We start from the raw sequence: 57,671 nt of genomic DNA on the forward strand, positions 1-57,671 counted from the left end.
GTTGGCGTCTACTCTCCGCTTGAAGGGCTGGACGTTTCGCATGTGGGTATTGTGGTCCGCCACGACGGGCAGGTGTGGTTCAGGAATGCCTCCTCACTGGCAGCAAACAGAAAAGTGGTGGATTCGCCGTTTCTGGAATACATGCGCGCGAAACCGGGCATCGTCGTGCTGCGGGCTGAGTGACCCGCCCATTACCGGAGTTGTTGTATGAAAAGAATCCAGATACCGGAAGGAATAAAGCCTCTTTGCCTGATGGTTCCCCTGCTGTTATCGGCGGCATGCCACACCGCTCCGCACAGGCCGGGATTAAATGACGTGGCGACTGCCGGCCATGTGACGTCAGACTATATCGACCCGACCAAATCGCTGTTCCCGCTGGGAAACTACCCGCAGTCCGTTGATAAATGGTTCCCTCCCGGCCCGGACAGGCATGTTCCCGTTATGGATACCGCGGCACAGCAGCGCCACTTTTCTGACCTGAAATCCCGTTATTTTGGTATGGGGGCGGGCGAAAAGTCTCCCTGGAACCCTTATTACGTCGCATCAGTCCTGAGTAAAGGGACTGAAGCCGCCCGCGACGCCAGCATCAGGAAGTATCTGGGGGAGCAAAGTGTTTCCTGGGGCGAGAACTTCAGGATCCACCCGGACAGCTGGAAACAGCAGGTAAGGAATAACGCGACGACCAGCGTCGACCATGTTTATCGCCCTTCGGGACGGGGAATTGCCGTCAGGGAAACGCTGGTCAGGGTTCTTCCGACCGCCGATCCGGCTTATGACGATCCCCGTCAGGCCGGGCAGGGCTACCCTTTTGACAATTTACAGATGTCATCTGTCCGTCCCGGCACCCCCGTCTACGTGCTGGCGGCCAGCCGCGACAGGCGCTGGAAATACGCTTTATCCCCCACAGTCACCGGGTGGGTGCGCAGCGAAGATATTGCAGCAGTGGATCAGCAGTTTGTTACCGAATGGCTGACGCTGGCAGATAAAAACCTGGGCGCATTTATTAAAGAACCGGTTTCCGTCCATGAAGGAGGACAGTATTATTTTACTGCACGTCCCGGAACCATTCTGCCATTCAGGAACAGACAGCCCGGCTTTTTTGACGTTACTGTACCCGTGCGTAAAAGCGATGGCCGCGCACAGATTCGCCAGGTCAGACTTCAGAAAGATGAGTTTGTCGCCATGCCATGGGAAATGACACCCGGAAATATAGCTGTACTGATGAAGTCGATGAGCGGCAGGCCCTATGGCTGGGGAAATTATAACTTCTATAATGACTGCTCTGCCGAAATGCGCAGCCTCATGATGCCCTTTGGGATATTTCTTCCCAGAAACTCAGCGGCACAGATACAGTCAGTAGCCAGGATTGTTGATCTCAGCCAGGAGAATACCCGCGCACGGCTTCGTTATCTCACTGAACATGGCAGGCCGTTCTCCACGCTTGTATATATTCCGGGGCATATCATGCTGTATACCGGTAATACGGTAATTAACGGACAGAATGTACCGATGACATACCAGAATATATGGGGACTACGACCGGCAGATTCCGACAGCCGGAGTATTATTGGCGGTGCCGTCTTTTTACCCCTGCTTGCCTCTTATCCGGAGAACCCGGGTCTGGTGTCACTGGCCGGTAAGACGCAGTTTAAGATGGGTTTTATTGAATAGCGGGAACTATTTTCTCTGCTGAGTGAATATTATGGTGACCGCCGTGGCGGTCACTTATTTTAGGAACATGCGCATATCTGACTTTTTATTTCCACAGCCTGTCTTTGATTATTTTATAATGTTCATCTTTTAAATCTTCATATTTCCATATAAATAACCCTCCAAGATTAAAATCCAGCACCTGATCGATGAAATAATTTAAATTCCATTCATTCAGTCCACGTGTTGTGAGGGCCAGGATACATTTCTTGTTGTCAGCTCCATGCTCTAACGTGCGTTTCAGGGCAGGAATAACGTTGCCGGTAATGTCCTCTTTACTCCACATCGCTGAAGCATAGCAGTAATGGATAAAGCGGTCACACTGACCTGACTGGATGATACCTTTAACCTTTTCGTTCAGTTTTTTACCGTTATCTGTAGACGGATGATTGTAAGAATATCCGGCAATAAAACCAAAACTGGTTTCTTTCTGGCATTTTTTTAACTGCTTCATTGCCTCAATGACGAGACCGGTGTTCATATTGCATTCATCATCAAAGTCCACGCCATCCCAGCCCCGGCTTTTTGTGGCTTCAGCAATCCGCAATACTTCATCCTGATTTGAAGGTTTTCCTTCAGGAGAGCACCCACCTCCGCCATAGACCCAGAGCGTCCTCCCTTTAAAATCGGGAGTATTATCGGGTTTATCCTGCTTTTCCGGACTCCAGCCGGGGCTGGCCGGCGTCCCTGTTGTCAGTCCGTCAAGGTTTGTCACCATGCCATACATCATGACGTCGAATTCTTTAAGGGGTCTGCCAGACAGTGACTGGCTCCACCCACCCGTAATAAATTTATTCATAATCTGTATCTCCCTATTTGTATTTTTCCACAAGAGCATAAAGGATCGCGGCAGTTTCAGCATCCAGCTTACCGCTGTAATTACAGGGGCGAAAATGCAGCTGCAGTGCCCGTATTAACTGAGCATAACCGGTGTCACTTCTCGAACCTGAAGTGTCGTAGCCATACCTTTTCAGCATTTCTGTTATGTTATCTTTCGAAGGTAACGAATAGCTAAACTGCTCAGCATATTTATGCTTTGTTTCCTCATCAAACCATGCCCCGATGCCTGCTGCGTAAAGCTCTTTCCACGGGAAAGTAGCACCGGGGTCACTTTTTCTTCCGGGGGCAATATCACTGTGTCCGACAACATTCATGGGCGTAATATCCGGATAGCGCTGAAGGATATTTAATGCCAGTTCTTTGATTGCATCAATCTGGACTGGATTATAGGGCGGAAATGTAAATACTCCGTTATTATCGGTAGCCAAATTAACCGTCTCAATCCCTATTGAGGTATCGTTTAGATTACTGCGACCGACCCACGAACTGACCCCTGCATGCCATGCACGTTCATTCTCATCAACCAGATTAAAAATGCGCATATCTTTAAAACCGGCACCTGCATATGATTTATCTGAAGGGTCCGGGACAAGGTAATGGGCGCTGACCGAAGAACCTGTCAGCGCAATAATCGAGTTTTCAAAATCGAGTGCGGTATAATGCATTATCAGAAAACGGACGCGCCGATTAAAACCTTTAACGGAGCGATAACTATTATAATCAACCTGATACATACAGACTCCTTTCATATGTTGTAATTTATTACTATCCACATTGACAGATGTCGGTTCACCCGGATGAGTTCATAAAAAAATCAGCTATTGTGATTTATATCGCAATTTAAATCCTGACCACCAAAAAATGATGCTGGTCAGAGTCTCTTCTTACTACTTATTATTCCCGTTGTCAGTAAGTCTCTATGGCTTAATCTATTCGACTGCCGATACGCGCAAGCGTTCGGTAAATTGTTGGTCTCGATACTGAAAACAGCTCAGCCAGATCGCTGATTGAATACTCACCGGTTTTATGCATCCGGCATAACTCCTTCTGTTGTTTGTCAGACAGCTTTGGTTGTTTCCCCCGCAATTTCCCTTTTGCGCGCGCAATAGCCATTCCTTCGCGGGTTCGCAGCCGTATCAGGTCACCTTCAAACTCAGCGAACGTAGCCAGCACGTTAAAGAACATTTTCCCCATCGGGTCTGCCGGATCATAGAGGCTGGTTCCCAGAGCAAGCTTCACACCTCTGAGTTGCAGAGCGTCTGCGATCTCCCGGGCGTCAGGAACTGAACGGGCCAGGCGGTCAAGCTTGGGAACAACCAGCGTGTCACCACTACGAACAGCGGCCAGCGCCTGGTCCAGGCCAGGCCTTTGCCGGTTCGAACCGGTTAGGCCTTTATCGATATAAATTCTGTCCGGGGAGACGCCGAGTTTTACCAGCGCTTCCTGTTGTGCGGTTAAATCTTGCTTATCAGTAGAACAACGGGCATAGCCGATCCGTATTTCTGTTATAAATGTGTACGTTTAAGGGGCCATGAAAGAGATTGATACCGTACCAGCTATATGAGACAACGTCAGCAGTGATTTTTTCTAAATAGCTGCGCGGAATAGTAGATCACTTTGAGGGAACTCAGCCCGGATTGTGCGATCTGATCAATCGTCAAACCAACCAAAATCACCAACCGGACTGAGCGATGCCGATCATAGCACCAATTCCCCGTGACGAAAGACGCCTGATGCAGAAAGCTATCCATAAAACTCACGATAAAAATTATGCCCGCAGGCTGACTGCCATGCTGATGCTGCATAGGGGCGATCGCGTCAGCGATGTTGCCAGAACGCTCTGCTGTGCCCGTTCCTCCGTCGGACGCTGGATTAACTGGTTCACGCTGTCGGGTGTTACAGGACTGAAATCATTGCCTGCCGGACGAACCCGTCGCTGGCCGTTTGAGCATATCTGCACGTTATTACGTGAGCTGGTAAAACATGCTCCCGGCGATTTTGGCTACCAGCGCTCACGCTGGAGTACAGAACTTCTGGCAATAAAAATCAATGAGATAACCGGTTGCCAGTTACATGCCGGAACCGTTCGCCGCTGGTTGCCGTCTGCGGGGCTTGTGTGGCGAAGGGCCGCGCCAACTCTGCGTATCCGTGACCCGCATAAGGATGAAAAGATGGCAGCAATCCACAAAGCACTGGACGAATGCAGCGCAGAGCATCCGGTCTTTTATGAAGATGAAGTGGATATCCATCTTAATACCAAAATCGGTGCGGACTGGCAGCTGCGCGGACAACAAAAACGCGTAGTGACGCCAGGGCAGAATGAAAAATATTATCTGGCCGGAGCACTGCACAGCGGAACAGGTAAAGTCAGCTACGTGGGCGGCAACAGCAAAAGTTCGGCGCTGTTCACCAGCCTGCTGAAGCGGCTTAAAGCGACGTACCGTCGGGCGAAAACTATCACGCTGATCGTGGACAACTACATTATCCACAAAAGCCGTGAAACACAGCGCTGGCTGAAGCAAAATCCGAAGTTCAGGGTGATTTATCAGCCGGTGTACTCGCCATGGGTAAATCATGTTGAACGGCTATGGCAGGCGCTTCACGACACGATAACACGCAATCATCAGTGCCGTTCGATGTGGCAACTGTTAAGAAAAGTTCATCATTTTATGGAAACGGCCAGCCCATTCCCCGGAGGTAAGCATGGGCTGGCGAAAGTGTAGCGGTATTCGGCGCAGCTATTTAGGGTACATAAATGTATTTTCACTGTCCGTTGAGCGATCCTCTTACGGACATGATTAATCGGGGTAAGGATGACAACGCGTGACAAAGCGACAGGCAAAAGTTAACGGCTGGCGGTTTTAAATCGTGCCGAGCAGGAAGCGCTGTATGGCCTTCCTGATTTCGATGATGCACAGCGGCTGGAATTCCTGGCTATGGATGAATCTGAACTGGCGCTGGCCTGTAGTCGTCAGGGGCTTCATGCTCAAATTTATTGCATCCTTCAGATCGCTTACTTTAAAGCCAAACACCTGTTTTTCCGCTTCGGATGGAATGATGTTAAGGACGACAGCAACTTTGTCCTGAGCCGTTATTTCCAGGGTGAGTCACTTCAGGATCAGCCTTTCACTAAGCACGAACGCTATGCTCAGCGCGAAAAAATATGCGCACTGTTTGGTTACCGCCCGTGGTCATCTTCGCTGTCTTCACAGCTTGAACAGCAGGCCGCCCACATTGTCCACCGGGATGTAACCCCCGGTTTTGTTGCCACGGAGCTGATTATCTGGCTCAACGAGCATAAAATTATCCGGCCCGGTTATACCACGCTTCAGGAGCTGGTGAGCCGGGTTCTTTCTGATGAAAGGCAGCGGCTGGGGCGTATTCTGACGGAGCGCCTTGATGACGCCACCATTGCCGATCTGGACAAGCTGATTGAGCGCGATGATACGCTTTCCCGGCTCGCGATCCTCAGGCAAGATGCGCGTGACTTTGGCTGGCGACAGATGGTTCATGAAAGGGAAAAACGGGCAATCCTAGAGCCGCTGCATCATAAAGCCTGCGACATCCTGCCTGCACTGAATATTTCCCAACAAAATCTGCTGCACTATGCCAGCCTGGCAAATTTCTACACCGTTTACGATCTCCGCAATCTGAAGCAGGAGCAAACCCACCTTTATCTGCTGTGTTATGCCTGGATCCGCTATCGGCAGTTCAGCGACAACCTGGTGGATGCGATGTTTTTCCATATGAAACAGCTTGAGGATGAGAGCCGCAGCGTGGCTAAACAGCTTATGGCTGACGTACAGGAAAAACACCGGCGAGAAACCTCTAAAATTGGACGTCTGCTGTCGCTTTACGTTGACGACAGCGTTCCGGACCCCACCACCTTTGGCGAAGTCCGCCGTCGCGCCTGGAAAATCATGCCCCGGGAGACGCTGAAAACCACCGCACAACGCATGAGTGTGAAACCCATCAGCAAACTGTCGCTGCAGTGGCAGGCCGTTGACGGTATGACAGCGTTAATCCGGCGTCACCTGCGGCCGTTATATCTGTCACTTGACCTCACCAGTGTGGTCCAGGACAGCCCGTGGGCGGAGGCGCTGAGCTGGCTCAGAACGGTGTTCAGCAAAAAGCAGATGCTTTTGCAGCGGCCACTTGAGGAGTGCCCGCAGGAAACGTTACCAGCGCGGCTGCGCCCGTACCTGCTGGAATTCGGTGAGGATGGTGAGCCCACAGGCCTGAATGCCGGGCGTTATGAGTTCTGGCTCTATCGTCAGATAAGAAAGCGTTTTCAGGCGGGAGAATTCCACCTCAACAATAGCCTCCGGCACCGCCATCTTTCTGATGAACTGGTACCGGAAGGGGAACAGGCCGCAGTGCTGGCTGAAATGAACATCCCGTTCCTGCAGAAGTCCATTAAAACGCAGCTAAAAGTACTGGCATCCGAGCTGCACCGGCAGTGGAAGGCATTTAACCGCGAGCTAAAACAGGGGAAACTAAAACATCTGGAATATGATAAAGAAACGCAGAAGCTGACGTGGCATAAATCGGTGGTCAGCCGTCATAAGGCGCAGAATAAGCGTTTTTATGAGCAACTACCATTTTGCGATGTGACCGATGTCTTCCGCTTTGTTAACGGGCAGTGCCGGTTCCTCCCCGCCATGAAACCGCTGCAACCCCGTTACGCCAAAAAAGAAGCTGATGCAGACAGCCTGATGGCGGCCATCGTTGCCCAGGCGATGAATCATGGTAACCATGTGATGGCGCGAACCAGCGATATACCTTTCCATGTTCTGGAGACCACGTACGAACAGTACCTTCGTCTGGCGTCTCTGCTCACGGCCAATGACTGTATAACCGATGCTATAGAAGCGCTACCTGTTTTTCCGCTCTATTCGTTTGATCCGGAGACGCTTTATGGCGCTGTTGACGGGCAAAAATTTGGTGTTGAACGTCCGACAGTGAAAGCACGGTTTTCACGTAAATATTTTGGTCGTGGTAAAGGCATGGTGGCCTACACGCTGCTGTGCAACCACATTCCAGTCAACGGATACCTGATTGGCACAAACGACTACGAAGGCCATCATGTATTTGACATCTGGTACCGCAATACCTCAGCAGTGAAACCCACGGCCATTACCGGTGACATGCACAGCATCAACAAAGCCAACTTTGCGATCCTGCACTGGTTTGGCCTTCGCTTTGAACCCCATTTTACTGACCTTAACAAACAACTTCAGGAACTGTACTGCACCAGAGACACGTCAGCATATAAAAAATGCCTGATCCAGCCTGCCGGTCAGATTGACCTGGACCTTATCACCCGCGAAAAAAGTAATCTTAATCGCATCGTCGCTACGCTGGGGCTAAAAGAAATGACGCAGGGAACGCTGATCCGTAAGTTATGTACATATACTACGGCCAGCCCGACAAGACAGGCGGTATTTGAATACGATCGGCTGGTTCGCAGCATTTACACGCTGAAGTATCTGCGTGACCCGCAACTGGAACGCAATATCCGTCGTTCCCAGAACCGCATTGAATCTTATCACCAGCTGCGTGCAGCAGTCGCCAAAGTCGGCGGCAGGAAGGAGTTAATAGGAAAAAATGACATTGAAACGGACATCAGTAATCAGTGCGGACGGTTGATCTCAAACGCGATTGTTTATTACAACTCTGCGATCCTGTCACGATTACTGGAACGGCTGGAAGCCGAAGGTAACGAAAGGGGTATTGAGGCTCTGACCCGGATATCGCCGGTGGCCTGGCAGCACATTTTGCTGAACGGGCATTATACCTTTCAGAACACTAATGAAATTATTGACCTGGATGTGCTGGTCGCCGGGCTGAAACTGGGGCAACGGAAATTTCGGCGGTTCCGGCGTAGAACCCCTAGGTGTTTCATTGATAAATACCTGTTTAAGTTGTTCGCCAAACAGCCCCTCAGTCTTGCCTAAGGTTTCAGGATTTATCACCGTCTTACGAACTGCAGTGGCAGGCCGTGGACGGTATGGCTGCATTAATCCGGCGTCACCTGCGGCCATTATTTTTGTAACTCGACCTCACTAGCGTGGTCCACAACAGACCATGGTCTGAAGCGCTGAACTGGCTCAGAATGGTAACTGCCACGATAATGCGCTTGCAGAAAGCTTTTTCCAGTTGTTGAAACGCGAACGGATAAAGAAAAAGATCTACGGAACGCGGGAAGAAGCCCGCAGCGATATTTTTGATTACATCGAAATGTTTTATAACAGTAAGCGTCGGCATGGTTCTGGCGATCAGATGTCACCGACAGAATATGAAAACCAGTATTATCAACGGCTCGGAAGTGTCTAGATTATCCGTGGCGATTCAACTCTCAGAGTCAGGTCAAGGTTCTCGCTGGCCTGTTCCATCGTCTGACGCATGCTGTTCAGCTGGCGGCGTATAGACAGAATGGTTTTAATTGTGAAGAAGCCCAGAATAAGAATGACAGCCCCAGAGCCCGCAATCAGTCCCCACAGGGTGGTATGGTAAATGCGGGTATTGGTTTCCATCCAGCTGGGTGCCGATATCGATATTTATCTTTAACTGCTTACGGTAACTGGAGGTAAGCGTCCGGATGGCTTCACTGAGCTTTTTGCTGCTTTCAGCGGAGTCCACTGCCGGAGAAGACTGAGGAAAGCGGTTAGCCTAAAGGAACGGCGCCAACAGGTCATGAATGTTTTTAATCATGACGAACGCATCTTTTGTAAGCTGCAGGTCTTCATCGCTGGAGATATCGTTCTCAAGGTAATGCTGGTTAAGCTTATTAAGGCGCTCAACAGCTTTGTTCATATCTGATTCGATTTGCACCTGTCTTGCAGGCTCTTTTATGCCCTGGTAATTGTAAATTTTAATAAGAAGCTCGTTGTTTTCATCAATCAGCGTTCCTAAATCGATGATTGAAGGTATCGCGTTAATCTGGACATAGTGGAATCGGTACTGGAAACCCGTTACTACCACGATGGCAATAATAACCATGGAAACCAACGAGGTTGTCAGAAGAGAAAACGTAAGGGAAAGTCGCTGTGTAATTGTCATGGTTCACCCTGTGTGTGTTTTGTGAAAAAAAACGACTGGCCTTTATTAAATCCTCGGGAGAAAGGAAAACTTGATTTTTATGTGAAAAGCCTGGGGAGGTTATGAAAATCAGGAGATGACCAGAGGAAAAAGTGTATTGTCCGGAGATAAACATGAATATGCGCCAGGTCAGACCGATGGATGACAAAGCATTCATAATGCTACTGTGCTAAAGATCCACTTTACCCTCATAGCGGCCGTTGCGACACAAAGGTCCGCTCCGTGCCAAGAACGGACGTTGCTAACATCAGTATGTACTAACCTGCTGGGAGCAGGTCATATCTGATACGGATTAAACATACATTCTTTGTATCAAATACCTTTCAAATTGATCAATTTTTAAATGAAAATATTAAAACTTCTCAACTCAACTCATCACACTAACTCAACTATACATCAATCAATTGATCGCCAATGACGATCAGTATTCGTCAATCGATAAATAAGACTGACTAATATGATTCTGATCATTTTTTCAACCGACATGTAGTTGCATCATTTTCCTGCTGGCTGCAATAGATAAAGGATTCATTAATGTATCAGAAGCTAATTACGGAGAAAATTCAGCCGGAGATACTTATGGCACTGGCAATTGCTTACCCATATCCACTCACCGGCAAGAAATACTTTGCTGCTTTTGGTAAGTACAGCGAATCAGTAATGTGTGAAAACATCAATGCATTGGTAAAACGTGGGCTGGTAAAAAAGACAGCAGTTAAAGCATGTGGTGGTGTCAGTTTTGTATCACTGGCTGAGCTGACACTGGATTTCGGAAGTGTTGGACTTTGATATCACCGAAACCAAAGACTGCTGAGTGCCTGGAAGGTGCCGAATATTTATACAGCATATCAGTTTAAACCTCACGCGAGTCTGCACCAAGGGTTCAGGAATTTCATTTCAATCAGGAGGTAGTAAGTTATGGCCGATAAAATTTTGTCAGTAAGGTTACAGGAAGACATTCTCAGCGCACTGTCCGTTTTCTATCCAGAATCAATGACTACAAAACAATATTTAAGCTGCTTCGATGACGTTGATGAATTTGTCATGATAATGAATATCAGTGAACTTATTCGTCGAGGCCTAGTTCATCAGAAAGCTATACGATATTGTGAGGGAGAGCCCTTCTTATGCCTCGGTTATCTGAAGCTGGAGCCCAAAAGATCCGAAATGGCTATCAAAAAAAATTCTGACAACATAATTAAATTATTTTAGCACGATTTAGTAAGCGCTAAGTGAGTTTGCATAGAAATGCAGTAATGACTTAAGAATAGCTTATAAGGCGTTGATGAATATGGTCTTAGCCTTTGTTACCTGGTGACAGCTCTTAGCTACCGTATTAACTGGGAAAGATGCCATGAGAAATTTATTATCTGATGATTTGCAGTGGGATATTATTGAAGCTTTAGAAGAATCCCCCCGTCACCTTGCCCTTGATGAGTTCAGGGAAGATTTTGGTGAGGTGGATGCTTGTTAACATCATCCAGCTTATTGAGGATGGAATTATCAATCATAAAGCCGTTAACAGGCGATTGAATGGACCAACAGTAAATATCGTAGCGCTATTACTGACGCCCTTCGGCTGTCAGTCTGCCTAGCCATAAAATTAACCTGCGTCGAGTAGCCTGCTTTCATTGATATATCAATTTGAAAACCATGCCTGGACTCGTCTTCGAAGTTGACACCAAGAGCAAATTCGACAACAAGTTTGGGCATTCTTCCTGCTTAGATACAACTGTAGTTGAAAGGACGTTACCGATAGTTTCACCATCGACGGTCACATCTAAGCCTACAAATACATCACCACCATAAATTCTGACAATCTGAATAGGTTTACTCATTATCGTTTACCTCGCCTGATATGGTCTCATGATATGCCTCAGATGAAGCCTGACACTCAGGCTCAATTTCCTGAAATGCTCGGGGGCTGATTAAACGGCTTCAGCCGATTATGCTGCAATGACTTTATCCTGACAGTTGTCGATGTTGTGCTTAGTTACTGCAGATTGTCGACGTAGGTTTCCACCAGGCCTTCGACTTAAGTCTTATCCGCATCAATGGCCGCATCCGCCAGCATCTCAGCTATACCCAGTGCCTGTCCGACAAAGGCTGACTGAATCTTGTTAAAGTTGTTGCCGCAGGCGGTGCGGACCGATCCTTCATTGTACAGGGTCGGGTGGTTAACGAAATCCGCTGCGGCAGTTGTGGAATCGTCTTTCGTGGGACCTGTGTAGATGGCGGCCAGAATACCGTTGACAATGGCTTTACTGCGCAACTGGGTGATAGTGGCTTTTTTGATATTGCCGGTGATAATAATGGTGCTCTCCTTAAGGGGATTGCGGGTTAATAATACTTTCAGCCCTGAAGGGGCTCTCATGGTAAAAACCTTAATGGAATGACGATAGTAGTTATTAAACGAAACAAAGTTGATTTATATCAATTCCTAGACAACTCCATATTTTTTTGTTGTTCTAAGGTTTAACTTCATTAGCTGATAATTTATGTCGTGGTGATTAACGACCCGCCACTTTTACTGTCGTATATAGGTGTATCATATTTTTACCATATATTGGTTGCGCCCTTTTAGGGCGTTTTTTTTGTTATTACTCCAACTTTGAGGCGTTAACTTCCTTCCTGCAGGCTTTGCCTCAACAGTGCCACCTTATACAGGCGTGACAGTGGTTTTTTTTATGTGCCGATCACCTGACTTTCAAATTTAACCGGCCTGACTGTTCGCATCCATGCGCAGAACTGTACGAAGGCATTTTCAACGCTGAAAGGCGCCTGTGTAAAACTTTGCCCGTTAATTTCGTCAGTGAAGATGCCAGATGTATAACCCATCTTGTATATGCCGTCATTATCAGTACCCGTTATCGTTGTGGCCCACTGACCGCCGGGTGCATTCATGCAACTTTTTATATGAGTGGTTTAGCAGGTTTGCGGCCTGAAATGTAAAGGTGTTACTTCCTCCGATCGTACCGGGTACGGTACCAATCGCTAAAACGTGGGTATCAAAGTATTCGGACAGGTTCTTGCGCGTTGAGCACGGAAATAATGTGTTTGGATTTAACTGATTACCCAGCAGCATGACGAAGCCGACCGGAAAAGGGCAGGGTGGCGGGTTGTTTGATGAGTAAACACGAACATTCCCGCCCGATTAATGAACCTCCGTCCCGGCAACAATGTTACCACCGCCTGCAATGGAATCTCCGTCATGTGGCTTGAAATACCACACCTGCGACGTGCCGTTGTCACCGATGACGTGGATATAGGCCTGCGCAAAATCCGCGTTGCCTGAGGTCAATGCACCAAAACTTATAGAGGTACCGTAACCCAGCCCCTGGGCCACTATTTACCCTTTTATGATTCTGGGGTAGGCGCCCTCGAAGTAGATCTACTCGCGCAGCCGGTGTACCCAGAACCTGATTATGTCGTGGCCACTCTAATCCTTCCCGGCAAACAACGCATCATCACCGGCGCCCAGCTCGTGCTGATATTCAGAGTCAAACGTGCCGTGCCGTGACCGTCGCGGGCGCGGATGGTCATCAGGGCGAGCAGCGGGCGCGAGACACAATCGGCCCACTGCGCCGAAATGCGTTTCTGGTACATTGGCGCTTTCATTGCCTCGGTTCTGCTGGCATATTCTGCGACAGTCTGCGGTTCGTGGCGCACAAAGACGCATCCATCACGTCACCTGTGCTGTTGGGGAGGACAGTGAGGAAGACTGCAACGCGCAGACTTTGCTTGTGCGCTATCACCCGGATGCGCCCCTGACTGGCGCTGTCCCACCGGCGTGGTGCTGATGAGCGAGTCCTCACATCCTTTTCTACACTTAGCCGGACTACCGGCAGGGAAAAAGCCGTTAGTGGCCGGGCTCAGCTATTGTTCTGCGAAAAACCCTCTGCCGTTATAACGCTGAACCAGTTCATAAATTTTTTCTTCCAGCGCTTCCTTTAGCATAACTTGTCACCTCCCCAGGCAATCCATTCTGGCTGCATATCCTGGCAACCGGCAGATTTTTCTGTAAATTCGGAAGGCGTCATCCAGCCCAGTGCAGAATGGGAACGACTCCGATTATACGCTGAGTTTACAGCTATCGCAGGATCCACGGCGATCTTAGTCAAGTGTGCAGCAAAACCACGTTGCCAAAATTATAAGGCAAATACAGATTAATAAAAGTAAAATTCTGTTAAAGCAACCCCATAATTATCTCAGATTTATCATTAAAATAATGATATTTAAATATTAAAGCATTCCTTATTGGAATACTTTACATTCAAATTATTCATTTTTATAATAACCAAAATATCAATATATTATCTGCAACTTACAACCATTGTTAAAAGTGTAAATTACAAATGTATTTTAGAGTAAAAAAGCAGAAACAAGCATATGAAATATGTCAGCACTTGTTGAATGATGCGGGAGTAAAAATAAATGGAAGCAACCCTTGGGATATTAAGGTAAAAAACCCAAAATTTTATGAAAGATGTTTGCAAGATGGGTCACTTGGATTAGGTGAAAGTTATATGGATGGATGGTGGGATTGTGATAAAATTGATGTGTTGATTAGTTCATTAATTGATTCTAATATAAAGTCATCGTTTTCATTTAATTTTAAAGATTTACTCAGAGTTACTGCCTTAAAATTGATAAACTTGCAATCTACTAAACGAGCATGGATAGTAGGAAAACAGCACTATGACCTTGGAAATGACTTGTTCTCAGAAATGTTAGACCCATGGATGCAGTATTCATGTGCCTACTGGAAAAATGCTACGGATCTTGACATGGCTCAAGAGAATAAATTGCAATTGATATGCGAAAAACTTCAACTCAGAAAAGGCATGACCTTACTGGATATTGGTTGTGGTTGGGGTGGTCTGGCAGAGTATGCAGCAAAGAATTATCAAGTAAAGGTTACGGGTATAACTATATCTAAAGAGCAGAAAGAATTAGCTCAAGCTCGTTGTGTTGGTTTGAACGTCGAAATCCTTTTAATGGATTATCGTGATTTGGATAAAAATTTTGACCGAATTGTATCTGTGGGTATGTTTGAACATGTGGGGCCGAAGAATTACCAAATCTATTTCGAGATGATAAATAGATGTCTGATAAAAGACGGTATATTTTTACTTCATACTATCGGATCTAATAAAAGCGATTTAAATGTCGACCCTTGGATTAATAAATACATTTTCCCAAATGGATGTATTCCTTCAGTAGCTCAGATTTCTTTGGCTAGCGAAAGATCTCTAATAATAGAGGACTTGCATAATTTTGGCTCTGATTACGACCTAACACTTATGGCTTGGTACAGCCGTTTTAAGTCATCTTGGCCCAAGTTAAGTAAGAAATACAGTGAACGTTTTAAAAGAATGTTTACGTTCTATTTAAACTCTTGTGCTGGAGCCTTTAGGTCAAGAGAATTACAACTTCTTCAAATTTGTTTTACTAAAGGTTTAAAAGGTGGGATTATTGTCCCTCGATGAAGGGGGGTTATTTATTTTTGATTATGGAATTAATCAAAAACATTAAATTAAGCATGCAAAAAGTACTTGAAATAATAAATTTTGCAAAAATTAAACATTAAATAAACCCATGCTATTTAGAGAACTAACACAGGGCTTGGGTTTAAAAAAACATTACAGGAAAATGATATGATAGTTTCATCTCCCAATGATTATCGTGAAGCAGCCAGCCATCGGTTACCGAAATTTCTCTTTGACTATATTGATGGTGGCGCAATAACTGAAAGCACAATGAAAGCAAATATGCTCGAATTAGCCTCATTGTCTCTTCGTCAACGTGTGCTAAGCGGCGTAGGCGATCCGACCATGCACACTGAAATATTTGGAAGCACATGGACGATACCTTTAGCTTTAGGCCCGGTGGGTGCTTCAGGAATGTATACTCGTCGAGGAGAAGTGAAAGCTGCATGTGCAGCATCCAAAATGGGTATACCCTATACGCTTTCAACCGTTTCCGTATGCTCTATTGAAGAGGTTGCGTCTCATGCTTCAGGGGAAGTCTGGTCTCAGCTATATGTATTAAAAGATCGCGGTTATATGCGTAATGTGCTTGAGCGTTCATGGGCATCAGGCGTTAAAACACTCGTTTTCACCGTCGATATGCCTTTACCAGCATCTCGATATCGTGATAACCGTTCAGGTATGTCTGGATCACGATCCAAAATTAAACAATACCTGCAGGCGTGCACACATCCTCGCTGGGCCTTTGATGTTGGTCTAAAAGGCAGACCTCTAACGTTTGGAAATATTGAAGCTTACGTTGGTAACAGGATGACGATGGATGATTACATGGGATTCATAAACAAAAACTTTGATCCCACTATTACATGGCATGACCTGGAGTGGATCCGCGATGCTTGGAAAGGGAATCTTGTTATAAAAGGAATTCTTGATCCAGAAGATGCGAAGGTTGCGGTCAGGTTTGGGGCCAACGGTATTGTTGTCTCTAACCATGGTGGAAGACAACTCGATGGTGCAATCCCTACAGCCAAAGCATTACCGAGGATAGTTGAGACTGTCGGTGATGACATTACAATTCTTGTTGACTCGGGTGTTCGTTCTGGCTTGGACGTTATTAGAATGCTCGCATTGGGCGCGAAAGGAGTTCTGCTGGGACGATCTTATATATATGCGTTGGCAGCCGCTGGAGAAAAAGGGGTTGCTCATTTACTCCACCTTTATGCCGAAGACATAAAAATAACGATGACTTTAATCGGTGCAGCATCGATAGCAGGTATTAATACCGACTGTCTTGACCGCTTAGAGAAAGAAAGGACTAAAATACTCTGAGGTATCTATTAAATCTGTTGACCTGCTCCCCGTTGATTAATACACCGCGATGTCAGTAATGTCTTCATAAGCCACATGAGGACATCCCCATGAAGAAGCGTTTTTCCGACGAACAGATCATCAGTATTCTCCGCGAGGCTGAAGCCGGCGTTTCTGCCCGGGAACTCTGCCGTAAGCACGCCATTTCCGACGCCACGTTTTATACCTGGCGTAAGAAGTATGGCGGCATGGAGGTGCCTGAGGTTAAGCGCCTGAAGTCACCTGAGGAAGAGAACGCCAGACTCAGGAAGCTGCTCGCCGGGGCCATGCCGGATAAGGAGGCGCTTCAGGTGGCTCCTTGGCGAAAGTACTGACGACAGACCAGAAGCGCGAACTCGTGGTGTTGATGTGTGATGCGACCGGTCTGTCGCAACGTCGTGCCTGCAGACTCACAGGTTTGTCCCTGTCGACCTGCCGCTATGACGCTCAGCGTCCGGCGGCTGATGCCCATTTATCAGGGCGCATTACTGAACTGGCACTGGAGCGCAGGCGTTTTGGCTACCGCCGCATATCAATGTCTATGCATATTGATAATGTCACCCTGGTTTACCATTTTTAAATGTCACTTTCGGCTGATTCTGATGAAGAGAAAAGGGTAGTTAGCTCATTTTTTCAGGCTGGATTTAAACAGTGATGGTTCAGCCAGAACCGGATTAATTGCCCTGAGCTGTGCCTGAATCTGCGCCCGTCTTTTGGGCATATGACGACTGCGCTCTCTTTTTCCTGCGGCTTCCAGTCCGTCCTGCTTTTCCTGCGCCAGCTTCAGCACCGCCCCAAGCCTTTTATTGTCAACAATGCGTCCCTGACTGATGCAGTCCAGCTTATCGAACACCTGATATTCCAGCGTTCTGCTGCCGTAGCGGAATGACAGCGTGCCGTCCGGGTAGTCAAACGCCAGGATTTTTTCTCCGGCTATGCGTGTGTTTTCCTCAGTGGGTTCAACCAGATACAAAATCTTATCGTACTGAAAAGTCAGTGATTTTGAGAGCGTACGCAGCGTCTGCCAGGCGAATATGTCATCCAGCTCCGGGCTGCTTTCTGAGACGGTGCGGTGCAGGTTTTTGGGGTATTTTGCCGGTCTGGCAAAGCGGCGGTTGAAGTCGCTGATGAACGTTTCAATCCAGGCGTTGGCGTTATCAATGCCGGTGATGTTCTCCAGCCGCATCTCCTTAACCAGCCGGTCCTGCATCGTCAGATTGGCGCGTTCGACACGGCCTTTGGCCTGCGAACTGTTGGCACAGATAAGGTCAATGTTCAGATCGTGTAGGGCGCGTCCGAACTGCGTTATGCCAGTACGTCGTGTTTCGCCTGACTGACTCGGAACACCGCATGTTTGTCACTGTAAAACGCCACCGGCTTGCCGTGTTTATCGATGTAGTCACGGGGGGCCACCATGTAATCAAAGGCTGACTCACTCTGACAGAAACGCAGGTGCATCAGACGGTCGGTCGCGTCGTCAACATAAACCAGAAGGCAGCATTTTGGTGCGCGGCCTTCGAACCAGTCATGGTGTGAGCCATCGATCTGGATAAGCTCGCCAAGGCAATCCCGCCGCAGGCGCGGCTGATAAATCCGGGTCTGACGGCGAGCGTGTGGGATCCAGAGTCCGTCCGCAGTCATCCAGCATCGCAGCGTCTCAACGGAAATCGTAATGACGGTGAAGTTCTTTGTTCGACATGGTCACCAGCATCAGCAGAGATCTCCCAGAAAAGGTGGTAAACGCGCCGCATCTGGGTGACATTATGAACCAGCTAAAAAGTGACATTATCAAATTGGACTCTCATCAATATACGCATAACATTCATTATGTTAAATAGATTCCCATATACCGAGACCTGCAACAGCCTAAAAATCTAATTTTTTTGTTACATCACGGTTCATCTCCAAGCTTGCCTACTGAAACAAGCATGAAACTCCTTAATTACGTGGCGATTTACTTCTTTAGCATTCTCAGAGCTTCGATAATGGCTTCATCAATATGTACATTTTTACCACCTGCCTCTGACTTAAAACCCTCTATAACTGAAGTCAGGACCTCATAAGCGTTTCTTTTTTCGGAAACTTCATTCAAACCAGCTACCAAGCTGCTGATCATAATTTGATTAAAAACTTTATGAGTTTCTAAATCATGCTTTAGCTTATCAACTTCGATATCTAGTTGACTTTGCTTCTGAGTATTTTGTTGTGGATTTTCCATAATAGCCTGCCTCCAGAGGTAATCAGCCATCCCTCATTTTTATTTGTATCTTTTCCGAAAGGGAATATCTCTTCATAGTTCTATGCATTCCTTGGCTGACTAGAAATTACATATACATACAATAATGCATTTATATTGAAGAAAAAATGATCAGCATCATATAAGTTATACTTAAAAAGTATGTGATTAAATAGCCATATATAGCGGTAACCGAGACGCCAGTGCTAAGTGAGAAACCCCCCTGTTTGCCACTATTCGGTCAAGCACTCTCACGGCCTGTTGAGCCGGGGATATTCAGGTCGATTTCGATCGCCACCGCTTCCCGGTTAAAATCATCCACCACATTTTAGGTCTGGAAGCGTCTGCCGCACACCAGCGCATCGTGCATAAAATCGATGGACCCGCTCTGGCTCACCGCCTCTGGCGTTGCAAGCGGAGCAGGATTACGCACCGGCAGGCGCTGTTTTCCCTTACGGCGAAAATTAAGTTTCAGCAGGCAGTATATACGGTGAACTATTTTTATGGTTCCCGATTGTGCCCTGCCAGCGAACTACTTGAAAAAGCATTTTGAATCCGTACCGCGAATAGTGTTCAGCCGCCACGGTCAGTCCCAGAATCACCGGCTCATCACGTCGCGTATCCAGCTGATAACGAAATACCGTCCTGCTCAGCGACAATGTCCAGCATGTCTGGCGTAAGCTCATGGCAAACTGCGCGGTCAGATAATTGAAAAGCTCACACTTTATCGCTGGTTTTAAAGCTTTTTTCAATAACGTCTTACAGTGCGCTGCACTTGAAACTCAGGTCCGCAAACATCTGTTTCAATAGACAGTTTTCATCCTTTTGATATCAGAGGCTTCAATACCGCCAAACTTCGCTTTCTGTTGTAGTTCGAGGAATCCGAGATCCCGGCCTCGCGGCAGACATCCTTAAACAGAAAATTTTTTTGTAGCGCAGTTTAACTAGCTATTACAACAGAATATTTATCTAATCAAATGGAGGTAACCTTTTCACACATTTAGAAAGAGGTTTATCTATGAAAAATGTAAAAACTTTTATAATTTTTATGTTAGTTGTATTAACTTGGGGCACAACGTGGATTGCAATGAAGATTGCAGTCACAACCATACCTCCTCTTATCGCTACAGGTATGAGATTTCTTTTTGCATCTCCTTTTTTGATTCTGCTTTGCAAGCTATTCAAAGAGCCATTAATCTATCCAAAGGGAGAGAGAATATATCAAATTATAGTTACATTGTTCTATTTCTCAGCACCTTTTTCGTTGATGATTTATGGGGAGAAATATGTAAACCCTGCTGTGGCAGCAATAATATTCTCCACCATGCCAGCAATGATATTAATTACATCCATTATGTTTTTAGGAAAAAAAACCAACTGCATGCAAGTAATGGGATTATCTTTTGCGATGATCTCTTTATTTTTTTTAATATGTAAAACTACTAACATGACTACACCAAGTCAATTTAAGGGAGTGATTGCACTTTTATTTGCAGCATTAGCACATGCTATAATATATACATTAACAAAAAAACAAAAGAAAAAAGTCTCTGTGTTAACTTTTAATGCAATCCCTTGTCTAACTTCTGGTTTTTTGCTTATAGCTTTAGGATGGGCTACAGAGTTAGCTAATTTCAGCCATTTTTCAAAAATATCAATTATAGCTACCTTTTATCTTGGAGCTGTTGCCGGTGTGTTTGGCATCTTGTGCTATTTTTACTTACAACAAAAACAGCGCCTTTTAAAGCATCACTGGCTTTCTTGGTTTTCCCATTGGTAGCTATAGTGCTTGACTGTTATTTCTATCACCATGAATTTTCTATGAAGACTGGATTTCTACTAATTCCGCTATTCTTGGGAGTAATGGCCACGACATATTTTGATTCTATGAGTGTAATTAAGAAGAAATAAGGTTTGTGTTATGAATTATAAATTGAACGAAAAGAATAAAAAATATAAAATCAATAAATCGGAGTTCCTTAGTCGTTTAGTTGATTATCGTTTTAATGAAACAAAAGATATTGTGAATTTTTTAAATTTTTTTTGCGAAGAAAATATTGATATTTGTGATTATTTATTTATACGAGCCAAGTTAGAATTGTGCCTCAAAAATCACGATAACATGAGTGACTATTTTATCCCTTTGAGGCAAGTAGCAACAGAACTTGATTGTCTTATATCATAAAGTTTGAAATTTTAGGGATTTCAGCCATCTGCCGCAAATCTTCCTGCATCAGGTAATTTAGGAGATCGTGGAGGTGATCGCCGTTATATTCATCCAACCAGTGCTAGATAATTTTCTGTGCATAATTAAGTGTTCGGAATAGATAAAAATCCAGTATTTTTGTCCGGTATGTCCGTTTGAACCTTTAGATCAAGGCATTCTGCATTGGCTTACCGGGCCTGATAAATGATCTTACTCACGTAACAACTTAGCAGCAACCTTTTGCGCTCATATTTCCTCGAAGATTATGCTGCTTCAGCAGCGCCTGATAACCTGCTGAGCAGTTCTGCCCACCACGATCTGTGTACACGATGCCATGTTCCGGGTGTTTACGCCGGCACAGCGCCATCTGAAGCTCGTCGCTGGCCAGCTTTGCTGTCATTTCGTGAAGACAGTGACCAGCCGATAATGGCACGTGACCACAGGTCGATCAGATGCACTTGCCAGCGGCCGTCGGATTAAGTACAAGGCCTACGGGGGTGATTAGAAATGAAACAAACCAACAATACTAAAACTATAGTTTTATCTAACACCGGAGGAAGATCCATCTCCCCAAATCCGCCTTTTATTATTTTTTTTACATTTTTTCTGATTTAATTTTTTTTATAGGCAATTGTGTCGTAGCTTTAAATTCTTCCATCGCAAATATAGTTTTCACATCCTTTATACCGTTTGTTTCATTTATTAATTTTTTGTAAAAATCATCGTAACTTTTCATGTCTTCAACTGTGACTTTTAATATGTAATCATATTCACCAGCAGTCCTAAAAAAGCTCACGACTTCAGGCATGTCTTTAATTGAAATAATGAAACTTTTATACCATTCAACGGTATGACTTTGTGTTTTAATCAGAACAAAGGCAACCAAATCTAGTCCGATTAAATTCCTGTCTAGAATTACAACTTTTTTTTGATAATTCCCGACTTCTCGAGTTTTTTTATTCTCGCCCAGCATGCTGTTGGAGACAAAGAAACCATTTCAGCAAGCTCAACAACAGGAGTTGCTGCATTGAACTGCAATAAGTTAAGTATCTCTAAGTCTTTTTTGTCAAGCATTTCTGATAACTCCTGTTAGATTTTAATAGAGGCGTTTTCTACTTAGAAAATAATCGGAGATCCGTTCCCCTTATATTTTCAGCCGTAAAATTCATTTAGCAGATATAACTGCTATACCGGAACCACTGAATTAACCATCTTTAACAGACCCTTTTGACTTCAGTTCACTATTTATAATAACGTAAATGCGCATCAGCCGCCGGGCGCTGCGCTTCGTACCGGCGGGTCGACAGGGACAAACCTGTCAGCCTGCAGGCATGACGTTGCGGCAGACCGGTCGCATCACACATAAACTCAACGGCTTCCCCGCTTCTGGCCTGTCGTCAGGACTTTCGCCCCAGAGCCACCTGAAGTGCCTCCTTATCCGGCATGGCTTCGTCCAGCAGCTTCTTGAGCCGCGCATTCTCTTCCTCAGTCGACTTCAGGCGCTTAACCTCAGGCAACTCTATACCGCCATACTTCTTGCGCCAGGTGTAAAAGGTGGCGTCGGAAATGGCGTGCTTACGGTAGAGCTCCCGGGCAGAAACCCCGGCTTCAGCCTCGCGGAGGATACTGATAATCTTTTCGTCAGAATAACGCTTCTTCATGGGGATGTCCTCATGTGGCTTATGAAGACATTATTAACATCGTGGTATGTTAATCAACAGGGAGCAGGTCAGTATCTCTATTGCAGATTAACTATGTGGCACCAGACTTGAGCCGCCGCGCAATGGGGAAATACCTGTATGCCTAGCAATTTCCACTTCATTTAAGTTAATTTTTAATATTCACCACCCCCTCTTCTCATAGGGTTAACCCTGTTAAAACCATCTTATTCTGATAAAAAAAGACATCAGGTTTGCCTGAAACCCCTCATCTCTACTTAACTTCAAAAAAATTTTTGGATATACTGAAAAAATCCAGCCCTTTAAAGGCTGGGTATTTAATGCTGTTCAATGACAACTTTCTTGATGTCCTATGTGTGAGCCTACCGGCATCAATGTATCGATGCTGGCTTTGGTGGTGGTGAATTTGTCATAGAATAAAAAACTTTTTGAAAGCTTATTAACTTTAAATAAAGTTAGTATAAATCTCAGATGCAGGAGAAATACTCATACAAGATCCATAACTCTCTATTTATGGAGCTTATCAAATAAATTCAGTTGTGCATAATTCAAGGGTCTACATAATTTTATAGCTAAATAGACGTTAAATACATCGACAGTCATTCAAGCTACAAACCGCAGTAAAATACAAAACTTCAAATGTTCTTTTACATAATAAATATTACTAGCGAGTTTTCATTTCTGAATGTACCTCTGCAGAGGCTTTATTAATTGCTTCCTGCAAAAGGGATTGACTGGCTCCACCAGGAATAATTGTAATATTTTCAGTTGTAGCGCCACTCACAGGCATCACAATAATTGCTGGTGTGCCTTGGAGTCCAAGCTTTTGTGCCAGCTCATCGGTTCTTGCAAGTTCTTCAATGACCTTGCCATTCTTTTCGTTACTTCCTCCCGCAGCAGCAATATCCATTAACGTTAAATTGCCTTCATTATGTCCTGATGCAAAAATAGCATTGTGATATAATAGATAAGCGTCACCCCCTTTTTTTTGCCATGCTAACAGGCCAGCTTTCGCCGCTGTCAGTGAAATCTTCCAGCGCTGAGCAAAGATAGGCCATTCCTTGAATACATATCGAACCTGTGGATTATTCTTCATTAATTTTTCTAATATGGGTGACTGACGGGCACAAACTATACATTGATAGTCAAAAAACTCAATTAAAGCGACCTTTGCTCTTTTAGGACCATATGATGGACTATCAATGTCGTTAAGAAGAAAATTGCGGTTTTGAAGTATTGCGTTGCTAATGATTTTGATTTGTCGTTGAAGTTGTTCTTGCTGCAGTTTTTTACTGACTTCCACCAGTACTCCTGGGTTAGATAACAGGTATGCTTTAGCTACTTCACCTATGTGTGCATCCAACTCAGGAGAGTATTTTGAAGGGATGCTGTAAGCAGAAAAGGAAATTCCGCTAATCAGGCATGAAAATAAAATCGCAGCCAAGGTGTTTTTTTTCTTAAACATTTTTCCCACTTAAATTAGGTTGTAATTATGTTGTCGTTAACAAAATCTGTTTATAAATCATTTTGGTTAGCTTTAATCATTGCTTTTGAGACGGATGCCTTAATTACACCGGGATTCACATATCCGGGAATCACCGTCATATTATCTGCCCCCCCCCCTTTGGTTGGCATTATAATAACCGCAGGTGTGCCGGTAAAGCCGAGCTGACGTGCTAACTCTTCAGTTTTTTGTAGTTCATCCTCCACGTTGGTTAAATTAACAGAACTGTAACCAACAGCTTTTGCAGTTTTATGGATATCATCTACTGTCAACATACCTTCACTATGGCCTGTTGCAAATAAACTGTCATGCCATACATGATAGGCGTCCGCTCCAAGATTTTTCCAGACGCTCAACCCTGTCCGGGCAGCCAGAAGAGAATTACCCCACCGGTTTTTAAATATCGGCCATTCTTTGAAAACAATCCGCACTTGAGGATTGTTTTGACGTAAATTTTCAAGATCTTTAGCCATGCGAGAACAATAAATGCACTGATAGTCAAAAAATTCAACTATTGTTACTTTTGCATCAGTCGGACCATATGATGGACTATTTTTATCTCTTATAAGAGACTCTTGATTTATCAAAACTTTCTTTACTAGATTAGGTCGGAACTTGAGGTACGCATCAGCCTGCTCCATTATTTTCATATCCTGCACTGTCTCACCAATTGAATTCAAATGCGATTCCGCATTGACCAATCCAGATTGACTTAAAAACCCCATGAATGCGAACCAAACGTATAATATTTTCTTCATAAAAATTCTCCATTCAAAAAACTTTCATCTTCGTTATTTTTTTCTTTACCTTATTTTCCATTTACATAATTTTAATGGTTTTTTCGACTCTAAAGATATAGATATAGATCTTCAACCATCTTACTTCTTAAGGTAAGATTTTAGTATAACTTACATTCAATCTGGGCCTTGTGTAAACCCAAATACCTCGTCATTTATCATCCATTTACGTTTTACTTAATTAAATTTAATAGACAGTAAACAATCCATTTCGTTTGACGGGCTTTCCGAAGAAAAAAATTTCCGTTATTGGTCCTGTACTCATAATTGCGCTACGTATTTTGATGGAGATGGTTACCAAGCAAGGCCTAGTGTACCACTCCCGGTCAAAAAACTCATTTAATATAATCAGTCAGTTAACTACACGATGCAACTTGTAATAATTAATAAATCGATAACAGAAGGTGATTACAGGGCCATCATCCATTTCGAAATTAATTACTTCTGATGAAATAATGTTACGGTAATTTATTTTTTCTGCTGGTGATAACATGGACTTCAATACTGGTTTTTTAGATCTAAAAAAGAAAATTTTTTATAGCATTTTTATCATGCGGGCGACCAGCCCCAGCCTCAGTTACAACGATCAGTCAGTAATGTCGGTTTGATTACCGTCTAATTTCTGTTTCTACAGCCTACTGAAAATTCAGATGGTGTCTGGTAATTCTTCGAAATATGTGTACGAAAATGGTTATAATCCTGCCGACAGTCATTAATGATTCTCCTGAAAAGACGGCCAAGTTTATGAAAAGTTCAGGCTTATTATGAGCTGGACTGCTAATATAACTAACTGGTACGAATACTGCCTTATGTAGAATGCAGATTACAATCGCTCATTCCATATGTGTATTGTATTCCACTGTTCTGACCTAGAAATTTTCTTTATACTTTTTTTAAAAATATTTACACCTCCCACAAAAAGTGCATAATTTTACCCGAAGTTCGGGCTTGTTATAAAAGAACTGCAGAATTCAGGATTACACTTTACTTTAATTCGGTAAGATTATTAATCAAAAAAGTATTACTTTCTAGGTTAGGTATATTAGCATCCATAACCCGAGCATCGTGCAAGAAAACTTTCAAATTAACACGAATGCACCGGGGACTCTGTGACAGTCTTTTGCCGTAAACCAGTCCCTAGTCAGCGCAATCTCTCCAGCTACCGATAACACGCTGAAGCGCCTCGACGACGCCCTTCCCCTTCTTCCTGTTTGGCATTGCTATTCCGCGCAGTGCCAGGCATCCAGCCAAGAGTGCCTGGACGCCCCCGCCCTGCCCGCCTTTTTCAGTTTCTCCTTTACCGGCAGGGGGTTAGCCTCGCTGACTGTGCGCGAAACGGCGCGGATGACCGGCTTTTTATTTGCGTCCAACCAGGTTATTCTCCGTATACGGGAGTAAAGCCGGAAAACCGATCCACAGAGGATCCGGCGCGGATCGATTTATTCTCATCGAAAACCCTTTACAGATGCGTGAAAATACGTTCCACACCCGCAGACAACGGAGAATAAAAGTTTGGGTACTTTGCCCCGCGAAATGACGCAGATTTCACACAGCGACGCCAGTGGTCACAATATGAACAGTTCAGGTGCTGCACGCTATTTTGACTATGAAAGTGCGGTCGCGCTGCGAAACCTGGCGGCCGCCTACGGCACCGACATGCCGCGCTACCTGCTCGCCCCCGAGGTGGCCGTGCTGCTGTTAAAGGTGACCGATCTCCGTAAACGCCTGTTTATTGATACCCTGTGGAACACCGGCGGCCGGCTCAATGAAATACTGCCGCTGACCCGGGGGGATTTTGCGCTGGACGATCCGCTGAGCGGTGCGCCACTCGTTTCACCGTTTGTGGTGCTCCGCACGCTCAAGCAGCGCAGGCTGGAGGAATCTGCCGGCAGCCGGTCCCGTCCCCGCGGGCGCCCGACAAAAGAAGAACAGCAGGCTGAGCAGGAGACGCAGGCGAAGATACGCGATAACCCGCCGCGGGCCGTGCCGCTCACCGATCCGGCCTTCGTCCGGCGGCTCAGGGAATGGTTTGCGACCGCGCAGCCCGCCGCCGGCGCACGGCTCTGGGATATCCGGAGCGAAGACACCGCCCGCAGCTGGATAAGTCAGGCGGTGGAGGCCGCAAAGCGTGACGGTGTCACGTTTACCATCCGGCCGGTCACGCCCAAGACGTTCCGGGATTCGTTTGCGATGCACCTTGTTCAGCATCAGGTACCGCAGAAGGTCATTCAGACCCTGATGGGCCATAAGGATGCGAAGTCGACCGAATGGTATACGCGGGTCTTTGCGCTGGACGTGACGCGCCAGCTCGGCGTGCGGTTCACCATGGATGCCGATGAGGCCGGTCGGCTGTTAATGCGGTTATGATCCGTGGCGGGCGATTCCTGCTGCCTGAATGACCGCAGAAGCGTTTCCGGCACAAACCAGATATGGCCACGGGCGCGCGAGCAGGCGACATACCGTTTGTTTCGCGCTAACGGCGGCAGATCACTCAGACGGCGGCGGGTAAGAAACGGCCAGTGCGTGCTGCCCGACACAGTGCAGACATCATTAAAGTTGTCGGGGCCTTAACTGGTCCCCCGGTTCATTGAAAAACAGCCGTAGCGGTGATGCTCACGGTAAAACAGTTTGATAATGCCGTCATCGGCGAAAAGCGCCGTCGCCTGCTCATGATCATTCACGGTTTCAATCCGGTCTGACGGGATATGTGTGCTCCGACAGGTATATGCAGATCTGATGAGATAAACTCACCTACTGTCTGTGAGCAGCGCCACGTTTTGCTGAGGGTTTCCCCGTCTGGCAACATACCCGTCTCTGTAAAACAGGTTTCTGGCAGGTGATGTTATCGTGTAATGTGGCGTTGGTATTCCCGTCCCGGCCGGTGTCGAATGTGTGCTGAAAGTCATCCCCGGTCAGCAATACGGAACTACCGGCGCTGCATAATTCAGGTAAAAAATTAACATCGTGACCGGCGAAGCCCTGTACTTCATCGATCAACAACACGTCAACGTTCCGTTCAGGGCGTGCACGGATGTCAGCCATCATTTTCCTGTGCATCAGCAGCAGGGACAGACGCCGGAGGAAGACTCGTCGGCAGCCTCCTGTAAATAAAGTTGGTGCGAACACGGTACTCTGAGTAAAGGAGCGGCAAAGCTCAGACCGCGAAGCGGCATCTGATGCTGCAACAGGGGCCGGCAGCAGAAACCATGAAGAAACCCGAACCACGTCATCACACGGGTCCCGCCCGGGATGAAACCAAAACGCTTAATGACTCTGGCACGCAGGTGCAATGCGCTATTTCGTGTGTGCGTCAGGAGCAGCGCCCGACTGTCTTCACGCAGACTGTTTCTGAGAAGTGTGGTTTTACCCGAACCCTCAACTGCGAAGACTACGCGTTTATCCACGCAATCGCCTCTGATATATATGCAGGTACGGTCATCCGTGCTCCTTTCTCCAGCAGCAGAAAACCGCCCCGGGCTTTACCGGCGAGCATGTATTCCTGGACGCTAAGTCGACGGCGGGTGCCGGCAAAAACCCGTTCGCAGCGTTCAGTATTACGCGGTACACACAGATCTCAAAGGTGTAGCGCGAAGCATCTTCATCCCCGTACACCTTCCTATCCGGACTTGTCATGTCGGCAAAATGCTCAACACACTTCCGTTGACAGTCGCCGTCATTGTCTCTCAGCGCAGCAACGCGGTTGCCCGGAATATGCGCCAGCTCAAGGTAGCAGCGGTAACGTGTACCGCCGATAGCGACGATGTGCACCCCAGCCTCTTCTGGCGCTCTGCCCGTAAGATTGCGGTAAAACGCGTCGGTCAGAATGAATCCGGCATCCCCTTCAGCCAGAATGACCCGCAGAGCCACTGGCCGGCTCTCTCCCGGCAAAATGGCACTCCGAAGATCGGGGCGCGATGAGATATGGCTGCTGTGCCTGGACACAAAACGCTGCATCTCCCGTTCGGGTGCCAGCGTGTTCATAAGCTTTTTCAGGTTCACATGACTGAGGTGATCCTCCGGTTCTTCCAATAAAAGGGCATCAGGCTCTCTGTACTGTTCGGGCCGGGGCAGGGCAAACTCCATTTTCACGAATCACCGCCTGCCTTTACCGCGATTGCGAACACAAATACCGTCTTCCGTAATATCAGGACTGGCTTCGGGACGCGAATGCGGACCCGAACGGATGCCGAACGGGCAGTTTTCGATGCCCTCGTTAATGTCGGACAGCTGCTCTTCCTGACAAAGGGTTTTCTGCTGACGCGAGCTATTCTCCAGCCTGTATCTTTCAGCCACCGGAACGTTAACGCTGAAGAGCGTGCGGGTGTACTCCTGTGCAGGATGGTCGCTGTCAGTTCAGGCGCTGCCCGGCAGCACAGGATGAACATACCGGCTGAAGCCGGCACAGGGACGTCCTGAGAATGTCATGAATTTCAAAGCATAATATTCAAACGGGAAATGTGTCGAACCCTGTTCCAGAATGTGCATCATCACCTGACCATACTTATCCAGGACTGGCGTAATATGCATTCTCAGTCCGTCTTCATCTCTCTGCATAAGATTCAGCCGTCCATTCAGAGCAAGATTACCTGTATCGCTGCGTAAAACGTCTGCGATGAGTCGGGGCAGTGAATCGGCGCGACGTACACCGGCCTGAAAAGCCAGTGCAGCCTGACGGGAAATCAGTGATTCGAACCGGTGCCGGCTTATACTCAGGGCAGGATCCAGCGCAGGCAGAACCGGGCTTTTACCCGACGCATTGTCACCAGTCAGCATGTTTTTGCCACACTGGTAACTCAGCTGAAGAGAGGGAAATGTCCAGAAGTCTCTTTGCATAAGATGAAGTGATCACGGGTATCCTTTCTCCTGCAGACCTGCCAGAACGTTATTGTCAGCAACCGTCAGACCATCCGTACTCCGCTGATAGCTAATCAGACCCGACAGGTATTAAAACGCTTCTGTTGCATGCTTTTATCACAGGGGCTTTTACTCTGTATTTGGATGAACCGGGTTCAGTTCATACCGCCTTTCTTGATACACCTGATTTCAATAGTGTGATGCTCAGCCAGATTTGATATCAACGGTAAAGAGCGAAAAGTGATAAAGGAAGGAGTGAGACGCTCACTTGTATTCTGGTCTGAGAGAGAGACGCCCGGAAGCGGGTGATCCAGCCTGTATGCCTTAAATCCGTGAGAATACCCGCTTCTTCAGCAACTCAGGCGAGCCGGAATAGTATCCACATCCTGATGTACTTATGCCTGATGATAATCCCGGCTCTCTGGTCACTGACAGAAAGCCGACGTAACGTCGGCATTACTGGATAAAAAACGGCGGGAATTTCAGTCTGAAATAGTCTTAATTTATTAAATTAAATCAATCACTTAAAATAATATCGTTCTGGGTAAAAATTTATTGTTAATTCCTGATACTTTCTCACAGAGGCATCGTCAGCAGGGTCTGATCACTGGTCGTTTACAGACTTAATCATCATGCGATCAATGACGCTCCGGACGGCGGCATCAAGCTCAGCCTGACAGGCCGCAGAAAGACGGGAGAATTCGTAGGTGACAAGACGTTTATCAGCATCGGTTTTTTTTCGGGCGAACTGCTTTTTATCAGTAAACTCCGCCAGCTTCTCTGTCACGATTTTTTTGCTGCCCGCAGCTTTGCGGGGTCCTTCGCTTTCAGCACGAAAATAGCTTATTATCCGGTTCTTATAAGCAGGCTCGGCCATATCATGAGATGCATCCTCTTCCATCCGGCTGCGAACGAAACCGACTAAAGCGTCAGTGGTGAGTTGTCTTGCCCGTGCTTTATCCGTCACTTCCAGCAGGGCCCGGTAGTCACTGATGGAAAGCTCGCTGACAGAGGGGAAAACCGCGATGATTTCATCTGGCACCGCGGCAGCCTGAAAAGCCCGGGTTACCTTGGCGGCCGACAGCCCTTCTGCAGCGGCTATCTCAGACTGATTCATGTCTTCCGGATACATGAGTCTGAGGCGTTTTCCGAGTTCACGCAGCGTATGCTCTTTGGCTGTCTGAATGTCCACGGCCAGTTGTCTGGCATCAGAGAGAGACAAGGCATCACGCGTCACCAGCACCTCAAATGCGGTTCCGTTGTAAATGCAGGCGGCACGACGTCGTGAACCATCCAGTATCTCAGTTCGACCATTAACCTCGCGTCCGATGGCAGGAAAAAACTGCTGGAGCCGGATGGTCCGGGAAATATCACTGACCGATTCGCGCGTCAGAAATGCCTGGTCACGGCCGTTTACCGTGGCATCAACGAACGTCTGCGTTTCGATGTCGTCATGCAGTATCTTGGTCAGGACAAACCGGGCCTGAGCACCGGACCTGAGGGTAAACACCCGCTCGCTGTCTGACTCGTTCATCATTTTTGAAAAACTGGAATTACCCAGCTGCCGGCCCAGCTTGACCATTTCCTTTTTCATTTCACACCTCTGATGAATTCAATCCTTTTAAATACGGCCTGAGTGAAACGCTCCGCCTCACGCTTCGCTTTCTTGAGCGCCTCAGCGCTTCCTGGATAGGAACTGGGATCGGCACTCACAATGGTGTCGAAGCTTTCTCCGCAGCGTTCAAACCCGTCAAGCCTGGGCAATGTCGCGTCAAGAATGTAAGAGGTAAAAACATCACGGGCGAGGCCGTGTGTCATTTCATGATCCCGCTTCGAGGTCATTTTCGACATAAAGCCAATATTTCCCTTTATCCGCGGCGTGATGCCCTCTTCCTCAAGCTGCTCAATCATTTCAGGCAGCCGCGTGAGGTACTTAAGGGTGGAGTGAAAATCGACCTGGGCGGGCGGTGTGGGCGTCAGCAGCAGGTCACTCGCGGCGAGTGCATTCAACATAAAGGCATCGAGATGAGGACCAGTATCAATAAAGATGAAATCGTAATCAGAACCGACACGATCAATAATCGTCCGGCGTAACACTTCAGAGGGAAGTCTGTCAGGCAAATGCTCTCTGACGAGATCATTCCACTGACTTGCGATAAAACCATCGTCAATAGACGCAGGAATAACATCAACACCGGGGATAATGGTGGGTTTAATGATGTCCTCTCTGAGCTGGCCAGCATCCAGATCGTTAAGCATTGCCTGTGCAGCTGTTTCCATTATGGAACCAATGCTGTTTTCCTGGCTGAGAAACATGGTACTCGAGGCCTGGGGATCGAGATCAACAACCAGAATACGAAGATCGTGCTGAAGAAGATCCTGATGAACCCGCAGGCCATGCGCCAGAGTCACCGTACTGACGGTTTTCGATACCCCGCCTTTCAGGTTCACAACAAAAATAACAAAAGGCCCATCCCCCGCGTGCACTTCACGATATTTAGGCACTTTACGGTGAGCATAGATATCTACAATGTCCTGGATGGTCAGGGCGTAATGCCGGGTGTTACCGGCATCTTTTTTGCCAAAAATATGTCCCTGCGATTCCATTTCTTCAATAGCTTGCTCAACAGCACGGCGGCTGAGTTTGGGAAGGTTAGCCACGGAATTGCGCGTGAACGTCTGATAGTACTGATCAAGGCCAAACTCATTTCTTCTCACTGAAATATCGTCACTCATGCTGCGCAGCATCGCGCTCGCTCTGCGGGCCGTCTCGTCCACGCCACCGTAATGACTTTTCATTTAACCGTTCCGTTGTCAATTTTGAAACTGATTGTACATCTGAAAAAGGTTAGATCAACTTATTTCGTTAAATCAAAAAAAGTTGTATAAACGCAGAATATGCTAACTGACAGTTTTCTGTAGTCTGTCATTCAAAAGTTATCCATGTAATGCAGAATTTTAAAACAGCCTTCATCAGTAAAATGCAAACTGACAAGCACATACCCTTAGTTGATAATGATTTATATTACTGATTTTATTTATAATTATACTTATATTTCAGATTGAAATTCCCATATGTATTCTCTGCAAAGCTCAGGTAAGCGGTATGCTATCTCAATTATCAGCCCAGGATTCTCAGGATTGAAGTCACGTTCATTACACCACCTGTAATAAACGCCAAATTGTTCTCTCAGACAAAACTGTCAGTTAACACACGGTTTCTGTATTATGAATTTGTGCAGGAAATACCATACGGCCGCATATTTGCTTCAAAATTAGACGTGTCTTCTAATGCTTATTGGCTGTTTTCGATAATCTTTAAGATAAAGATGTATGCTGACGGGATATTGAATTCTCTTCCGGAAACATGTGCGCCGTAGGGGTGATGTATAAGTAATGAACAACTGTGTGTCCTGGCGGATACCCATTTCGTACATAAGCACAAGCAGAATGACCATCATGCTTTCTTTAACGGGTATCAGTTCAGCCAGACACTATCTGGCTTGGGCAGCAAATTGATGGCCGGACAAACCATTTCTTCACCAATCACCTGGATATGTGTGCTGGAGGGATAATTCCGTTCTCTGCCCTAAATTACACCGCTGCAGTTTTGAATCGCCACGGATAATCCAGACACTTCCGAGCCGTTGATAATACTGGTTTTCATATTCTGTCGGTGACATCTGATCGCCAGAACCATGCCGACGCTTACTGTTATAAAACATTTCGATGTAATCAAAAATATCGCTGCGGGCTTCTTCCCGCGTTCCGTAGATCTTTTTCTTTATCCGTTCGCGTTTCAACAACTGAAAAAAGCTTTCTGCAACTGCATTATCGTGGCAGTTACCGCGACGGCTCATGCTTCCCTCCAGGCCGTGTGATTTCAGGAACGACTGCCACTCATGGCTTGTGTACTGACTGTCCTGATCCGAATGAACCAGCACCTGTTTTTGGGGATTACGCCGCCATACAGCCATCAGCAGTGCGTTCAGGACAATGTCCTTTGTCATCCGGGATTGCATGGACCAGCCGATAATTTTGCGTGAGAACAGATCAACAACCACGGCAGGATACAGCCAGTCTTCATGGGTCCTGATGTAGGTTATGTCCATTACCCAACACTCATCCGGAGCATCCGGATTGAACTGTCGCTGGAGCCTGTTGGGCGACACGATACTGGCCTCGCCTTTACGTGCCCGCGGGCTCCGGTATCCGACCTGAGCCTTTATCCCGACACGTTTCATCAGTCGCCAGACTCTGTTCACTCCGCACTGTTGCCCGCTGTCCCGCAGATCCAGATGGATCTTGCGATAACCACAGACGCATCCCGATTCCAGCCAGAACTGTTTAATCTGTCCTGTCAGTCTCAGGTCTGCCTGATGGCGCTGTGAATGCGGCTGCTGAAGCCAGGCGTAAAAACCACTGGGATGAACATCCAGCGCCCGACAGAGCAGGCGAACAGGCCAGCAACAGGTGTTGTCACGGATAAAGGCGTACCTCAGTCGCACAGCTTTGCGAAGTACGCCGCGGCTTTTTTTAATATGTTCCGTTCGTCGGTAACCCGCTTCAGCTCTTTCTGGAGACGGCAGACCTCGGCCTGAGCATCTGACTGTTCTTTATTAGTGGAAGAATCCGGACCGTACTTCTTTATCCAGGCGTAAAGGCTGTGGGTGGTGACATCGAGACGTGTTGCAACGCTGGAAACAGAATGGCCACGATTAACAACCTGTTTGACTGCTTCAATTTTAAACTCTTCGGGATAACGCTTACCGCTCATGGACACCTCTCTTTATGCTATCTTAAATGACTCTGAGGTGTCTGTTAAACCCGTGGCGATTCATTACCAACTATAATGATGCTTTTGGTTGAGGCTTAGATGATGTGCAAAAAAAGATTCTTTCACGCAGGGTCATAGCCTCATGTTTAGGGCTTTCATTTCCGGTTGCAGCGAGCATAACTCCTCTGCCTGAATATACTGCTAAATATGACACTCTTGTACCAACATCTATATCGAACAATAATTTCACTCAATATGTAGTTGATGCTTACATTTCTGCGCTCCCCGGAGATACGCTTGCAAAAATCATCGACAATGGCCAAAACGAGCTAGGTTTAAAATTTAGACCTAGTGGAAATTCTCAGAATATTGATCTGAAAAATATCAATGGATTTATTCTGGCAGGACAAACTTCGACAAACACCAATGGACAATATTCAATCAACGAATCAGCCAACGGGCATGTGCAAAATATCAGCCACTACGGCAAGTTTCTTTATCTAATTAGGGCCGACGCGGTCATCACGCGCTGGGAGACAACCGGTAACGGAACTGTTTCCGGGGCCGGGCGTGCACTCTGGATAGCTGATGGCGCAACCGTGGGAAATGTTGTCAATTCTACTACAACGCGTTCCGATTCAGTGGCTTTCACCAATAACGGTACCATTACGGGCACAATGACGAATACCGGCGCTATCAGTGGTACGGAGTCGGCGCTGGATATTGAAGACAATGGTAGCCTGTTCGCTCTAGACAACAAAGGAACGCTATCGGGCCGCTATGCTGTCCGGAACTTTGGCAACATAGGTAGCATCGTTAACGCGGGCACTATGACCGGCGGAATACTGAATGCCGGTGCGATCAGTAATGATGTTACATTGAACGGGGCCTCACTTATCTTGGCTGGTAATACCGCCTCGCTTGGCGGGCGTGTGACTGGCACGGCCGGAGACGGCTCAACAGTGGCAGTGGGTGATACCGCCAACAACGCTGTGTTCAGGGCGACAAACAGTGTGACTGTCGACAACGTTGTCGTTAACACGGGCAGTATATTATCTGTTTCCTCGCAGGCAAACTGGAAGACTTCAAATGGCATTACCAATAACGGATTACTCATTCTGGAAAGCGGCAGCTCACTCAATGGTGTCCTTTTTAACGACGGTACCATACAGATTAGTACTGAAAAAAATGCCACTGCGACGTTAACTGGTAATTTATCGAGTAGCGGACGGATTGTGCTGAATCCCACGACAATCAGTGCTGGAAACACGCTCATCATTAACGGCAATTATAACGGGCTATCCGGAAGCGTCGTGACGCTCGGCAGTGTTTTAGCCAACGACAGTTCGAGCACAGACAGGCTGGTAATAACTGGCAACACGTCAGGAGCCAGTACGTTGCTTGTTGCCAATGAGAACGGCGTGGGCGGTGCAACACGCGAAGGTATCAATCTGATCGGCATAGGCGGGGCTTCAAACGCGACATTCACACTTGGAAATCGGGTCGTGGCTGGTGCTTACGACTACCGGTTGCGTAAGGGTAATGTGTCCGGGACGGATCATACCGGATGGTACCTAACTAGCTTCAGTAAGAACCCTAACCCTAACCCTAACCCTAACCCTGTAAGCATGTACCGGCCCGAGGCTGGCGCTTATGCAGCTAATCTTCTGGCAGCAAATACGCTTTTTAATTTTTCTCTGCATGACCGCAGCAGTGAAACAAGTTATTTCGATGCCGCTACAGGGGAAACACACAAGACCAGCCTATGGATGCGTAACCTTGGCGGACATAGCCGCTATATAATGCATGACGGGCAAAACCAGACGCAAATGAATCGCTATGTCTTGCAGTTGGGGGGGGACCTTATTCAGGCAACATCGAATGATACTAATGCGTTCTATGCCGGCATCATGGGAGGCTATGCCCGAGCCTCTAATAGCACACACAACAACCTGACTAATCATGATGCAAAGGGCAATTTGGACGGTTACAGCACCGGATTTTACGGCACGTGGTACCAGGATGCAGAAGGCAAGGCTGGTGCATGGGCGGATATGTGGGCGCAGTATAACTGGTTCAATAACGAGGTATCAGGTGACATGCTGGCCACTGAACATTACAAGAGCCGTGGTCTCAAGGCCTCTTTTGAAAGTGGATATGCTTTTTTAGCGGGACGCTGGAGCAATGATAATGCAATGGAAAGTCGACTTTATATTGAACCACATATTCAGGGAGTGTGGTCCGACATCACGGCGGACAACCATACTGAATCTGAAGGTACACAAGTGCAAGGTACGGGTAATGATAATCTGATGACACGTTTTGGAGTACGTGCTTATCTGAATACGGAAATTCAAGCGAATCGTGGAACCGTTATTGAGTTTAAACCTTTCATAGAAGTAAACTGGCTTCACAGCACGAAGCATTATGGTGTCAAAATGAACGATCATAGCGACATTATCCACGGAACGGACAATGCAGCAGAGCTGAAAACAGGTATTGAGGGGCGGTTGTCTAAACATCTGTCCGTTTCACTTATATTTTTGCAACAGACTGGTGGTAACAGCTGGCGAGACAGCTCAGGAGCCTTACAGGTGAATTACCAATTCTGATTGAAGGCAGGAACTTTAAGCCGGTCTTGCTAAGGCACTGATAAGCTCAATCAGGTGATATTCGCAGTGTTTTTTGACGCGGCTTCGTTCGCCTTGAGCATCCTGATATTTGCTCTGGAGACCACTTCATCTCCAGCTTTTCCAGAACAAGCACTCGCAACGCACGGTTTAGGTCTTTTCGCCATCCTGTTGGCCCGTTTATTAGCATCAACAGCTTTGTAATAGCGCCTGCCCCGATTACGCTGAACTTCACGTGATATTGTCGAAGGACTACGATTCAGCGCAATCGCACGAATGCTCATTTTGGCTGACAAACCGGCTCGTATTTCCTCGCGCTCAGACAGCGTCAGGTTAGCTAAAGCCCGCTTGCGCTCATTGGGTTTTATGCCGCCAGTATCTCTTAACATAGTGAAGATTTTTCCTGGTTTCGAACCAGGATATTAGCTATTTCACTGAAGCATGTTCTGTTCTTTTACAGTTCAAAAACAGATGCTTTTTCCTTTGCTGTAAATGTCCGTCTCATTCAAAAATCTTCGCAACCCTATGTTTCACATGACTGTAGCGTTGACCAATTGAATCTACAGTAGCTTTTTTAATATATCGTTTTCCATTTCAACCCGTTGTAGTCTTTTTTCAAATTCACAAATACCAAGTTGCTCAGGCGTCATTGGATAGGTCTATGGGTTTTTCCTGCGAGCTCTTCTTTAAGCTAGCGAACCCATTTATCCATCGTAGATTTACCGACATTCATTGCTGTTACAGCTGTGGCAAGGGTGTAGCGCAGATCATAGGTCATTCTGCATCTTCAGAAACACCACGGGCTTGAACACAATTTCATCGGGAATAAGGCAGCCGTAGTGCCTTATCAACACTTGTCCCTCACTGTACCCAGCGGTTAAACAGCGTTTCCAGCGCACAGGTCTGCCGGAACAGGTCGGTCTATTCAGACAGCACGCTGGTGCACGAACTCCAGAGGTAGTCCAGCTTGCCAGCAAGCTTTGCGCCGACGCCGTACTGACGTACCTGTTTCAGCAGCCATTCGATGTCAGGAGCCACTTCCCGGGAAAAGCGTAGACGCCTCAGGACTGTGGCCAACGTGTGAGAAAAAGGTTTTCCTGGCTGGCGAGAGAACGCTACTAGCCTGTCTCGCCAGCGCAACCGCTACTAAGGCGCACCATGCCAGATGGCCCAGTTTTTCTCTCAGTGTCACTGCGTATTCTTTTCCTGTATATTCTGCCCGCCATCTTCATGAGGATTCCCGTTTACAGCCTGAGCTCGCTACGGCTTTTGAGTCAATTTTACAGGCGCTTGGGTCAGTCTGCACAGCCGGGACAGGCTGTTGCATAAAATGCTGGTCTGATGAGCCAGAATAAATGGCCGATTGGTTTCACCATGCCCAAATTCCGGGTAATAATAAACCGGAAAGTTAACGCGCCAAGCGAACTGTTTTATCACATACCGGTAAAGTGATTTTTCTTCATTACTGGCATTCAGGCCGTAAAACTGACCAAAAATAATGGCACGTGGATGGAGTGTCCTGCTGTACTCTATCTGATGCAGGGTGCGGTCAAGCTGTTTAGGAGTTACCCCCGTATCTTCCAGCATCATAATTTTATCTGAATAGCTGCCCTCATAGACTGTGGAAAACAGAGACTGAACCAAGGTCAAGTTCCCGCCATCCAGTTCACCCCTCACTGTGTTTGCTGCCTGACGGTTCATTGGTTCGATGCCGGTGTAATTAACCCCGTGAGACAGGGCCTCAAAGACTTCATTCAGGCTATTGTTCATGCTGAGTTTTTTGCTGTTATCAATCTCATGCATTTCTTTGTTATAAGAGGCCACCACGCCATGCACGCTTGGCCAGCTCAGCTCATGACTGACAAAGCTGTGGATGGCCGTTACGTCACTGAATCCGATTAGGATTTTCGGCATTGAGGCTGAAATACGCTGCCGGTTTGCATGCAGGGCAGGGTAAAGGTTCAGCGCTCCCGAGCCGCCCCTGATGAACCAGAGGTAGTGCACATTGCGGTCACTGAGAGCATTAATAAGGGTCTGGGCCCGCTTTTCATCAGTGTTCACGTACCCCAGACGGGTGGGCTTCTGGTCAAGATATCGTTTGTCAACTGCGTAGCACTGGCGGGAAAATGCCGTCTCAATCTCCGATACGACGCGCTCATCATATTGCGACGAGCTTGAAATCAGAAATACCCTCCCCTTTTGACAGGAACAGATTTTTTGTTCAGGCTCTTCAACTGGGCGAACCGTTGTCTTCATCATGGTCTGTGAGGTGGCCTCACATCCGGACAGGAAAAGCACAAGAATGAGGAGCGCGGCTTCTTTAAACACGCTGTTTCTTACCTGAATCATATTTATCGTCCTTAATGATACGTTCGCCGATATTTTCGTTACGTTGACATCTGCTGCACGGCATACGATCATTGTTTTTATATTCGCAATGAATAAAAGGCACGCGGATTGACCGCAGGCCTTTTATTAAAGCGGTGTAAAGAGTCAGTTGGTGGCAGGCTCACCGAAAAAAACAGTTGACGATTACCAGCTTCCGGCGCAGCCCCGCGACTCAGGAGTTCTGTTCCGGAAACCAGATTTGAAGTCTAACTGTCAATGAGGCAGTATCCCGCTAATTCGAATGTCTCCTCTGCCCAGACGGCTATAATGTTGACGCCAGTGCCGACCGTTGTGGTATGAATATATTCATTACTAACCACTCAAATCACATCCCATCGAAGGCATTTCCTTTCGCGTTTTTTACCTTCAGCTTCACTCCGACACCATCGGTTCCCGCGTCAGGGTGAAAAATAATCTCTCCTAAGCGCTCATAGGTGGCAACAAGCCTGAGCACATTCCCATGAAAGAAGCTGACTGATTTAAAACTGAATTCCTCATTATTTACCTCAATGCCGTAGTCACTGAGAGTTTTACCTGATACAAAGTCATAATCAACGGGTGCAATCATCATTTTGACGCTTTCGTTTGTGAAAAATACTTATTAACTAAGGCATAAAGAACCGCCGCTGTTTCCGCATCAATGACGCTGTCATAGTTATCCTGGCGAAAATGGAGCTGGGAGGCCCGGACAGGCAGCTTAAGCTCTGACGTTATTGTTGCGCCAGAAACGTTATACCTGACTTAAGGGTTACCATTATTAACAACAGGTATTAAAAGACGCATGCCTGGTCTGATGACATTTGGATTAGTAATTACATTCGAGTTGGATTTGTAGATAAGTCCCCACATATTAGCTGAACCATAATATTTTCTGGATATGGATGATAATGATTCCCCGGTGGCTACAGTGTGGAAAAGTGGAGTTTTTACCGGTTCACTTACCGGGGCAGCATCCGCATCCGGTGTATTATTTCCAGGAGGAGAAATTCCCGTGACACATTCTAAATCTACAAATTCAGCACCGATTATATTTATCTGGTCAATAAAAGCAGAAAGACCGGATGCTGTAGTGGAGTGAATGTCATGCATTAACACAAGAGATTTTTCCCTCATTTTTATTTGATTAACACCATGTGATATCCATCCATCAGGTTTCCTTTTCCAGTCTTCAGTATCAACATTCCACATAACTGTACTATAGCCAAGGGAACTTACGATGTTATTAACTATTTCATTCCTGGCACCATAAGGAGGTCGAATGATAAGATCTAGAGGAGCGCACCTCGAAATCAGCTCTTCTGTTTTCTTTATTTCCCTTATAACATCACCTTCGTTTAGAGTCGTTAAATTTCGATGGCTGTATGTATGATTTCCTACCCTGTGCCCCTCAGATATCATTCGCTCAAGAACTCCCATGCTATTTTTTATCCTTTCCCCTAAAACGAAAAAAGTAGCTTTTATCTGTCGTTCTTTAAGGAGATCAAGAATAGAGGTCGTATTATTTGTGTGCGGACCATCATCAAAAGTAAGATGTACTGCTTTCATTTTTTATCCCTTAAATTACACAATATTATCTATATTAAACACGCTCACGCCATTCAAATCTTGATTCAGGTCAAGCTGCAGGTTGATTCTGGGCTAATCTGAATCGCCACGGGTTTAACAGACACCCCATATTCATTTAAGATGACTTGAAGAGAGGTGCTCATGAGCGGTAAGCGTTATCCTGAAGAGTTTAAAATTGAAGCAATCAAACAGGTTGTTGAGCGAAGCTCATTCTGTTTCCAGCATCATGTCTCGGTATCACCACTCACAGTCTTTACGCCCGGATAAATAAGTACGGCCAGACTCTTCCAATAATAAAGAACAATTATATGCTCAGGCTGAGTTCTGCCGACTCCATCCGGTTCCTGATTTTTTAACCGGGCATCAACCGATAACGCTTTTCTGTATCAATTGCAGTCATCTCCCTTAAAGATACAGAAGGGATTTTTATCATTAAGAAATGATGATTGTGAATGTAAGAGTATGGAAAGTTTTACTTATGTCAGCGTATATGACGGCCTGTTCCTCACCCGGTACAGAAAAATATCAGACCATCTAAGGCGCAGTTTAAACTGGATTTTATTAAATAGTGGAGATGCTTTTATCTTTTGTGTTAATTTTTATGGTGACCGCAAAAGGGTCACCATAATTTATATGATGCACGGATCTTGTTTTTTTCCACAGCCGATCTTTATTAAAGCAGGGATAACGTTGCCGGTAATGTACTCCTTGCTCCAGATGGATTAAGAATATTTGAAGGTTTTCATTCCGGGGAGCACCCACCGCCTCCATAAACACAGAGTGTCTTCACTTTAAAACCGGGGATATTATCAGTTTTATCCTGCTTTTTCGGACTCCACCTTGGGCTGGTTGCTGTCCCGGTTGTCAGCCCGTCAAGGTTGGTCACCATGCCATGCATCATTACGTCGAATTCCTGAAGGGGGTTCCCAGACAGTGACTAGCTCCACCCGGCCGTAATAAATTTATTCATAATCTGTATCTCTTTACTTGTATTTCTCCACAAGAGCATAAAGGATCGCGGCAGTTTCAGCATCCAGCTTACCGCTGTAATTACAGGGGCGAAAATGCAGCTGCAGTGCCCGGATTAACTGAGCATAACCGGTGTCACTTCTCGAACCTGAAGTGTCGTAGCCATACCTTTTCAGCATTTCTGTTATGTTATCTTTCGAAGGTAACGAATAGCTAAACTGCTCAACATATTTATTCTTTGTTTCCTCATTAAACCATGCTCCCACACCTGCCTCATACAGTACTTTCCAAGGGAATGCGGCACCGGGGTCACTTTTCCTGCCCGGCGCAATATCAGAGTGCCCCACGACATTCACAGGGCTGATGTCCGGGTACCGCTGGAGGATATTTATTGCCAGCTCTTTGATTGCGTCAATCTGAGCCGGGCTATAGGGAGGAAAAACAAACGCGCCGCCATTATCACTGGCCAGATTAACTACCTCAATTCCAATGGCTGTGTCGTTAAGATTGCTTCGCCCGGCCCAAGAGCTGACACCTGCATGCCAGGCGCGTTCGTTTTCATCAACCAGATTAAATATACGCATGTCATTAAAACCGGCTGCAAAATACGTTTTGTCGTCCGGGTCAGGGACCAGGTAATGCGCACTCACGGTGCCGTAACCGGCTAGCGCCCGCACAGATGCGGCAAAATCAACGGCGGTATAATGCATGACAAGAAAACGCACGCGCCGGTTAAAACCCTTTACAGAACGGTAGCTGTCATAATCGACGGGGTAGATTTATATCTCCTCTTCTTTTTTTGCCAGATATCCGTCTGCCGACCAGCGCGCTTTCAGATACTCAACAACCTGCTGCGTCTGCGGCTCTCTCAGAAACATGTGGCGAAACAGCATGCAACCGCCCACGTCAGTCAGGGAGTCATTCAGGTCAAGCTGGCGGGTGATTTCCGGCACGCCGGCTTCAACCGTCCAGTCAGGTTCAGCGGCTGAGGGGGTACCCACTTTATAAAAAGCCATGCCGATATACAGTGCAGTACCTGTGCCCCTGACGGTATCGGCCCACCACCGGGTTATCACATCATACTGGGCAGTTTTCCGGGCAAAAGGCCAGTAAACCTGGGGGGCAATATAGTCAATGATGCCTGCGCGTACCCACTGCCGGGTGTCCGCATACCCCGAATCAAAGTTAGGCGCGCCGGCCTCGGGTGTCGGAACCTTCAGGGTCATCAGCACTGTTTCGCCATACACCTGCAGGACTGACGCCAAATCTGACTCTGGGTTTAATGGCCTTAATACGATGGTGACAGGCTTTCACCAGAGAATAGGTATTATATCTTCGCCAGTCCTCTTTAGTAATGAAGCCAGGGTTGTACTTCTGATATGTGGCATCGTCATTCAGTGGGGAATCAGCTGATTCATAATAGAAATAATCATCGAACTGAATACCGTCGACATCGTAACGGGAGACGATTTCTTCAACGATACCTGCAACCCACGTCTGAACTTCCGGGATTCCCGGGTCAAGAACAAAGCGGTTATAGGCAACGCGGGTCCATTCAGGATGAGTTTTGTATATGCTAGGTGATGAATCGGAAGATGAATAATTAAGTTCATCGACGGTGGCATCACGAGTATTCATTGAGATGCGGTACGGATTCACCCAGGCATGTAGCTCAATGTTTCTGGCGTGGGTCTGCTGAACCGCCCAGGCAAGGGGGTCGAAGCCGGGATTTTTGCCCAGCGTCCCGGTCAGGTACTTCGACCAGGGCAGTAAGTCTGACGCATAAAGCGCATCGGCACTGGGTACGACCTGAAGTATCACAGCGTTCATGTTCATTGCCACAATATCGTCAAGAATACCGGTAAGTTCTTCTTTCTGCCGTTTAATGCGTTCTGCCTCATCCTTCACGGCGAGCGTTGAGGCGGAGGGCCAATCTAGGTTAATGACGCTTGACACCCAAGTAGCCCGCATTTCTACGTTCTTCATAAAATATCCCTTTTTGTTGCGGTTAATTCATTAAAATCTCACTCAAAGCAAATAAGAGGTAAACTGAGTGATTAACTTAAGGTTATATATTTTCTTTCATTTTCAGACACCTCACTCAAAGTGCAACCTACACATCGTCTTGGTCATCCCAGGGTAAGGTGCTGTACCTGGTTCTCCAGTTTTGTAAATGAAGGCGATATCTCCTTTTGCGCTCCACGATGTGATCGTATCCGCATCCCAATAGAAACTGTACTTCAGCGCCGGGCTGTCACGCCACTCCCCAAAAAGTTTGCCTACGACCGAAACCGCACCATCAGACATGTCTGATGCCGATTCAAGAGTCCCGCTAACGTCCACACATTGAACCTCGCAATAATCGCCTACTTTTACTGATTGCTCGAGTTGGGATGGGTGATACCACTTTTGTAACGTGAAACTGAAAGTCAGTGGAGTTCCGCCTGCTTTCGGCGTAGCGGTAATGGTCACCTGCCGTTCTGATGCGGGCGGCGTATCAACAATGGTATCTCCCCTATGGGTACCCTTCATGGTGACGACGCCATCGCTGTCTACATCGACCCATTTACGGTTGCTGGTCCACGTATATTTTTCGCGACCCTCTCCTGAGCCATTAATTAAAAAGTACATCTGTGCCCCACTAAAGCCAGTCTGCGGGAAACCCTGCTCGGGAGTAAATATGTGGTCCGTACCCCTGACTCCAACACCCGTAATTGACGATGTGAAGGTTATATCCTGTGTCTTACCGCCATCGCTGCTGCTGTTTTTCGCTTTGGCAGTGACTGTTACGTTTTCGGCCACCGTGTCACTGAGCCTGGTCTGCGCCTGCCCGCTGCTGTCGGTATTAATGAGTGCAGCACTCAGCTTCGCACTTCCCGTTACGGTGAACGCTACGGGAGTATTCGCAACAACTGCGCCGCTGCTGTCCTTTACCGTGGCTGTCAGGGTGGATTCGTCGCTGCCGCCCACTTTCACGCTCGTTGTGCTGGCCGACAGAGCCGTGACGGTATAGGTAGTGAACGCCGTCTGTGCCGAGGCTGTTTTCCCGTTACTCAAAGCAGCCGTAACCAAAACGGTTTCTGCCACCGTGTCGGTCAGAGTAACCTGGACCAGTCCATTTCTGTCGGTGATTCCAGACGCAGCCGAGAATTTCGCCCTTCCGTCGCCTCGTAGCATGACATCCTGGCCGGCAAGGGCAATGCCGTTTTTGTCTTTTAACATGACCGTAACCGTGTTGGTTGCCCTTCCGTCCGCCAGGGCACCGGTAGTAGCTGTGACCGATAACACCGCACTGTCGAGGTCAGTTACAAAACTACTCTCTTTCGTCAGGCTGCTGCCTGACGAAAGCTTTGCCATTACCTGGACGGTTTCCGCCACGGTGTCAGTCAGAGTGACAAGAGCCTGTCCTTTGCTGTCGGTATTGATGATCGCAGCATTCAGTTTCGCACTGCCCGTGACGCTAAACGTCACTGCTGTATTCGGGAGGGGATTGCCGCTGGCGTCGACGATGGTCGCCGTAGCTGTATTCTTATCGTTGCCCGATGCCTTCGCCCCACTGCTGACAGTCAGGTCCTTGATGCGGGCGGTTATGTTATCAGCTACAAACAGGCTAGGTGCGGTGGCGCTGTAGCCGTTTTCCAAGGTGGCCACCAAGGTCAGAGACTCCGCAGCGGTGTCGGTATAGGATACAGAGGTTTTACCACTGCTGTCGGTCTGAGCAGACTTAGCGAAGGTTGCTGTGGATTTGTCGGCCTTCCATATAATGCTCTGGCCAGAAAGTGGATTGCCGTTCTGATCCGTTACCATGGCTTGTGCCATATTAGCGGTTTTCCCATCCGCCGGGCTACCGTCAGTAATAACAACCAGGGTACCGATTCTGGCAGTGGCGTTATTCCCTGTGAAGTGCACCATCCCTTCAGCCTTGAGGTTATTCGTGGTGGCGCTGATAGCCGCGCTGCCAGCAGCTGTTGCGGTGAGATGGACCGTGGCCTTCCCGCTGCTGTCCGATGTGGACGAGGTTTCATTCATTGAGATCTTATCGGGTAGGGTCCAGGTGACTTTTTGTCCTGCCGCAGGCCGGCCGTTACTGTCTGTCAGCGTGGCCACCACCATGTCCGTGCTGTTGCCATCCGCCACGGCATTATCCTGCAAGACATCAAGCGTGATTTTGCTGACTGCAACTGTCACAAAGTGGCTGTTCTGTTTCGCGCTAATGCTGTTGCTCTGCGCCGTTACCGTTACCGTCTGTGCCTGGGTGCTGGTTAGCGTAATCGTCGCCAGACCGTTCTCATCGGTTACGGAAGAAGTCGGAGCCAAGTTGACGCTGGCGTCGAATGATGAGGCAAACCAGTTTATGGTGGCGTTCCTCACCGGCTGGCCGCTGGTATTTGTGGCCAGAACTTGCAAAATGTTCCGGCTGATACCGTCCGCAGGGCTGTTATCCGTGACCGGCGTGAGCATAAGGTGGGCTACATTTTGCTTCGGATTTTTACGGTACTGCAGAACAATCTCGTTGTTGCGGTTAACCAGGTCATAGCGGCTGCCCGCCAGAGTGCGCATGGTCTGTACGTTTTCTGGGGCAAGTTGCCACCGCCAGTCGTGACCGAAGCTCCAGTTCAAGCCGAGGCCAATCTGAGTATCATGCTGGCCTCGCCCCTGGCGCTGCTCAGCACCCAGGGTTATCAGCGGCACTGGGGTATACTCTAAGGCTGCTGTGAAGGCGTGTGGGGTTTGTTGCAGATGGTCTTTATCAAAAAGGGCCACCTGCTTACCAGAATACTGTTCCCACACAAGCTTGCCACCCAGCTGCGGATAAGTAGGCAGCCAACCTTCAACCCGAACATCGCAGCCGTTAGCGGGCTTTTCCTGCCAACTGCCGTCAAATTCGCGTGATTTGTGCCAGTTTGTGGTTCCGAGGTAGACATTAGCAGAGAGCCTGAGGTAGTCCCGCCAGGCCTCCACGCCAACACCAATACGGCGGTTATGGCCGGTAAAATCATTGTCATAGAAGGCGTTACCGCCGAACATCCAGCCGTTCTGCCAGAAGGTCCTTACACCGTAACCCAGATTGCCAGTGAGACGGTCAGATGGTTTTCGAATACCCCCTTGCATGAAGAGCAGAGACTGGCAGTCATCGTACAGAGGAACCAGCAGGTCGCCATAGGTGTGGCTCCAGTTGCCACGTCGATCCATATTAAGTTGTACGCGTGCTGTACCAAAATGGCTCAGCCACTGCTGGAGTGCAGCTCCGGCTTGACTTGTAGCCATACTCTGGGCCCTAAGTCCGGCTGCGTCGCGGTTCGCCCCATTGGTCAGGAAACTTCCGGTCTGTGACGCATATTCTGCAATCTTTTTAGCCTGCTCACCTTCTTCCGATCCAGCCTCTGATGCAGTGGGTGAAGCTGCTTTTTTGTCCTCCCATGAGATCAGTGGCACATCCACTTTATCACCGGGCTGCAGGTCGTTAAGGCCATGCACGAAAGTGCGGGACTTATTAAGTTGATGTAACTGGTCATGGGTAAGATGGTATTTTTTTTCGACTGAGGCGACCGTTTCGCCAGCTCTCAGGGTATAAACTTGCGTGCGCTGTGCGAACGATGTGGGCATGGGTTCAGCACCGACCATCAAAGAAGTGAAAGCTACTGCCAGTGTTATCAGAAAAGCGAAATGGGAGCCGACATCACACCAGAAATAATGACAAACGTGCGGTGAAACGTTTTTTTTCACTGATGAGTTTGGTAAGTTAGTGCGTATTTTTCTCATTTTATCATATCCCTTATGCAAATCGCATATCCACTTATTCGAATTTTTCGTGTTACTTGATCTATTACTGCTTTAATGCATCCTTCACAACAATTAGTGGAAAAATGAAATAACCCCCTTGAGTTAGGATAAGGTGATTTAATAACATTAAATAGCGTTTAAGACTAAATTGGAAATGTTTTTCTTTCTTTTTATCTCACATGGCTCCGTGGAAGTTTTTCTTTTTCATTTACAGGGTGATATGAGTTGCCGACTCCACTATGCTATTTTTGTTAATTTAATGCCCCTATTGTTGCCAGAAGGTTATTTAAATTTTTCATAAATTTAATGCCACAAAAAAACTCACCTCGACTGTTTAGATTTTATTTAAAATTCTAATAAAAAATAAAGATATAGAATTTTAGATTACTTAAAAGCATTTTAAATAAATGCAATTCCCTGGATTCCGTGTGGGCCAAAAAAGTGGTAGCTATCGGTAAAAACAAGTGCTTTGGGTTTAACAGCGAATGTCAATGTTGAATGCCCGCTGAGATGGTGTCGGCTGATTAGTAAAGACAGTGCTGCCGGATGTATTCCTGAAGCCCATCTATCTGCTGTCGGGCTGTTTCGATACGTTTTCTGAGGGTGTAATAATCCCGCTCAGCGGCGTTAGTAAGTCTGGTGCGGGCTGCATCATCCAGGCTGGCGGCGGAGGGGATTTTAACCGCTGGCATGGCTGCGGGATAGATGACATGGAGCTGCAGCTGCTTGCGGCCACTGGCAACATCATGCTGAAGAGTATCAATCTGAATTTTGGCATCGGCGAGTTCCTTAGTGCGTTTCCTGTCCATTTCAGCCACTGATTGCTGACGTTCCTCAAGAGTGGTAATGGTGGCTGACTGCTGACGGGTAAGTTGTAAACTTACCCGATAAGCCTGATGCCAACGTTCAGCAAGATTTTTGTAACGGTCAGTAGACCAGCCAAGCAGAAGCACAAAAATTACAAGAATTATCGTGAGATATATGTGCGCCTACATGATAAAAATAATGCCTTTTCCGCAGCACGACGCAAAATAAGCCCAGAAAGCTCCCGCCCCCCTGCTTTTGTCCATATTTCAAACTCAGCACCAGCGCCGACATAATCGCCACTATTGAGTTTGATAAGTAACGTGGACCTGACAAAATTTCGAGTACCAAGATTAAAAATGAATGATACCAGCGCATCGAACTGGTTTTGCGTCAGAGGCACCTCAATAATTGCAGCGATAGCTTCTTCAGCAACCTGACAGTTATCCATGAGCTTTACCATCGCCTCGTCTGGCGTACAATTGTCACCTTCTTTCACACCCAGTTGTGTGGCCATAGCCAATGGTCAGCACACCTGCTGGACAGCGATAAGCAGTGGTTTTAAGTCCTTCAAATTTTCTTATCAGGTCGAGACCTGTTTTAGTAACCTTCATTTAAACCCCTTAAAAGGTAGATAGCACGAAATTATAAATACTTTACCGCTGTCAGATATTAATACTGGCAGGTATTTTAGAAGGCAGTAGCGTTTCGTAGGGATGCAGGCGAGAAGCATTTTTTTGTTGAATGGCGATCTCGATACTCTGCAATTCCTTCCTGAAAGATTCAACTATATTTAACACATCATAATTCTTCGCATCAAAAATTGCATTGCCATCGCGATCAACATACTCTCCGAGATAACCATTATAAAGATTACCTAACGCAGTATAGATATCGATTTTCTTCATTGCTCGTTCTAACATGGGCAACATATCTAACCACTCATCACGAGTTGCATCGCTAATCGCGGTAGGTTTGTGATAGCTAAGTGTTCCTACCATGCCCGGTGCGTACATCATCCAGCCTGGCTGAGTGAAATTCACCGCAGCATGTTGAGCGGAACATGTAAAGATAATCATTGTTAGAACCTGAGCAAGTTCATCTCGGGTAGTTACTCTTCTGAATCCTTTTATTTTTCCGTGTTCAATAAGATCTTCCATCCAGTTATTTAACGATTTATCCGCTGCTATCTGTGCGCTGGTGATATAAAAATGATTCACATAACGGGTCACAAATTTAAGAATGGCATTCCAGATCAATAACCCATCGTCCCGGTACGGATAGTCAGGTAGTGCGTTCACGTCATCTACACCACGAATTGCCAGCTCGGTGGGCAGGAAGTGGTCGTAAAAGTTATAGTTCAGTCTGATATTAATAGATGTCTTCGCCAAATCGCCAAGTGGAGCCGCCATCAACGTATCTACGAACTGACCCGGCCCCAGCAGTGCCAGTGTCGCGTTATGATTGATTCGGTTGGTCCCTTCAAAATGCGAGATTAAGAGATCGTAAATAGGGTGACCGCTTTTCAGGTTGCGTATGGTGGCGATAGCAAACGCCTCGCACAGCAAATGTGTCAGACCAAGATGACTGGCAAGCTGGTGCTCAGTTTTATCTGCAGCCTGGATAACAAGCTTCGCCCTTTCCCATCCCCAATAATGTTCAGTATCATGTAAAGCAAGGAACATAGGATTATTGTTATCAGCATCTTGTCCACACTGGATCGCTACAGGTTTCAGACGCCTTTCCGTTCTCGATACAACAAACAGTGCCATAGCTGCGTAGGAATAGCCAATCACAGGATTGCTGTCAGTATCCGTTGCGGGTTTGGTGTTACCTTTTTCTGCTGTAGCACTACTTATATTGTTGTAATCCAGCATATAGATGCGTTTTTCTTTTAATGCTAGGGATAAGCTATCTTCGGTTCCCATCACCTGTTGATACTGAGCTTCAGTCAGTGAAAAATGAGCAGGTAACACTGTGATACCATGCAGAGAGACGGGATTACTTCCCGCAAGTCGCCCCCATGCAAAGTAATCATCATCGTGCATATGTGCAGCACTGGCAGGAATGGCTATTGTTTTATACTGTGCGTCATATTTCTTCAGCCCTGGTTCCGTTAAGCAAGACGTGGACCAGATATTAATCATCGCTTTCAATGCTGAAATTTTCGCATTTCTCTGAACAGTATATTCAGGCAATTCATTATGGAAAAATGCTTCAAACTTCTGCTGCTCAAGAGCGACAAGGTGAGTGATGACGGCGTGCTGTTCCTCCGTCAGGCTAGAAATAAGAGACGAATAGTATTGCTCGTGGTTACTTTGAATAAGTTTACCCAACGCAGTAAGCTTAACAGTATAAGAATCACGCGGATGTAATTCTTCTGGCAGATCCTGCCCAACAGGAATATCCAACATCGGTACGCCAATCATTGGTGAGAGATTTTCGGTCCAGTTATAGCTCATAAATTACCTCTTAAGAAAGACTATCATTCAATTTCAGAAAAATTATTTTTAGTTACCAATGATAAAACTGTAATAATGCGCTACAAGAAATGTTCCGGAAGTATTACCAGTTCCGCTCTGTAAATCGTAGACTTTGACGCCGCCAAAGACTTCATCGGATGTCCAGTAGACATCATCCACTTTCCAGCCCTGGCTGGTATAGGCACTCATATCCCCCCATTCAGCATAAAGCTGCTTGTAGATATCCAGGCTGACTAATGAATCGGGATGATTTTTTTTTGCGTCATTATGAGAAACCCTTTTATCACATTCTGGTTGTAATAAAGTTTCTACTTCAAGAATATACTGGTCACTTTCCCCAGTAATAGTATCAGTAGCGGTAATGATACATGGCTGGTAGGTTCTGGCTTTAATGGTCACACCTGCAGTGCGATCAAGATCGTTACCTTCTACAACAATCTCTTGGGTTGCCCCCGACCATTTCCATTCGATTTTTCCATTACTGCCCCCTACTGTGTTTAGGGTGAAGGATGCTCCCGCCCACGCCGTCTTAGGTTGCTCTGTCGTGAAGGTATGATTAGAATTGGCTGCACTGCTTATATAAAATCGGTCCGAGGTGGGTTTGAATGTCAACTTAACACTATTACTATTACTATTACTATTACTATTACTATTACTATTACTATCACTATCACTATCACTATCACCGGAAATAAAAAAAGTAGAAACGGTAATATCTTCATGAACTGTATCTGTAATGTTAGAGACAACTTTACCATTGCCATCAGTAACTGTTTTAAAAATTGACGAGTTACTTTCTTTAATTACAGAGCTGCCATTCGTCTTTATAACAACCGGCAGTGCTACTGCAGGTTCATAAGATGTTGCATTAATAAATGAGAATTCAACAGCGTTAGTCGCGCCGCCGTTTGCCTGCGCATTATCAGTAATAATACGATGTTTAATGATGTGATTTGAATGAAATTTGAATGTCATAACTATTACCCATGCAATATTTAATTAATAAAGATCATATATTAATATGAAAGACCATGTGGAAAACGTTTAAACCAAAGAGCGCAAGAAATAAATCCTGCGCTTTTTTACTTTTTAATCGTTGCGCTGACTTAACTTGGCATATCCATGAGAACTTACGGAAGGCACAAGATCTACGTGCTCTTCATTATTAATAATATTCACTACGGTTGCTTTAAGTAAAAAATCAAAAGAATTCGTCCAATAGACTGCCGTTTTATCCGTCCATCCCGAGTAATTTGACATAACCCCCCACTGAGCATAAAGGTTATGTAATTGTGCAGGAGAAGGAAGATAATGCGTATCGCCAGCTAAAGCTAAGGATTCAATCAATTCTGAAGAACCAAATGCGACATAGAAGTCTTCCAGCAAAAATCTGTATGTGATAATTTCTTTTGTATGTTTGTCAGTACCGGTAACCGTATACCTGATGCCAGCATCAGCATAATCATCAAATTTAAGAATAACACCTCCCCGCAGATTAGACTGCACGGCAAGTCCTGAATTATCCACCGTCCAGTCAACTTCACCGCTGCCTCCGCTGAACATAATCCTGAACTCCGCACCAATCCACGCTACTGTTGGATTTCCAAGAGAAAATTGCTTATCGGTTAACGTTGAAACTTCGGTAATTATTAGTGGATCTCCCCCCGTAAACGTAATCGCCTGCGTCCTAGTCTGATTACCAGGGATGGTTACAACAACCGCAACAGATTCAGGAGTGGTGTCAGTGAGATAGGCGTTGCACACACCCGTTGTGTCAGTCTGAGCCGTGTAAACTTTACTGCCATTATCAAACTTTGCGCTTCCTCCAGTCGCTGAAAAGGAGCAGGTAACACCTGATACAGGTTGCATTGTTGTCTTGGAACGTACTACCGCCTGCAACTGATTTTTCGCAACTCCATTTGCTTTAGCCTTATCGACAATTACATTAAGATCCAGCTCATTATCAGCAGGAGTAGCATTGGAAAACGTAGATTGCGCCATTTGCAATACGCTGGCATCGGACTCAACAACCGCAACGATTGTAACCGATTCAGTAATCAGATCAGTGAAGGAGACACTCACGATACCAGTAGAGCCTGTTACTAAAGTATTTTTTTGCTGACCATTATCGAATTTTGCACTCCCTGAAATACTGAAGACAATGCGTACGCCGGAAGCATAAGTATTTCCTGACATAAGTTTTGCCATGGCTGTATTTACGGCCACACCATCAGCCTGAGCACCAGATGTTGCAGTTAATGTTAATTGGTAGTTCATTTTTCGCCCCTCGATTTAGGCCCTATTTAACACTTTCTCAGTATTGAGATTAGTTAAATTAAGATCATAACAATTAATTTTTCTAACATTCATCATATTATATAAAATAATCCCAAGCCAATAGGTTACATGCACATCATGATTGAATGTATTTAAATTTCAAACAGAAATAAGTATTTTTATTTATGCCACCTGATTATGCAATGCTGAAAATTACACATTACTTTATTTCCACAAATAAGAATCAAGATTTTTTGATTCGTGCCCCATAATTTGGGAGTGACCTGAATGCCAGATAAAGTCGGTTAATTGAACCTGATGATTCGGGCAGCGACAGTTCAACACCCACGGTTTCCGAAGCGTTGTTTATGATATCAATTTCGGCAGATTTGTCCGAGTTCAGTAAAATATCAGCAGAATTGCTATGATAACCATCAATAATAGCATTGCCGCTAACGCTAACCCGAACGCGCGTTATAGTGGCACCGAGACCCGATACTTCGGCTGTTTTGAGATATATTGAGCAAGGTGTTATCCCATTGGCCGGCGCACCCGTAGAGTAGTTAAGATACTGGATATTACCGATTCCCTTAAAGTATGGCCCAAAACGAACAACCTGCTGAACGGTAACACCAGGGTTACACATTATTTCAGCGCTGATTACATCATTACCTTGTTCAGCAGAGCGGACTTTAAAACTGCTCTCTGCTGATTCATTCAATATGAACTGATAAGTTCCTGTGCCCGACTCATCAAAAACAGCATCGCCTACTGCCGATAAAATGACAGCGGATCCGGGAGGACCTTTAACCACCCCATGATTAAACGGATTAAGATGAATGGCTTCATAATCTGTATTTGCGGCCCCTGTTGAAATTATCATACTGGGTTGCCTGTCAATGTCGGTCAAATTAAGAATCGCTTTGCCAATTTCTGATACGCCCAGTACGGCTCCTTTTCGCCTTACCTGATAACTTGCCGTCACAACTGCTTTGTCCATAAGATGTTCGAGTTTTTTTTGCGGAATTAAAAATGTAACTCCCGCACTGATATCCGTGGCCAGTATTGTGTAACTATCGATACCACCTTCTGTAATATCACCGTCAGCACTCACCCCCTTCCAGAACAGGAGGACGCTATCATTTATCATTATGCCGTTATATGGGGCAACATGAACGTGGGTGCCCGCATTTGCTGTAATGCTACTCTGGTTTATTAAACCACCGATAGCATCAGCAAAAACTGGTGCCGGATATATTACATCCGGTTCGCCGTCAATAATTTTGACATTGAGCCCGATAGAAATCCCCTTATTACCAGCATTGTCCGAAACGGTAAAATTAACGCAGTGGAAACCGAGCCCTAAATTGACGGTTATTACTCCAATAGCGGGGAAATCCTTGGATAAATTATCAATGAGTGCTTCTAAAACAGGTTCATCATCCCAGAACACGGTTAAATAATCACCGCGTGCAGCGTCCTCATATTGATGAATACGAAAGAACACCCCGCCTGCGACTTTCAGGTCATTCAGACTGATGGAATAGTCTGACGTCATCTGAGGTAAGTCCGGTGGCGGAAGCAGATTGGCAATATTTACCATACATACTCCTTTTAGTCAGGATATAAATTCCTATTTATATCCTGACTCTTTCTTAAACCTTGTTGAAATGAGGTGGGACCGTATCAATAATCAATGATTTGCTAAAAGATGAGCCGGATACCGATACGGACCCTTCTCCTTTAACGGTAAACCAAAAATAACCGCGGACATCATCGAAGGTATCCTTGTTATCAGTAACCATATTTTTTGGTAGAGTCAGGGAAATCTTGCGGTTTTCAATATCTTTTTGTACAACCACACAGGTGGCGACAGATTTTGTTGCGATAATTTCGGTCTGATGATTCTTGTCAAATACCCGCATGTAAAGGGTGATGGTATTTCCTGCAAAAATATTGGCTCCCTCTGACTCCCTGCTCTGTGGTAATAAAATTTCCACCTTAACGCCCTTGTCAGCTACGTCTTCATAGTTTATTGTATTGTCCGTAATTTCGGGGAATCCTGGAACATCATAAATTGGGTTGACATATGTTCCTCCGGTTACGGTTATTGCAAGAGGTTGAGAATAGGAAACGTTTCGTGCAAGGTCAGTTACTGTGTAATAAATTGTATAATTACCATCTGCCAACACTTCGGTTTCTGCAAAAACGTTTTTAACGTTGATTATCCATGGAAATGTGTCGCTTGTACCATCATCAACACGTGAAATAGAATCCTTTCCCCAATAAAAATTATAGTAATCTCCGGAAGATGGGTCATCGGTGTGGCGTAAAACCATCGCCTGAACTAAGCCTTTAACATCTTTTTCATTCAAAATTCCATTTTTAGCCTGTGGTACAGTAGGAGCATTTAGTTCAGAGGAGTAAAAACCGACGTTAATTTTGGTTGACATTTCGCTGCCGTCATCCAGGGTGGCGGTAATAATTACAGATGCCTTATCGACGCTGGTCACTGTATTTTGAGCGTAACCTTCAGCAGACGTAGTGCTGGTTTTTTCTCCAAGTTTAGTTGTGGTGCTGGAAGACTGGAAAGTCCAGTTGATCTTCACACCCTCTTTTAATTTACCATCATCGACGTCAAAGACTTTTGCGACCAGATTAATAGTTTCACCTGGGGCAACGACCGGAACTTTAGAATCAAGCGTAATTTTATTAGTCATAATATATTTTTACCTTATATAAAAATTTCAACTAACACTTTGGGATTTTAACCCCTACTGAAAAGATGCTCACTGACGACAAGTCTGTGAATAAATCTTTATTCTCTGTAGCCTGTTTTCCAGTGTGGTGCGTGGGAAACAGGTAAGCCGGGTTTCAGGAGTACAGTTAGCTATATTTATTTCCCGATACTTTTCAGATGTCAATATTTCAAATTCTTTTTTCCAGCGATGAATGCTGTGACCTGTAGGATTGTTCAGGCCTGAATGTTTTCCATGCCAGTGAAGGCCTTTTTCAATCGAGCAATCAAAACCTAAGAGAATAATGTCTACAGCCCCTAAGCTTATGGCTAGAAAGATTGCCATCATTCCGGAGTTGAAGGTTCCCTCAATAGTTCTTTCAAAATAACTTATGCCATATTTCTGCGCTGCATTTTTACTACATGTCCATCTCTGCGCTTGAGAGTTAATAAGATTATAGTTATTAGCCCACCACGCATCATCGCCTGCAAAAATGTACTGACATTCTGGGTATATCATCCAACTGGAATTAACTGTGATTACCGGGATTTTATGATCGCGCAGGCGATAAATATCATCACAACACAGCGAAGGTCCTGATGCACATACAGCAATAATTCCTTCTGACATGATTCATTTCCGTTACTCGTTAGTACCATGATGAGTCCGTCGGCAGAAAGCATAACTGCCTATACCATCGCGGCCGAGCTCACTCTCCCCCATATTAAACTCAACACAGTCGAATCCCTGAACGCTAAACCAGCGCATTAGCCCATCATGTGTCCAGTACCAGATATGTTCGTCTCGACGATAATGACGGGATAAAAGAATATGCTCGGCATTTTCAAATATGGGGAGCGAAACAAAAACCCACTTTGCTGCATGAAGTACAGCGAGATCAGGTTGATCTATATGCTCAAGGGAGTCCCAGAAAGAGAGTGCCGGGTAGTAACCAGAGTACAGTTCAGCCCATAACCCATTTCTAATCAGCCACTCAACTGCTGCTGGATTGATGTCATAGCCGAATGTATCAGGCCTGGACGACACAAACTGACCAGAGCCAATGCCAATATCCAGTAAAGTCCCCTGATAATGCCGCGAGATTAAATCTATGCGAGCATCTGTAAGACTATGCCCCATTGAAGTATTACTCATGGCCTGATACCTTGTAAAATAGCCCTCGTCATAGGGTCTTTCAGGAGGGACGGGGAAGTGTCCTATTCCTAGTTCAGGAAGCCAGACCAGGCCGGAATGAAGTTCATTATTAAAATATTCCACAGTTATTATCCTTTTCTATCGAGGCTTCAACCCGTTCAATGAACGGCGTCACCCGGGCGGGCAAATTACTGATAAATTTATTACAGTTATGCTTCATAGCCTGACAGCGGCAGTAGTTATCAGGATAAATAAAAGCCATCTGGGATAAATCCATGCAACTATTGTCAGTCACTTTAGAATGGTGATTATTACCTCCGCACCCACCCTGAAGGCA

The 57,671-nt window shown here is 46.2% G+C and carries 41 protein-coding genes and 16 pseudogenes (2 of these 57 cut by a window edge); 14 read left to right on the forward strand and 43 right to left on the reverse strand.

All coding sequences use genetic code 11. From position 1 onward, the window contains the following. A protein-coding gene (locus A6A26_RS01505) for a DUF1460 domain-containing protein (RefSeq protein ID WP_063877158.1) crosses the window boundary here: on the forward strand, positions 1-183 show its 3' portion. Its footprint begins 618 nt before the window's first position; 183 of the gene's 801 nt are visible here — the last part of the coding sequence; its start codon lies beyond the left edge, outside the window; it ends in the stop codon at positions 181-183. A gap of 24 nt (positions 184-207) precedes the next feature. After that, the gene (locus A6A26_RS01510) at positions 208-1,671 is read left to right on the forward strand and encodes an SH3 domain-containing protein (protein WP_063877159.1); all 1,464 of its coding nucleotides are present in this window, start codon (positions 208-210) and stop codon (positions 1,669-1,671) included. Between the two features lie 85 nt (positions 1,672-1,756). On the opposite strand, the gene A6A26_RS01515 is transcribed toward A6A26_RS01510, so the two are convergent. The 3 genes from A6A26_RS01515 to A6A26_RS01525 all read right to left on the reverse strand — a co-directional run bounded on the left by A6A26_RS01515 (position 1,757) and on the right by A6A26_RS01525 (position 4,059). After that, positions 1,757-2,509, reverse strand: coding sequence for a hypothetical protein (locus tag A6A26_RS01515; RefSeq protein WP_063877160.1), 753 nt, complete (start codon positions 2,507-2,509; stop codon positions 1,757-1,759). Between the two features lie 13 nt (positions 2,510-2,522). Then, on the reverse strand, positions 2,523-3,284 hold the full coding sequence (locus tag A6A26_RS01520) for an N-acetylmuramoyl-L-alanine amidase (RefSeq protein WP_063877161.1): 762 nt from the start codon (positions 3,282-3,284) through the stop codon (positions 2,523-2,525). A 190-nt stretch (positions 3,285-3,474) separates the two neighbouring features. Beyond that, on the reverse strand, positions 3,475-4,059 hold the full coding sequence (locus A6A26_RS01525; RefSeq protein ID WP_044243369.1) for a recombinase family protein: 585 nt from the start codon (positions 4,057-4,059) through the stop codon (positions 3,475-3,477). Between the two features lie 182 nt (positions 4,060-4,241). On the opposite strand from A6A26_RS01525, the gene A6A26_RS01535 reads away from it, so the two are divergent. The 3 genes and pseudogenes from A6A26_RS01535 to A6A26_RS01545 form a co-directional block, all read left to right on the forward strand. After that, on the forward strand, positions 4,242-5,273 hold the full coding sequence (locus A6A26_RS01535) for an IS630 family transposase (protein WP_063877208.1): 1,032 nt from the start codon (positions 4,242-4,244) through the stop codon (positions 5,271-5,273). Between the two features lie 129 nt (positions 5,274-5,402). Further along, positions 5,403-8,408: pseudogene (locus tag A6A26_RS01540) on the forward strand (Tn3 family transposase); the annotation flags it as partial. Between the two features lie 247 nt (positions 8,409-8,655). After that, positions 8,656-8,886 (forward strand): annotated as a pseudogene (locus tag A6A26_RS01545) (IS3 family transposase); the annotation flags it as partial. Here the strand turns inward: A6A26_RS01545 and A6A26_RS24505 are convergent. Then, positions 8,883-9,086, reverse strand: a complete 204-nt coding sequence (locus tag A6A26_RS24505) for a hypothetical protein (RefSeq protein WP_074180963.1) — start codon at positions 9,084-9,086, stop codon at positions 8,883-8,885. The pseudogene A6A26_RS01545 and the gene A6A26_RS24505 sit on opposite strands and share 4 nt — an antisense overlap. A gap of 136 nt (positions 9,087-9,222) precedes the next feature. After that, positions 9,223-9,612 carry a hypothetical protein gene (locus A6A26_RS24510; protein WP_074180964.1) on the reverse strand — a complete coding sequence of 130 codons (390 nt, stop codon included), beginning with the start codon at positions 9,610-9,612 and terminating at the stop codon, positions 9,223-9,225. Between the two features lie 573 nt (positions 9,613-10,185). On the opposite strand from A6A26_RS24510, the gene A6A26_RS01555 reads away from it, so the two are divergent. Then, complete coding sequence (locus A6A26_RS01555) at positions 10,186-10,440, forward strand: hypothetical protein (RefSeq protein ID WP_063877164.1); 255 nt, start codon at positions 10,186-10,188, stop codon at positions 10,438-10,440. Positions 10,441-11,279: 839 nt separating this feature from the next. Here the strand turns inward: A6A26_RS01555 and A6A26_RS25300 are convergent. The 4 genes from A6A26_RS25300 to A6A26_RS25305 all read right to left on the reverse strand — a co-directional run bounded on the left by A6A26_RS25300 (position 11,280) and on the right by A6A26_RS25305 (position 13,257). After that, a complete protein-coding gene (locus A6A26_RS25300) occupies positions 11,280-11,489 on the reverse strand; it encodes a hypothetical protein (protein ID WP_156506624.1) in 210 nt (69 codons plus the stop codon). A 197-nt stretch (positions 11,490-11,686) separates the two neighbouring features. After that, complete coding sequence (locus A6A26_RS01570) at positions 11,687-12,025, reverse strand: hypothetical protein (RefSeq protein ID WP_063877167.1); 339 nt, start codon at positions 12,023-12,025, stop codon at positions 11,687-11,689. 780 nt (positions 12,026-12,805) lie between these two features. After that, a complete protein-coding gene (locus A6A26_RS01580) occupies positions 12,806-12,997 on the reverse strand; it encodes a hypothetical protein (protein WP_063877169.1) in 192 nt (63 codons plus the stop codon). A gap of 77 nt (positions 12,998-13,074) precedes the next feature. After that, positions 13,075-13,257: a hypothetical protein gene (locus A6A26_RS25305; protein ID WP_156506625.1), complete on the reverse strand. Its 183-nt coding sequence runs from the start codon at positions 13,255-13,257 to the stop codon at positions 13,075-13,077. A 749-nt stretch (positions 13,258-14,006) separates the two neighbouring features. On the opposite strand from A6A26_RS25305, the gene cfa reads away from it, so the two are divergent. From cfa to A6A26_RS25310, 3 genes and pseudogenes are all read left to right on the forward strand, one after another. Beyond that, positions 14,007-15,140: a cyclopropane fatty acyl phospholipid synthase gene (gene cfa, locus A6A26_RS01590; RefSeq protein WP_063877171.1), complete on the forward strand. Its 1,134-nt coding sequence runs from the start codon at positions 14,007-14,009 to the stop codon at positions 15,138-15,140. Between the two features lie 168 nt (positions 15,141-15,308). Continuing rightward, positions 15,309-16,469, forward strand: a complete 1,161-nt coding sequence (lldD, locus tag A6A26_RS01595) for an FMN-dependent L-lactate dehydrogenase LldD (protein ID WP_063877172.1) — start codon at positions 15,309-15,311, stop codon at positions 16,467-16,469. A gap of 89 nt (positions 16,470-16,558) precedes the next feature. After that, positions 16,559-17,019: pseudogene (locus A6A26_RS25310) on the forward strand (transposase); the annotation flags it as partial. A 93-nt stretch (positions 17,020-17,112) separates the two neighbouring features. Here A6A26_RS25310 and A6A26_RS01610 read toward each other — a convergent pair. From A6A26_RS01610 to A6A26_RS25315, 3 genes and pseudogenes are all read right to left on the reverse strand, one after another. Continuing rightward, positions 17,113-18,161 (reverse strand): annotated as a pseudogene (locus A6A26_RS01610) (ISNCY family transposase); the annotation flags it as partial. A gap of 280 nt (positions 18,162-18,441) precedes the next feature. Continuing rightward, complete coding sequence (locus tag A6A26_RS01615) at positions 18,442-18,705, reverse strand: hypothetical protein (protein WP_063877173.1); 264 nt, start codon at positions 18,703-18,705, stop codon at positions 18,442-18,444. Positions 18,706-18,942: 237 nt separating this feature from the next. Next, positions 18,943-19,636 (reverse strand): annotated as a pseudogene (locus A6A26_RS25315) (IS3 family transposase); the annotation flags it as partial. A gap of 105 nt (positions 19,637-19,741) precedes the next feature. Here A6A26_RS25315 and A6A26_RS01625 point away from each other — a divergent pair. Further along, complete coding sequence (locus A6A26_RS01625; protein WP_063877174.1) at positions 19,742-20,503, forward strand: DMT family transporter; 762 nt, start codon at positions 19,742-19,744, stop codon at positions 20,501-20,503. Positions 20,504-20,644: 141 nt separating this feature from the next. After that, positions 20,645-20,908, forward strand: a complete 264-nt coding sequence (locus A6A26_RS01630; RefSeq protein ID WP_063877175.1) for a hypothetical protein — start codon at positions 20,645-20,647, stop codon at positions 20,906-20,908. On the opposite strand, the pseudogene A6A26_RS25900 reads toward A6A26_RS01630, so the two are convergent. The 6 genes and pseudogenes from A6A26_RS25900 to A6A26_RS01655 form a co-directional block, all read right to left on the reverse strand. Further along, positions 20,898-21,134, reverse strand: a pseudogene (locus A6A26_RS25900) (transposase); the annotation flags it as partial. The gene A6A26_RS01630 and the pseudogene A6A26_RS25900 sit on opposite strands and share 11 nt — an antisense overlap. A gap of 24 nt (positions 21,135-21,158) precedes the next feature. Further along, positions 21,159-21,381, reverse strand: a pseudogene (locus tag A6A26_RS01635) (DDE-type integrase/transposase/recombinase); the annotation flags it as partial. Positions 21,382-21,524: 143 nt separating this feature from the next. Continuing rightward, positions 21,525-22,003, reverse strand: a pseudogene (locus A6A26_RS01640) (Lrp/AsnC family transcriptional regulator). A 182-nt stretch (positions 22,004-22,185) separates the two neighbouring features. Continuing rightward, a pseudogene (locus tag A6A26_RS01645) lies at positions 22,186-22,590 on the reverse strand (transposase); the annotation flags it as partial. A 682-nt stretch (positions 22,591-23,272) separates the two neighbouring features. Next, on the reverse strand, positions 23,273-24,073 hold the full coding sequence (locus tag A6A26_RS01650; RefSeq protein WP_063877177.1) for a DsbA family protein: 801 nt from the start codon (positions 24,071-24,073) through the stop codon (positions 23,273-23,275). A gap of 50 nt (positions 24,074-24,123) precedes the next feature. Continuing rightward, the gene (locus A6A26_RS01655) at positions 24,124-24,870 is read right to left on the reverse strand and encodes a DsbA family protein (protein ID WP_063877178.1); all 747 of its coding nucleotides are present in this window, start codon (positions 24,868-24,870) and stop codon (positions 24,124-24,126) included. A 1,551-nt stretch (positions 24,871-26,421) separates the two neighbouring features. On the opposite strand from A6A26_RS01655, the gene A6A26_RS01660 reads away from it, so the two are divergent. Continuing rightward, positions 26,422-27,276 (forward strand): tyrosine-type recombinase/integrase, encoded by an 855-nt coding sequence (locus A6A26_RS01660; protein WP_082875130.1) that lies wholly within the window; start codon positions 26,422-26,424, stop codon positions 27,274-27,276. Between the two features lie 1,068 nt (positions 27,277-28,344). Here the strand turns inward: A6A26_RS01660 and A6A26_RS25905 are convergent. The 6 genes and pseudogenes from A6A26_RS25905 to A6A26_RS01690 all read right to left on the reverse strand — a co-directional run. After that, complete coding sequence (locus tag A6A26_RS25905; protein WP_371558855.1) at positions 28,345-28,992, reverse strand: TOPRIM nucleotidyl transferase/hydrolase domain-containing protein; 648 nt, start codon at positions 28,990-28,992, stop codon at positions 28,345-28,347. Between the two features lie 9 nt (positions 28,993-29,001). Then, positions 29,002-29,202 carry a hypothetical protein gene (locus A6A26_RS25910; protein ID WP_253851867.1) on the reverse strand — a complete coding sequence of 67 codons (201 nt, stop codon included), beginning with the start codon at positions 29,200-29,202 and terminating at the stop codon, positions 29,002-29,004. 60 nt (positions 29,203-29,262) lie between these two features. After that, positions 29,263-29,682, reverse strand: a complete 420-nt coding sequence (locus A6A26_RS25915) for a hypothetical protein (protein WP_253851868.1) — start codon at positions 29,680-29,682, stop codon at positions 29,263-29,265. A gap of 685 nt (positions 29,683-30,367) precedes the next feature. Next, positions 30,368-31,357 (reverse strand): ParB/RepB/Spo0J family partition protein, encoded by a 990-nt coding sequence (locus tag A6A26_RS01680; RefSeq protein WP_063877180.1) that lies wholly within the window; start codon positions 31,355-31,357, stop codon positions 30,368-30,370. Then, entirely contained in the window at positions 31,354-32,562 is a 1,209-nt protein-coding gene (locus A6A26_RS01685) for an AAA family ATPase (RefSeq protein WP_063877181.1), read from the reverse strand. Before A6A26_RS01685 ends, A6A26_RS01680 begins: the two co-directional genes overlap by 4 nt. Positions 32,563-33,395: 833 nt before the next feature. Then, a pseudogene (locus tag A6A26_RS01690) lies at positions 33,396-34,540 on the reverse strand (IS3 family transposase); the annotation flags it as partial. A gap of 104 nt (positions 34,541-34,644) precedes the next feature. Here A6A26_RS01690 and A6A26_RS01700 point away from each other — a divergent pair. After that, a complete protein-coding gene (locus A6A26_RS01700; protein WP_156506626.1) occupies positions 34,645-37,152 on the forward strand; it encodes an autotransporter outer membrane beta-barrel domain-containing protein in 2,508 nt (835 codons plus the stop codon). Positions 37,153-37,201: 49 nt separating this feature from the next. Here A6A26_RS01700 and A6A26_RS01705 read toward each other — a convergent pair. From A6A26_RS01705 to A6A26_RS01725, 6 genes and pseudogenes are all read right to left on the reverse strand, one after another. Then, positions 37,202-37,675, reverse strand: a pseudogene (locus A6A26_RS01705) (transposase); the annotation flags it as partial. Positions 37,676-37,739: 64 nt separating this feature from the next. After that, a pseudogene (locus A6A26_RS25920) lies at positions 37,740-37,915 on the reverse strand (transposase); the annotation flags it as partial. 179 nt (positions 37,916-38,094) lie between these two features. Beyond that, positions 38,095-38,362: pseudogene (locus tag A6A26_RS01710) on the reverse strand (DUF2913 family protein); the annotation flags it as partial. Between the two features lie 68 nt (positions 38,363-38,430). Beyond that, a complete protein-coding gene (locus A6A26_RS01715; protein ID WP_063877183.1) occupies positions 38,431-39,519 on the reverse strand; it encodes an LD-carboxypeptidase in 1,089 nt (362 codons plus the stop codon). Positions 39,520-39,883: 364 nt separating this feature from the next. Next, positions 39,884-40,129, reverse strand: coding sequence for a hypothetical protein (locus A6A26_RS01720; protein ID WP_063877184.1), 246 nt, complete (start codon positions 40,127-40,129; stop codon positions 39,884-39,886). Positions 40,130-40,299: 170 nt separating this feature from the next. After that, the gene (locus A6A26_RS01725) at positions 40,300-41,103 is read right to left on the reverse strand and encodes a polysaccharide deacetylase family protein (RefSeq protein WP_063877185.1); all 804 of its coding nucleotides are present in this window, start codon (positions 41,101-41,103) and stop codon (positions 40,300-40,302) included. A gap of 162 nt (positions 41,104-41,265) precedes the next feature. Between A6A26_RS01725 and A6A26_RS25925 the strand changes: the two are divergent. After that, a pseudogene (locus tag A6A26_RS25925) lies at positions 41,266-41,399 on the forward strand (IS3 family transposase); the annotation flags it as partial. A gap of 708 nt (positions 41,400-42,107) precedes the next feature. Here the strand turns inward: A6A26_RS25925 and A6A26_RS01730 are convergent. The 13 genes and pseudogenes from A6A26_RS01730 to A6A26_RS01785 form a co-directional block, all read right to left on the reverse strand. Beyond that, positions 42,108-42,872 carry an N-acetylmuramoyl-L-alanine amidase gene (locus tag A6A26_RS01730; RefSeq protein ID WP_063877186.1) on the reverse strand — a complete coding sequence of 255 codons (765 nt, stop codon included), beginning with the start codon at positions 42,870-42,872 and terminating at the stop codon, positions 42,108-42,110. Beyond that, a pseudogene (locus A6A26_RS01735) lies at positions 42,873-44,079 on the reverse strand (glycoside hydrolase family 10 protein). It abuts the gene before it with no gap. 111 nt (positions 44,080-44,190) lie between these two features. Then, positions 44,191-47,856 carry an Ig-like domain-containing protein gene (locus tag A6A26_RS01740; protein WP_082875131.1) on the reverse strand — a complete coding sequence of 1,222 codons (3,666 nt, stop codon included), beginning with the start codon at positions 47,854-47,856 and terminating at the stop codon, positions 44,191-44,193. A 545-nt stretch (positions 47,857-48,401) separates the two neighbouring features. Continuing rightward, a complete protein-coding gene (locus A6A26_RS25320) occupies positions 48,402-48,830 on the reverse strand; it encodes a lysis protein (RefSeq protein ID WP_172823877.1) in 429 nt (142 codons plus the stop codon). A gap of 14 nt (positions 48,831-48,844) precedes the next feature. Then, positions 48,845-49,295, reverse strand: a pseudogene (locus A6A26_RS01750) (lysozyme). A gap of 51 nt (positions 49,296-49,346) precedes the next feature. Beyond that, a complete protein-coding gene (locus A6A26_RS01755; RefSeq protein WP_063877190.1) occupies positions 49,347-51,143 on the reverse strand; it encodes a lipoxygenase family protein in 1,797 nt (598 codons plus the stop codon). A gap of 48 nt (positions 51,144-51,191) precedes the next feature. Next, positions 51,192-52,139: a hypothetical protein gene (locus tag A6A26_RS01760; protein ID WP_063877191.1), complete on the reverse strand. Its 948-nt coding sequence runs from the start codon at positions 52,137-52,139 to the stop codon at positions 51,192-51,194. Between the two features lie 114 nt (positions 52,140-52,253). Next, positions 52,254-53,441: an Ig-like domain-containing protein gene (locus tag A6A26_RS01765; protein WP_063877193.1), complete on the reverse strand. Its 1,188-nt coding sequence runs from the start codon at positions 53,439-53,441 to the stop codon at positions 52,254-52,256. Between the two features lie 244 nt (positions 53,442-53,685). Next, positions 53,686-55,044, reverse strand: coding sequence for a hypothetical protein (locus A6A26_RS01770; RefSeq protein ID WP_063877194.1), 1,359 nt, complete (start codon positions 55,042-55,044; stop codon positions 53,686-53,688). A 52-nt stretch (positions 55,045-55,096) separates the two neighbouring features. Further along, positions 55,097-56,161: an Ig-like domain-containing protein gene (locus tag A6A26_RS01775; protein WP_063877195.1), complete on the reverse strand. Its 1,065-nt coding sequence runs from the start codon at positions 56,159-56,161 to the stop codon at positions 55,097-55,099. A 69-nt stretch (positions 56,162-56,230) separates the two neighbouring features. Beyond that, positions 56,231-56,809 (reverse strand): motility associated factor glycosyltransferase family protein, encoded by a 579-nt coding sequence (locus tag A6A26_RS25325; RefSeq protein WP_156506627.1) that lies wholly within the window; start codon positions 56,807-56,809, stop codon positions 56,231-56,233. Between the two features lie 12 nt (positions 56,810-56,821). Continuing rightward, the gene (locus tag A6A26_RS01780; protein WP_063877196.1) at positions 56,822-57,457 is read right to left on the reverse strand and encodes a methyltransferase domain-containing protein; all 636 of its coding nucleotides are present in this window, start codon (positions 57,455-57,457) and stop codon (positions 56,822-56,824) included. Next, positions 57,444-57,671, reverse strand: the end of a protein-coding gene (locus A6A26_RS01785) for a glycosyltransferase family 9 protein (RefSeq protein ID WP_082875132.1). The gene runs 687 nt beyond the window's last position; only the last 228 of its 915 coding nucleotides appear in the window; the start codon falls outside the window, past its right edge — the gene reads right to left on this strand; its stop codon occupies positions 57,444-57,446. Before A6A26_RS01785 ends, A6A26_RS01780 begins: the two co-directional genes overlap by 14 nt.

It is taken from the genome of Pantoea sp. OXWO6B1, from assembly GCF_001641135.1.
In the GTDB taxonomy this organism is placed as follows: Bacteria; Pseudomonadota; Gammaproteobacteria; order Enterobacterales; family Enterobacteriaceae; genus Pantoea; species Pantoea allii.

Bases quoted from the DNA above. Each gene is read 5' to 3' on its own strand.
- A6A26_RS01555 (WP_063877164.1), top strand. From the start codon at position 10,186: ATGTATCAGAAGCTAATTACGGAGAAAATTCAGCCGGAGATACTTATG.
- A6A26_RS25325 (WP_156506627.1), bottom strand. From the start codon at position 56,809: ATGTCAGAAGGAATTATTGCTGTATGTGCATCAGGACCTTCGCTGTGT.
- A6A26_RS01725 (WP_063877185.1), bottom strand. From the start codon at position 41,103: ATGAAAGCAGTACATCTTACTTTTGATGATGGTCCGCACACAAATAAT.
- A6A26_RS01520 (WP_063877161.1), bottom strand. From the start codon at position 3,284: ATGTATCAGGTTGATTATAATAGTTATCGCTCCGTTAAAGGTTTTAAT.
- A6A26_RS01650 (WP_063877177.1), bottom strand. From the start codon at position 24,073: ATGTTTAAGAAAAAAAACACCTTGGCTGCGATTTTATTTTCATGCCTG.
- A6A26_RS01685 (WP_063877181.1), bottom strand. From the start codon at position 32,562: ATGAAAAGTCATTACGGTGGCGTGGACGAGACGGCCCGCAGAGCGAGC.
- A6A26_RS01535 (WP_063877208.1), top strand. From the start codon at position 4,242: ATGCCGATCATAGCACCAATTCCCCGTGACGAAAGACGCCTGATGCAG.
- A6A26_RS01630 (WP_063877175.1), top strand. From the start codon at position 20,645: ATGAATTATAAATTGAACGAAAAGAATAAAAAATATAAAATCAATAAA.
- A6A26_RS01615 (WP_063877173.1), bottom strand. From the start codon at position 18,705: ATGGAAAATCCACAACAAAATACTCAGAAGCAAAGTCAACTAGATATC.
- A6A26_RS01775 (WP_063877195.1), bottom strand. From the start codon at position 56,161: ATGACTAATAAAATTACGCTTGATTCTAAAGTTCCGGTCGTTGCCCCA.
- A6A26_RS01765 (WP_063877193.1), bottom strand. From the start codon at position 53,441: ATGAACTACCAATTAACATTAACTGCAACATCTGGTGCTCAGGCTGAT.
- A6A26_RS25905 (WP_371558855.1), bottom strand. From the start codon at position 28,992: ATGGAGTTTGCCCTGCCCCGGCCCGAACAGTACAGAGAGCCTGATGCC.
- A6A26_RS25300 (WP_156506624.1), bottom strand. From the start codon at position 11,489: ATGAGTAAACCTATTCAGATTGTCAGAATTTATGGTGGTGATGTATTT.
- A6A26_RS24505 (WP_074180963.1), bottom strand. From the start codon at position 9,086: ATGGAAACCAATACCCGCATTTACCATACCACCCTGTGGGGACTGATT.
- A6A26_RS01655 (WP_063877178.1), bottom strand. From the start codon at position 24,870: ATGAAGAAAATATTATACGTTTGGTTCGCATTCATGGGGTTTTTAAGT.
- A6A26_RS01770 (WP_063877194.1), bottom strand. From the start codon at position 55,044: ATGGTAAATATTGCCAATCTGCTTCCGCCACCGGACTTACCTCAGATG.
- A6A26_RS01760 (WP_063877191.1), bottom strand. From the start codon at position 52,139: ATGACATTCAAATTTCATTCAAATCACATCATTAAACATCGTATTATT.
- cfa (WP_063877171.1), top strand. From the start codon at position 14,007: ATGTATTTTAGAGTAAAAAAGCAGAAACAAGCATATGAAATATGTCAG.
- A6A26_RS01715 (WP_063877183.1), bottom strand. From the start codon at position 39,519: ATGATTCAGGTAAGAAACAGCGTGTTTAAAGAAGCCGCGCTCCTCATT.
- A6A26_RS25915 (WP_253851868.1), bottom strand. From the start codon at position 29,682: ATGCTGACTGGTGACAATGCGTCGGGTAAAAGCCCGGTTCTGCCTGCG.
- A6A26_RS01755 (WP_063877190.1), bottom strand. From the start codon at position 51,143: ATGAGCTATAACTGGACCGAAAATCTCTCACCAATGATTGGCGTACCG.
- A6A26_RS01680 (WP_063877180.1), bottom strand. From the start codon at position 31,357: ATGAAAAAGGAAATGGTCAAGCTGGGCCGGCAGCTGGGTAATTCCAGT.
- A6A26_RS24510 (WP_074180964.1), bottom strand. From the start codon at position 9,612: ATGACAATTACACAGCGACTTTCCCTTACGTTTTCTCTTCTGACAACC.
- lldD (WP_063877172.1), top strand. From the start codon at position 15,309: ATGATAGTTTCATCTCCCAATGATTATCGTGAAGCAGCCAGCCATCGG.
- A6A26_RS01740 (WP_082875131.1), bottom strand. From the start codon at position 47,856: ATGAGAAAAATACGCACTAACTTACCAAACTCATCAGTGAAAAAAAAC.
- A6A26_RS01515 (WP_063877160.1), bottom strand. From the start codon at position 2,509: ATGAATAAATTTATTACGGGTGGGTGGAGCCAGTCACTGTCTGGCAGA.
- A6A26_RS01510 (WP_063877159.1), top strand. From the start codon at position 208: ATGAAAAGAATCCAGATACCGGAAGGAATAAAGCCTCTTTGCCTGATG.
- A6A26_RS25305 (WP_156506625.1), bottom strand. From the start codon at position 13,257: ATGTACCAGAAACGCATTTCGGCGCAGTGGGCCGATTGTGTCTCGCGC.
- A6A26_RS01720 (WP_063877184.1), bottom strand. From the start codon at position 40,129: ATGATGATTGCACCCGTTGATTATGACTTTGTATCAGGTAAAACTCTC.
- A6A26_RS01625 (WP_063877174.1), top strand. From the start codon at position 19,742: ATGAAAAATGTAAAAACTTTTATAATTTTTATGTTAGTTGTATTAACT.
- A6A26_RS01570 (WP_063877167.1), bottom strand. From the start codon at position 12,025: ATGAGAGCCCCTTCAGGGCTGAAAGTATTATTAACCCGCAATCCCCTT.